The following is a 57,671-nucleotide window of genomic DNA, read 5'->3' as shown; positions in this document are numbered from 1 at the left end:
GAAAACATTTCCGATTTACCATCTATTATCACCTTTACACTTCTTGCTAAGTCATGACTTTTCCCAGCTAGTAGTTGAATACTTGAACCAAAAAAATTAAACTTTATCTTTGCACCTTTTTTATCTGCATAGAAATATGACAAGTTATTAATTGTTCTATCTTTTTCTTTAAACTCGAAAAACCTTTTTTGCCATTGATTTGAATAGAAAAAGGAGCCGCAGTCACTCTGATAAATTTTATTATTTTCTTGCGGGAGGCTTTGAATTACTCTATCAACTAGAGGACTCAATTCGTTATAAACCTCCTTACATTTAGTCATATAATTTCCATAATCTTTTAAAATCAGTTGTGCTTTTTCCAAAACATCTCTAGTGTTGATTATTATTCTGTTTCGGTTACTTAGAGTTTCATAATCAAAATTTGTAATTGGGAGTATATGTGATTGATAAAATTTATTATTAAAAAAACGATGAAACGCTTGATCAAATTTTGTGAAAATGTTTTCCAACGTTGTGAGTGCTTTGCTATTAATTGCAGCATTCATCTCTATTAAAATGTCAAATATATCACTATAATTCAGCACAAACTCATTTTTCATTCTTAGCATTGCTCTTGTCTTCTTACCTATATCCTGATTACTAATACGCTTATTTGCGTGCCAGTCTGGTTCAACTACTCTACTCCAGAGTCTATTATTAATAAGTTCTTCTAGGTCAATAAAAGGAGCACCGTTTATCTTCGCGCCTCCATTAGTGGTATTAACAACTTCAATATGCTCATATGACCTAATGTAATCTTCCATTAACAAACGCATTTGGTTAAATGCTTGGTTTGTTTTAATTTCATTCCCATATACATCTTCTACATACAACGTATTAAATAAATCTTTTTCTTGAATTTCAGCTGATTTTTTGCCGCGATTAATATCTTTTGAGTAATAAAGATTTTCCTTAAATGCGAAGTTTTGCCCTACTAAAATTATTAGTCCAGCATTTAATTTTGCAAGGATCTGAAGTGTAACTATCGCTATAGAAAAGGCATCATCCACTTGCTCTACCGTATTATTTGAAACCTCATTGAAAAATGGTGTCACCCGATCTTGAGAAGTGACCACATGTAATTTAGGACCTTTATATTTTTCAATAGTTTCAAACCCTACACTTGTACCATATATCATAGGAACTGAAGTAATATTGTTTTCTATCATGTTTTTAAATACTTTATAATTATGTCCTTGTGGATCATAAGTACAAACAGCATCAGGAATTATATTATTCGCTATCAGAGCTTTATTCGCGGATCCCACTGCTAATATATAAGCTAGACCTTTATCTTTTATTTTTTTTAAGTTTTCATATTCCTCTTGTAAGGAAGGACCTGCTGAAACAATCAACACTGGCTTATTTTTAAATACAAGCTTTTTATCTTCTAAGAGATTCGGAGCTTGTAACGTCGATGGGAGATTCATTAGACTGTTTAAAGTCCACCGTTTTGAAAACGCAGCTTCAGCATTGACTGAATAACTTCGTTGTTGAACATTATTTTTAAATAAAGTTAAGAACTGCTCTAGCTTTTCCGGAAATATACGTTCATAACTAGGTAAAATGATCAAAAGTACCTTTTCTCTTAATTCGAGCGCAAATTGATTTATAAACTTCATACTACTTTCCTGATCCCATTCAACAAAGAGATTTTTCATCTGCTTAAGTGGTAGGTCATTTAAATCCCTTTGATGAACAAACTCCTTAAAAACTGCTGGTTCAGGTTCATATAAAGTAAATGATTTATTAGGCCAACGAGCTAAAAAGCTTTCTACATGATATCCAAATCCAACACCATAAAAAAATACATGCTCATAATTGGCAATTGTTTCAACATATTGTTCAACCAGTTTCTCAGCTTCTTTAATTGGATCGTACTTACTATGAATAAATAATGGACGATTATTAACGGTTACCTTGAGTGTAGGAAATGTAGTTTTTGTCTCAATAACATCTATCGGATCATTTTTAAACTCCTCATTATCCTTGCGAATTAAGTCCAAAATCCATGAATAATTTTTTCCCAAAAAATTATTGTTGTTTAATAACATACATACTTTCCTCCAATTGCTATCAGATAAGGTCCTCTTCCCTTAACCATTTTCTTATTGTTGTTCGACTTATAGCATCTCTCTCTTGTGGAAGCTGGTATTTCTCTGATAATCTCCATTCACTTGAATATTGATCAATATTCGCTCCAAATGGAGGAGGTAATATAAACATATCATCCGTTTCATATGCTATCTTTGCTTCATCTTCAGTCATTAATTCTTCAAATCGTTTTTCACCCGGCCGTAAACCAATTTCTTCAATTATGATTGGCTTTTTAATACCATGGGTAGAAGCAACCTCTTCTATTAATACCTCTGCAAAATCAATCAACTTCACGATTGGCATTTTAAGGACAAAAACCTCTCCCCCCTTTGCCAACTCATTTGCTTTTAATATGAGTCCAATCGCCTGGGATGGAGTCATCATATACCGTAACATTGATGAATCAGTAACTGTAATTCTGCCGTGCTCTAAAATTTGTTTTTTAAATAACGGGATAACCGAACCTCTCGAGCCCATAACATTTCCAAAACGAACAGATGAAAAGATCGTCTTTTTAGGACCCTTTTGGTACTGTGCAGCCGAAATTAATCGTTCTGCAGTCAGTTTTGTTGCACCATACGTATTAGCTGGAGCAATTGCCTTATCTGTACTAGTAAAAAGTACTCTTTTTACACCGTTTGCTAACGCAGCTTGTATAACATTTTGTGTACCAATAACGTTCGTTTTTACTGCTTCAAATGGATTATATTCACAAGCTGGAACATGCTTCATTGCGGCTAAATGAAAAACATAATCTATATCTTCCATAGCTCTTGTTAACCTTATTTCATCACGAATATCTCCAACTAAATAACGTATATTTCTATACTCACTAAAATCCTGCTGTAGTTCAAACTGTTTATATTCGTCTCTGCTAAACACTCTGATAACTTTTGGGTTAAGTAATAGTAACTCCTTTAATAAATACTGACCAATTGTTCCCGTTCCACCAATGATCAATATTTTTGAACCTTTGTAAATAGACATCTTTCATTCACTTCTTTCCTAACTCAATTCAATACGCTCACCTTGTTCATCAATGGTAGTCGTGCTAATTATTTGTAATCTTTCTAATATAGGAAGTACCTCATATTGAATGATATCTGCAATTAAAACCGTATCCTTATTTTCTATAGCTTCCATTAGTGGTATTAACTCAGTCTCTAATGTTGCCATTGAAGTTAAATACTCATTCCAGTTGAGAATTTTATGGTCAAGCTGATCGATATTATTTATCATTTGTGTAATCCACTGAAGGCCCTCTAATAGTTGCACAAGTTTTTGCCATGACTCTTCTGTAGGGGTACTATAAAATTCATCAACGAGATTATTCACTTCGGGAACTGCTCGTTTTAGGTATGTTTCAGCTGAAAGTAAAATACTGCTTAATAGTTGTTTGGTCGTATGAACTATTGCCTCTACCGTTTCTATTGTGCTAAGTCTCTCTAAAATGTATTCACCGTGATCTTCGTAAACTTCTACTCCATTTACAACTAAGTGACTAAGGTGTACACCTCTTTCATTTACTCTATTATTAATTTGCTGAAACATCTCATTAATGCTTGTTTCTTCGTTATTAAACTCAAGTACTTCATCTAAAAGTTTTAACTTCATAAAAAATCTCCTAACGTCCTTTTTTATTCTTGTTAATTATATCGTCAATTTACGACAATGTTTTAACCTAAATAGAAAACCATTTTCATCTAACAAAGGTAAATATATGGTTAAGTCGACAAAATAAAAAGATCCTAGGGAGACCTAGGATCTGTCTTATAAGTTAATCTTTAAATTAACCTAATAATTGAAGTACTGATTGTGGTTGTTGGTTTGCTTGTGCAAGCATTGATTGAGAAGCTTGAGAAAGAATGTTATTCTTTGTCATATTCATTACTTCACGAGCCATATCAACGTCACGAATACGAGACTCGGCAGCTTGTAAGTTCTCAGATGAGTTGTTTAAGTTTGAGATTGTATGCTCTAAACGGTTTTGGAATGCACCAAGGTTAGAACGTTGAGCAGAAACTGCTTCAATTGCGTTGTTGATAACTTCAATAGCGTTTGTCGCTTCAGTGTGGTTTGCAACACTTAAAGCACGTTGTGTCGTAACATTAGATGTTCCGTTTGATACACCTGAAGTTCCTGCAAAACGAGCATCTGTCACCGAACCATGATTAGTTAACTCAGTTACAGATTCACCTGCGCGGATTGCTGGACTATTCGAATTCTCTTCACTAGCAACACCAAGTGATTGTGCCGTCATGCTTTGGATAGAAATAGTCATACTTTGGCCATTATTAGCACCGATTTGCAAAGTTGCTGAAAACGCACCAGCAGCTCCAGTCCCACCACCACTAAGCATCTTTTGAGTATTGAACTCAGTAGTATTAGCAATACGGTTGATCTCTGAAGTTAACTCGTTGATCTCTTTTTGAATTTCATCACGGTCAACTGTTACGTTTGTGTCGTTCGCTGCTTGAGTAGCTAGTTCACGCATACGTTGAAGGATGTTTTGAGTTTCTTGAAGAGCACCCTCCGCTGTTTGGATCATAGAGATACCGTCTTGAGCATTACGAGAAGCTTGGTCAAGACCACGGATTTGTGCACGCATTTTTTCAGAGATTGCTAGACCTGCAGCATCGTCACCAGCACGGTTAATACGAAGACCTGAAGATAATTTCTCCATTGAATTTTGCATACCGCCTTGGTTGATTCCTAATTGACGGAACGTGTTTAACGCCGAAATATTATTATTGATAATCATTTATGTTTCCTCCTTGAGTTTTACTCCGCCCACGTCCTTGTGGTTGGATTTTGGGTTTTATAGGTAAAAAGGATGGTATGCCGGCCGAACACAGCGTCCTTTTTACTTTACATTAGTATTATCGACTCCTTTCGGCAAATGTTTAATATTTTTTTTAGTATTTTATTGTTGTTCATATTTTTTTCATAAGTATATTGAATAGGTTGATAGAACTTTAGCCATTTCAAAAGGTTGGTTATTTTGAAGGTACTTTCATATTGTGATTGATTGATTTTCTCCCTATAGAGAAATATTCAATACCGGAAATTTCTACGTCACCAATGGAATAACAATTACGCCCGTCAAAAATAATCGGGGTTTTCATTATTTCTTTATATTCATTTAAAGGGAAGTTTTTAATCTCATCCCATTCTGTTAAAATGAAGGCTGCACTTGCTCCTGTTATCGCTTCTTCAATCGAGTTTTTAAACTCAACTTCCATTGGTAACACATGCCTTGCATTCTCTATCGCAATCAGGTCATAGGCAACAACATGGGCTCCTTCTCTTACCAACTCCTCAGCTATCACAATTGAAGCTGCTTCTCTCATGTCGTCCGTATTCGGCTTAAACGCCAAGCCAAGCATTGCGACTCTCAGACCTTTTAAATTACCAAATCGCTCTTTTGCCTTTTCTACTAATAATCTCTGCTGTTGGTTATTCACTTCAATAACCGACTTTAATAGATGAAATTCGTGTTCGACATTCCCGGCGATTTGTACAAGTGCTTTCGTATCTTTTGGAAAACAGGAACCGCCGTAGCCAATTCCAGCTTTTAAAAACTGGTTCCCAATCCGTTGATCCATCCCCATTCCTTTAGCAACGTCCTCGATATCGGCTCCAACCTTTTCACAAATATTTGCAATTTCGTTGATGAAGCTAATTTTTGTCGCCAAAAAGGCATTGGAACCATATTTGATCATTTCTGCACTTTCAATGTCGGTTTTAAAAACAGGGATACCAAACGGACGGTTAAGGTCTTCAATGACAGAAGCTGCTTCGGGATGGTCTGCACCAATCACTATGCGGTCGCCTCGGAAGGTGTCTTGAATCGCTGAACCTTCACGTAAAAATTCCGGGTTGGAAACGACGTCTACTGGTATACTCGTTTTACTTTTTATGATTTTTTTTATTTTTCGATTCGTTCCAATCGGTACTGTACTTTTGGTAACGATAATTGCAGGTTGGGTTATTTTATATGCAATATCTTCTGCTGCTTGAAAAATGTAAGAGAGATCTGCTGTTCCATCATGTTGTTGCGGGGTTCCAACGGAAATATAAATAACTTCTACACTTTCATAAGAGGTGTCTTTATATCTTTGAAATACAAGATTTCTTTTTTGAAGATTTGATTTCATTAATTCCTCTAACCCCGGTTCATAAATGGGGGACTTTCCTTGTTGCAACATTGCTATTTTTGCTTCATCCACATCCACGCATGTTACATGATGGCCAATTTCTGCAAGGCAGACACCTGTCACTAATCCAACGTAACCCGTTCCTACGACCGAAATATTCATACACTAACCTCCATTTTATGAAACTTACAGCACTGTATCTAACTCCAACGGTAAGGATCGCAAATACTCTTTTACTTGCGGGGCTAAGTCTTCTCGTTTTAACGCAAAGTCAATGGTTGCTTTTATAAAACCAAACTTGTCTCCGATGTCATATCTCGTTCCTTGAAAACTGTAGGCAAGTACAGCATGGTGTTCGTTCATTTGATTAATCGCATCTGTTAGTTGAATTTCACCACCTGCTCCGGGTTGTTGCTGAGCTAAATAGTCAAAAATTTCAGGACGCAGCACATATCGCCCCATAATCGCATCGTTCGAGGGTGCCTCGTTGATTTTTGGCTTTTCGACCAGTCCTCTTATATGTCTTACACCCGCTTCAATATCCGTACCATTTGGCGCAATAATTCCATATTTAGAAACATCCTGATCTTCTACCTGTTGAACCCCTACGACAGAAGAATGATAACGGTCATAGATTTGAATTAATTGTTTGGTACAAGGGGTGTCAGACAAAACAATGTCATCACCTAATAAAACGGCAAATGGTTCCTGACCGACAAACGAACGGCAGCATAAAATGGCATGACCTAAGCCCAATGGTTCCTTTTGTCGGATGTAGTGAATATTCGCCATCGTTGAAATCGACTGGACTTCTTCAAGCTGACTCCATTTTTCTTTAGAGGCTAGTGCATTTTCAAGCTCATACGATTTATCAAAATGGTCTTCAATCGCTCGTTTCCCCCTGCCACTAACGATTAAAATATCTTCAATTCCCGATTGAACAGCTTCCTCTACAATGTATTGAATCGTCGGCTTATCAACGATCGGCAGCATTTCTTTCGGTTGGGCTTTTGTTGCCGGGAGAAAACGTGTGCCTAATCCCCCAGCCGGAATGATCGCTTTTCGAACTTTCATCGACTACACCTCCATCTTCACTTAGCATAAGTGTACCAAATGAATATAAAACTACTGTTAAATTTAGTTAAAGGTACTACACAAAACGTTCATAAAAAAAGACAGATATTGTCTGTTTTAGACAAATACCTGCCTTATCTTTTATAATCCCTTTAAATAATCCGTTAAACCTGCAATCGACACACTTGCAGCCGCTTTACTGTTTTCTTCTTGAATCGCAATGTAGATTTCTTTACGGTGAATTTCGATGTTTCGCGGCGCGTCAATTCCTAGCTTAATTTGGTCCCCTTCAACGGAAAGGATTTTAATTTCAATGTCATCGCCTATCTTAATCGACTGATTGGTTTTTCGCGTAAGTACGAGCATTATTTCCCCTCCCCAGCGTGAGCCGCTTGTTGCTGGAAGAGCATGTGGCTTGTCCCGTACTCGCTTTCAGCCATTACATACTGTTTTCCTTTTTGTTTTTTTGCATTAATTATGATTGGACCTTGTAAATTCACGGTTGAATTTGTAAACGGCTCTTTAACGGTCACGATGGAAAAAATAGCGACATCATCCTGTTGCTCGATAGCCAGTTTTTCAAGTAACCCGTCCGATAGTTTCACGGAATAGTCTTGGAAAAAGTGAAATGGATTGACAAGAATAAATGCAACTTCGATTGTTTTTGTTGATTGTAATATATAAAAAGGCGTTCCTTCATCAAACGGAAGCAATACAAATTGAGTTTCTTCTTCAAATGCAGGTAATCCATTTTCAAAGTGAATGACTTTTTCTTCAGATACCTCAACTTCGCCTTTAAATTTCGTATTTATTTTCATAACGATCACCACAACTTCCTATGTAAATAATATTTTTATTCTACCATATATTTGAAAGGTCATACGGGATGTCAGTAAATCGAAATAAAACCACCTTCCTTAGAAAGTGGTAACTTATAGCCCTCTATTGATTTGAGTACCAAGAGCTTGAAACGAAATGCTGTTTTTTTGTTTTAAATAGGCGTTACTTTGCCATTTTGGGATTGTAATTTGTGGTTCATTCTTGTTCACCTGAATATTAATCGTATCCCGGTTGAAATGAATATTTGTCTCACCAGGGTCGTAGGTGAATTTGACAGAAAGGGGCTTTGGTATCGCCGCATATGTAAAATCATACGTTTGCAACTGGCTATTGGAAACAGAAATTTGGGCGATCGCTCCGTTCCCATTTTCAATTTTCATCATTTGCTCGCCTTCTTGCGCCTTCTTTTGTATGTAACCCATGACCTTTTGCTTCCCTTTTTGAGCAGACTCTTCCACTCGCTTCATCGATCCCTTAAGATTCGCATCCGCAAAAGCCACAGTTTGATCGATAAGTAACTGTGCAGCGCGTTTACTAATTTGCAGGTTATCTGTATGTTGTTGCTGAATTTGCAGGTCGGCAGGGCGTTGACGAATTTGCATCGGTGAACGATCGGATTGCCGCCCAATCTCACCACGAGTCGTCGTTATATCAATACGGGGCATATTCATAACGGGTCCCCCTTAATTAAATTACTTAGCAGTTTTATTAAAACGGTACCAGGTACCTTTAGTGGACTAAAGGTACCTGGTACCGGATTTATTCATTTTTACCGGTTTCTCACTGCATAATTTTGTTTATGGTTATCTCAAGAAGTCCATCAGCGTTGGCTGCATGATACGTGCACCCGCTGAGAGTGCTGCACGGTGGATGCTCTCTTGGGTCATTAAGTCAATAATAACTTTTTCAATATCTGCATCTTCATTTTGCGACATGATCCGCTTCGCAATGACCTCTTGTTCCATTAATCGGCTGTCAATCATTTCGACTCGATTGACACGCGCCCCTAGCTCGGCACGTTCTGATACAAAGCGGTCAATATGGTTATCTAAGTTTGCAATCATTTTTGTAATATCTGGACCTTTTGTCGATGGATCTTCTAACATTTTTTCTAAGCGTAATATATCACCGAATAAAGCATTAGAGAAAACATTTGAAGGCGTAATATTTACAGGCATTGTCACACCCTTAAGCAACTCAATCTCAACATTCGCCTGATTTTGAGAAACGGCATCTTTGTGGGAGATGACAATATCACGTTCTTTCAGTTTACTTTCAACGTCAATTGTTGGATCATCTGGATTTGGTGCAAAATGAGTAACTTCTTTTGAATTTTGATCAATCGCCACTCGTTGGTTTCCGTTTACGTAGGTTCGAACTCCATTCTCTACCCCAGCAAATTGATAGACATCTCCATTAAAAACAACTTCTAAACTATCATTCGGAAATCCGGCAACATCATCTATCGAAACATCCATCCTTTTTGAATTGACAGGAGGATTTAAAGTATCTGTTCCATTAAAGATATACTTATTATTTGATTTCGTGTTCGCCATGGATTCAATGTGCTCACGAATTTGGCTAACTTCTTTCGCGATATTGGCACGTTGTGAAGCCTCAAACGTATCATTCGAAGCTTGAACCGTGAGCTCACGAATCCGATGCATCGCTTGAGTTGTTTTATCTAATGTGGAATCGGCTGTGTCCATCCAATTATACACTTCACCAATATTTCTTTTAAATTGATCCACTTCCGTTACTTGTGTACGGTAACGCATCCCATTCATCGCAACAACAGGATCTTGGTGGGCTCGAGTGATTTTCTTTTGACTCGAAAGTTGATCTTGAAGTTTTCCAAGGCGTTCATACCCTTGGCTTACATGACGTAATGTATTGAGAGCAAGCATCGATTGTGTTACACGCATTATTTATTTACCCCCACTTACAGACCTGCTCGGCCCATTCGATTAATTATTCGATCTAACATATCGTCGATCATTGTTACATTTCTTGCAGCTGCATTATAAGCATGTTGAAATTTAATGATGTTTGCCATTTCTTCATCAAGAGAGACACTACTGGCCGACATTCTTCGCTCGTCTACCGTCGTTCTTAATGTATCAGAATTTCTCATCATTCGGTTAGCTTCGCTCGTGTTTACTGCCATATCACCGATAATCGCTTGATAAAAGCTTTGAACATTCGTCGTCGAACCACCGTAATTAAGTGTTCGATCTTTAACATTCGCTAATGCCTGTGCATTCGAGCCGTCTCCAGAAAACGAACGTTGGTTCATGTCCCCAAGGTTGATGGACCAGTTCATATCTCCAGTTGGTTGATTTCTTGGAATATTAATAACTACACCATCTTCAAATACATGTCCGTTCACCACTTCTTGTTGTGGTGCACCATTAACAGAATAGAACCATTTATTATCTGTTGAATTGTATTCAACTGTAACTTGTTTTGGATTATCACCGTTAAACAATCCTGAGGCAGTCGGCATCGGCCCATTGTATGCAGCATCCCCTGCTTGCAAGCTTCTTACATTGGATGCCCCAGAAGCTGCGATATTGTCTAACTCAGCTTGTATTTTGGCTGAAAGTTGTAACTTTGAAGCTGCACCTTTCACATTATCACTTGTTGGCCAAGTATCAGGAGCACCTTTAAAAGTAAAAAAGTCAAGAGCTTCTACCTTACTGCCATTCTTCATATCGTTTAGTGACCAACCTTGACGATGTACCGCATTTAATTCTTGAGCAAAAGTAAAAACCATTGTATCCAATTGATGTAACATGTCCGGATAAACGCCAAGTTCATTCCCTTGTGCATCCAAGTAACCGTATGCTTCCATTTCTCCAACAAGCTTTCCATGAGCTTTAAACTCATTAACAGTAAAAGAAGTTACACCGCCTGCAGTGTTTAAATCAACTCCGGAACTTATCGTTCCAGGGGGAGCAAAATAGAGCTTTTCAATCAGCCCTTTTTCACCATTAACACCCTGTTCATAGCCAACCTTAACTTCGTTTGTTTCAAACGTTCGGCCATTTACTAATGTTACTCCGAACTCACGGCCATTCTCATCGGCCAATTTTATGGTATATAAACCTTCCGCTACACTTGATGGGTTGCCGCCACTTGCTACTGGCTCTACTTTTATATTCACAATCTTTGAAAGTTGGTCAACTAGTAAATCCCGCTGATCATACAAATCATTGGGTACATAGCCGTGCGGTTCTACTTTAGAGATTTGTAGATTAATATTATTGATTTGACGGATGATAGAGTTCATTTCATGTGTCGTACCATCGATCTGTTGCTGCAGTTCTCGCTGTACCGTTTTCAAAGAATCAGAAACGTTATTAAAAGTTTCTGAAAGAGCAATTCCATGTTGACGCACAACTGAACGAGCACCTGCATCTTCAGGATGCACAGAAAGATCTTGCAGTGCATTCCAAAACCGATCCATCGTATTGGCAATTCCATTCTCAGATGGCTCATTCATAATATCTTCCATCTTTTCCAAAGCATTAAAGCGAGCTTCCCAAAAACCATGTTTAGAATTTTCATTTCGATATTGAAGGTCTAAAAATTGTTCACGGTATCGCTGGATGGAATCAACGTTGACTCCTGTACCGATTTGACCGGGTATTCCTGGTCTTGTAAAAGATGAACCCGGGAACGCCTCTCCAGGTGTTAAATTCACACGTTGTCTTGAATAACCCGGTGTATTGGCATTCGCAATATTATGCCCTGTTGTATGAAGCGCTCCTTGATGAGCCATTAAACTACGTCGTGCTGTTTCTAGTCCGTGAAATGTAGAAATCATTCGATGCTCCTCCGTTAGTTTCTCTCTAGTAATCTTTTATTAAAATCTTAGTTTAGCGTTTCCCCGTAAACATGTACTCACTTAAAATATGTTGGTTTTATTGTTATGCAATAAAGTCCTCTATGCTTTTGAATCAAATATCGATCGTTTCGTTTCTAGATCATGATTTTTTTGTGCTGGGCGCTGATAATTAATTTCATCTGGTTCCGGCACCATCAGGTCAAGGGAAAGGTTCACAAACCGCAACGAATCTTCGATGAGCTGTTGATTGAGCTCATTGTTCTTTTTTAATGTATCAATTTCTGACATAAGAGCGCGATGTAGTTTAGTTAAGATGGGCTGTTCCTCTTTTGGCGCAAGTTCTATCAGTTGATCCATCGTTACGCCTTCTGTTACCAAACCCTTGCCTTTTAAAAATTGTTCAACCACTAATAGCCTGTCTTGCTCAAGCTTTCTTAATTGGTGAATCAGAGCCCCCTCTTTTTTGATGAGCACATCTAAAGCCGAGATATCACTTTTACGGACAACTTCTGTTTTTTCTACTGCAATCTCATTGAACGTTTTATGCAATTTAGTAAGATCTGCTAATATGGCGATAACTGCTTTTGCTGACATACTCATCCTCCTGACCCTCTCAATTATCATTGGTTCCAATAGTCATAAAGCTTATTAGCTACAGCTTGGGCATCTACCTTGTAATTCCCAGATTGGACTTTTTCTTTTAATTCATTCACTTTTTCTTGACGAGCGGCATCAATTTTTGTGCTTTGTTGAAGCTCCATTGCTGCCTTCGAAATTTGAAGTTGATCTTTCTTCATCTTCGTTTCGTTAGTTGCCATTTGCTTTTCCACTTGTTTACGATACGTGGTGTTTTGGATCGCTTGATATGGATTGATCTTCATTGATGACACCCCTTTTCTTCGAGTTTTTTAATGCTCTTTTCTTTTTTATCGGCAGAGATATACTTACTATTAATACTACTTTCTTCTTATTTCATCGTTAAATAAGTGATAGGTCCTTCTCGATGCGTTTTCTTTTTGACGATTTCGTTCAGCAATTTCATTTTCTTTATTATGTTGATCAAGTCCTTGTTGGAGGTTTTTATTACAACTTGAACAAATTCTTCCCTCACGTATAATCGTTCCACAAGAGTCACAAGGATAACCTAAGTTTGGAAATTGCGCCATTTGCAACCGACCTTCACGAATAAATTGAAAGATGTAGTCCTCCTTTACTCCTGTTGCTTCTACCACTTCAGAAATAGACGCTTTTCGATTTTCTCTTTTTCGAATGAATGTATACACTGTTTGGAACATTTGATCGATTTCTTTATGACATTTATCACATACTGACCGTAATGCTTTGACAAATAGCCCCCCGCATTTTGGACAATTTTCTAAATTAGGCATACGATTCCCCCCTGATCTTCCTATTATACCCTATCGTTGTAATATTACCTTGTTCATATCAGTACGTCTGTCATGACACAACAGCACATAGCATGACAGGTGCTGTTGTGATATCTTTTTTTCTTTATATCGGCAAGAAGGGTTTAACTTTTTAGGGTTTTATGTTGTCTGTAGTATTTTATTTTAACTATTTAGGGATCAGTTCAATATAAGTACAACATCGAGCCACAAACATATTGCCATCATTCTAGTTATATCAGGGAGAAATCTTTTCCTATTGATGCGGTTTTAATTTTTCGGCTTTATTCTTAATTATCAGTGGAACTTTGATTATTTCGTTGCAACTCTAAATTTATCGGCGGAACTTTGATTATTTCGGCACAACTTTCAATATATCGCCGTAGCTGTGATTATTTCCGGTTATATCACCCCCGTGCCACCGTCAGCGAAGAAACCGACTTCGCACCGCAGTCCAGCAGTGCCTTTGCTGCATAGCGTAGCGTTGCACCTGTTGTATAAATGTCATCGACGATGGTGATGTGTGCAGATGTAACCTGTTCTCGTACACCAGCAACAACGACAAACGGATTTTCCACCTTACGAATGCGCGCCTCACGTGTTTTCTTACTTTGCTTTTCTTCATGATGCGCTCGCTTGAGGGCGTGCACCGGCGCTCCAACCATGCTCGCCAATACGTCCGCTTGGTTAAAGCCTCGCTCATACAGGCGCTCGTCACTTAATGGGATGGGAACGAGAACATTACTTCTACACTCACTGCGGTACAAACTTAGTAGCGACTCACCGAACGCCTCCCCCAATGCATAATCGCCACGATACTTAAACTTAGCCATCATTTCTTTTAAAAATGAATTGTACTGGTACACCGAGCAGTTTTTCGTTAGAACCCCTTGCCACTGCACGTCATCCTCCCAGCGAATGCAGTCACTGCACAAGGTGCCGTTATGGTAGGTTTCATCAAGATCATTTAACGACCGACCGCATATTTCACATAGGGGACCAGCTAAGCTTTCAAGTTTCCCGCTGCATTTCTCACACAGCAACTTCTCTTTTTCTACACCAAAAATTCCTCCCCAGCTCGCACGCACTTGAAGATGCGCATCACAATAAAGACACCGTTTCATCCTTCAAAACCTGCTTCCTTATTCATCTGCATGATATGGCGTTTCGCTTCAACCATTGCTGTCGTCTTCCCATAATGAAACAAAGTGATGTTACCGGTAGGGTAATCTTTGTGGCGACCGACACGACCTGAAATTTGCACGAGTGCACTTTCTGTAAAAATTGCTTCTTCCGCCCCAAGCACGGCCACATCAATATTAGGCACAGTCACCCCGCGTTCTAAAATTGTTGTCGTAATCAATAGTTGAAGGTCACCACTGCGAAATTTTGCTACTTTTTCATGACGCTGTGCATCTTCTGCATGAACACTTTCACATACAAGCCCTAATTCTCTTAGTATTGGAACGAGCTGCTGGCCCACTTCAATCGTTGGCACGAATAAAAAAGCTTGTTTGTTTTTTTCAGAGCGCTCGATAAGCCACCTTTGCACATTTTTCGGGAGGCTCTTCTTGGAGATCTGTTTTTTCCAGTGTCCACACCATTCAAACTGAGGAATAGGTAACGGGTAGCCATGGTAACGTTTCGGTACTTTTATATGTGGAATTTGTTTGAGTTCGGTTGAAGGAGTTGCCGTTAAAAAGATAGTTACTCCATCGTCTTTTTGTGCTTTTTTAACAGCAAATCGAAGGCTTTTATCATAGGAGTACGGGAAGGCATCGACTTCATCAACAATGATGACGTCAAAATAATTTCTGTAACGCAGCAATTGATGAGTTGTGGAAATGACCAGTTGAGCGGGATTACCACGGTCTTCACTTCCACCATAGAGGGAGATAATTGAAGTGTTTGGAAATGCCGCTTTTATTCGAGGGGTTAGTTCAATGACTACATCGGTGCGCGGTGCCGCGATTACTACATTTTTTCCTTCTGATAAAGCATGAGCTATTCCTTGAAACAGCATTTCGGTTTTTCCAGAACCGCAAACCGCCCATATCAGAAAGGAAGTTCGTTCTTTAATCGCCTCGACTAATTGGTTTGATGCCGTTTCCTGTTCATGGGATAACGTACCATTCCAAGCAAGCAAAGTTTCAGTAGCTTCGAACTGTGGCGTTGGGCCGGTCCATCGAATGAGCGGTGTACATTGCGACACCCTCCCAAGCATGATGCATTTTCGGCAATAGCTACACATGCAAAGACACCGAGAGCACATATAAGAGACGATGCGATCTGTGGCGTCGTTCCCACATCGTGTACATGTAGGGTTACCAGAACAAAAGTCGATACCACGAGTATACGTAATATAGCCATTACGATAATGTTCATGTAGTTCTTGGAGTGTAAAAGGGAGTTCATCAAGTAGGAGTTCGCGACCAGATAAAAAGGATTGTAAGTTAGCGGAAAATTGATAATGGGTGTTTAACGAAGGTTCCGGCAATGAGGGAAGTAGACCAATCGAAGTCGGGGGAATAACAACGGACGAAGGATGATACTTTTTTATAAGCGGTTCAGGAACTAAGTACTCGTTTCCTTCGACCACTACAACAGCAAATCGCAAAAAATTCACCACCTTGTTTCATTTGAGGTTTAGATTTACACAGTTGTTTAATTAGACGTCGAATGGAAAAATCCTTTTGAAAAAATGTGAAGTTCACATTTCGGCTAATAAAATGTTCAAATTGGACAATAAAAATTGCATTTCCGACAATAAGTCACTTCATCGCTTCAGAAAGTGGCTGAACTTGCAGAAAAATCAGCTATCATAAATGAACCCAAATAAAATCACTTCAACTAATTACAAGTATAGTGGGGCTCAGTTCCTATTTTCTGAAAAATGACCAAGCCTTAACCATTCCTCCATCCAACCCGCCTAATTTACCAAAAAAAAAAAACTCCCGCAATCTCAAATTACGGAAGTTTCACTTTCATCAAATCTTTGCTCCTAACAGGGCAACTAAAGCTCCCACTAGAACAGCCACTGCTGGAATAACGAGAAAATTCACCATTAATTGTCTGCGCTTTTTTCTCTTTTGTGCTTCTTCAGGCGTTAAATACATTTTTTGTAACCTCCATTATTTTCATATCACCATACGGAGGACGATCAGTTCGGTAACTGGCTGGCATATTGAACAGAACTCCTTCAATGAAGCCCCTCTAGCTTTGCGTCATCATCTTTCAATGATTTTGCCCTTTTCGTATGATACCGTTTTATTATCGACACTTTACGACAAAAGTTTAAGGATTTATTTGTGACAAAATAAAAAAACAACTGAACATCTGCACCGATGCTCAGTTGTTTTTCCTATTATTACGCTACGTACCAACTAATGCCTAGGCTTCCCTCACCTAAGTGTGATCCAATTACAGGACCAAAATAACTAACCCCTACTTCAGCTTCAGGGTACTTTGCTCTTAACTCTTCTGCAATTCTCTCTGCTTCACTTAAGCGATTAGAGTGAATGACCGTAATCTGGACCGCACTTTTTCCTGTAACGCTTTCGTCCAATAAACTATGAATACGTTGCAATGCTTTTTTCTCTGTACGCACTTTTTCAAACGGCATTATTTTTCCGTCTACAAAGTGAAGCACAGGCTTAATTTTTAACAAGCTGCCGACAAATAACTGTGCGGCATTCAATCGCCCGCCACGGTGCAAGTGATTCAAATCGTCCACCATGAAGTAGGCATTTATGTTATTTCTCATAACCTCAAGATGTGCGTCGATTTCTTCTATGTTCTTTCCTTCACTCGCAAGTTTCTCAGCCTCTAATACGAAGTAGCCTTGCGGTGAGCAGCTGATTTTTGAGTCAAAGCCTCTTACATCAAAATCCTCTACCATTTCTGCAGCGCTCATCGCCGATTGATACGTTCCGCTAATATCACTTGATAACGTGATGCAAATCGCCGCATCGTATCCATCACGTTTCAGTTGCTCAAACAACTCGACAAACAAGCCGATCGCTGGCTGTGAGGTCGTTGGCAGTTTTTCCGTCGTTTTCATTCTTTTGTAAAACTCGCTCGCTGTAATTTCAACTTCCTCTTGAATTGCTTCTTCGCCAAAAACAACATTTAATGGAACCATTTTAATGTTCTTCTGTTCACGCAATGTTTCTGACAAATACGCTGTACTGTCTGTGACAATCGCAATTTTACTCAAAGAAATGACCTCGCTTTATGTATGTTATTGTAATATGTTATCGTTTTTTATTGCGCTTGATTTTCCACTTTAATACCATTCGCCAAATCCAATGAAATTCCTTTAAATTCTTTCTAGTACAAGCTTTACACGTTTATTTTCCCCAAACAAACTTGGCTCAATTTACATTAGTTTCGTCCCACCCTTATTTTATTAAAAATCGATGATATATTCAAAATATAAGAACCAACTTGAACCTTCGCAACAATAATTACATTGCATTGGAAAAAACTTTGTAATAAAAAAACTCTAGAAATAGATTCATGTAGTATTAGGTCAAACAATTCCTTTCATCAAACCTCACAGGACTTCACAGAAATAATAAAAAGAGGGTGCCATTTCACCCTCTTAATAATCAGTTACCTTCAATTTTTGTTAATAACAAATCATTCCCATCAACAACAGCTGTATAAATCCAAGTAAAATCTTTCACTTCTTCATTCCCATTACTATAGATGATTTTAGTAACCTCATAGGTTTCAATATAGATCGTTTCCCCATCCATTTCAAAATCTATTATTTCACTTTTCACATATTCTTCCTTAACACCTCGTTCCGATAAACGATCGACTAACGACTTTTGATCATTATATAAGGAACTTCCTGATTTCAAATAGGGTTCAACAATTTTAAAGTCTCCCTTATTTATCGCTTCTATTAACTTATGAGAATAACTCTCCATTAAGTCATACACTTTTTCTTCAACGTAAGAATAACTTGGTGGATCTGTTTCACTTTTCATATCTCGGTTAACAGGCGCATTTCCATGCCAACTTGATGTAAATTCTACGATATTATCATTTTCCACCTTTGTAAGGTTTTCTAATGGCGTATGTTGAAATTCATAATTAGCATCAATATCGTATAAGTTGCTTACTTTCCAACTTTTCTCCTCATCATCATACGTATATATAAATGTTTTATAAGAGGCATCCGGTAAAAGGTATTCGTCTTCAGGTGAATATATGTAAACATAATTACCTTCTACTTCAACCATCGACACCATCGTTGCCATCCATTTATTATCATTGTAATGCAGCGTCAGACTATCATTTAAGAAGTTCATACCTAAAAACTTTAACGTCATTATCGTTTCTGAAGCTGTATTCCGTTCGACGATTGTATTAAAATATTCTATAAACGAGGCGTCTGTTGTCGTTAGTTTCGTAATATCCGATGAAAAATGGGCTGGAAAAAATTCTTTAGTAAATGCCAATGAGAGATCTACTAACTGCTTTTGTAAGCCTTCATCTGAAGAAAAATCAATTTCTACATAATTACTATCTATTTTTCTTTCCTCAGTCTTAAGTGTACCCCATGGATATTCAACCTCAACACTAAATGTCATAGACCCATCTGTTAGCACAGGACCAAATGTAGAATGACGAATAGGGTCGACATTCACATCCTCCCCATTAATAAAAAGTTTGGCAGTAACTGGAGGTTCTGACTGAAAACCAAAATCAAGTGTTACACTTTCTGCGTCTAACTCAACATGATGATAAACGCTAGCGTTTAAGGCTGTAATTTCATTGGAATAAACTAAATCTACAAAATCACTATTTAAAGTTGCTTCTAAAGTCAGAATGCCCGGGAAATAAGGACCAAATTCCTTCTCATATTCTGGTTGATCGGAGACAGCAACCTGTTCACCATTTATAGAAAGAGAGACATCTTTATAATCCGTACTAAGCGTGACATAAACAGGCTCAACTACTAACTGGTAATTGTCATATAAGATACCTTTCCCCTCGTGACTTAACGTCACAAGACCATAGGAGAAAAATTCTTCAGCCAAACCAAATACATCTTGATCGATACCTCTGGAACCCGAATACATTTGCGAATACATTTTCGATTGCATCTTTAAGTCAGTTATAACTTCCCCAAACTTAGCTGGGTTATCATTCATATACTGAATAAAACCACTTGCAGAATTTGCGTTAACTTCTAGACCACTAGGTGTAGTTAAAAATTTTGCAACAGCCTTCTCATCTTTTTCAATCACTGCCGCTTCAAATCGGTCAATTAACCGATCTTTATCCGTTAGAGCTTCTCCTGCCTTAAAACCACCAAACAATAAGATGATTGCAGCACCCGTAATTGCTAACCATATCTTTGTCTTTTGGGTCATCGGTTTCATTGGCGGCGGGGTTCTTTTAGAATTGCTGCCTTGGGTTGTTGTTGATTCTGAATGTTTTACTATATTTGGATTACTATTAGTAGTTCTACCTGTTACAGGAGCACCACATTCTTTACAAAACTGTGCTTCTTCTGATAATTGACTGCCACATTCTTTACAGAACTTCATTTATCTCCCCCAAATTTACTAGATTTTACTTTAAAATTATATTACAGAAGCCTCACTAAATACACTACTATTTTACTATTAATTTACAATAATTTTAAAAGTTACTAATTTAGAAGAGGAAGCGATAAAGCTTACACTCATTTCGATGGGTGTTTCCTTCATCCCTCAACTGAAAACAATTTCCCTACCATTTACTCAGTAGTGACCAAAAATCAAAGTGCTAAAATATACGCTCTTTTCTCAAAGATTGTCGCTATTTGTTTGGTCTGTTAGCAAACTAGGGCTTGATAAACGGTACGAAACAACAATGAATATCCTAACATAGTCAATACAAAAAAGGATAACCTGTATAATACAAGTTACCCTTTTCTACCATCTTATAGAATTTATCTCACCATAACCCAGCCGTTTTTAATAGATTCAACAACAGCTTGTGTACGGTCATTTACACTCATTTTCTGTAAAATATTACTTACATGGTTCTTAACGGTTTTTTCACTAATATATAGTGCTTCCCCAATCATACGGTTGCTGTAACCGTCTGTCATCAGCTGAAGCACTTCGCATTCGCGACGCGTTAAAATGTGAAGCGGCTTACGATATTCAACTTCACGGAAGCCAATTTCAGATGCATCGCCTTCATCTTCGTTTGCTAGACGGCGATAGTCTTTAATCAAATTATGCGTGACTTTCGGGTGAATGTAAGCTCCACCTTCACCAACGACTTTAACGGCTTGAATTAGTGCATCAGCGTCCATTTCTTTTAATAGATAACCGGCTGCACCAGTTTTCAGTACGTGTGTGACATAAGACTCGTCGTCATGAATCGATAGAATTAAAACTTTTACATCTGGATACTTCTGAATTAAATCACGAGTTGCTTCCATACCATTTACTTTTGGCATGTTAATATCCATTAAAATGACATCCGGGCGATGCTCCTCTACTAGAGCAAGAGCTTGTTCCCCATCTTCACCTTCAGCGACTACATCAAAGTTATCTTCCATTGCTAAAATACGTTTTACACCTTCACGGAATAGTTGATGATCATCAATGATGACAATACGTATATTTCGATCTTTATTAAACATGTTTTCACCTCTCGTTAGCTTTAACTGCTTGTCTTACGGTTTGCTTGTCCAGCTTCGACGCCCAGCGTCTAGTGGACTTACGATATGCTTTATTACATCCATCAGTAAATTCTTCTAGTCTTTAAATAGGTACTTCGATAACAATTCCTGTACCTACATTAATTTTCGACTGAATGGTCATTTGGCCTTTTAGCATATTGACTCGTTCTTTCATACCAAGTAATCCGAAGGACCCTTCTTTTTTTACAGATTGATCAAAGCCTTTCCCATCGTCCTTAACTATTATTATAACCTTGTTCAACTTAATTTCAATTTTAACTTGGACCTCTTTTGGTTCGGCATGTTTATAGGCATTTTGTACCGCTTCCTGAACCAAGCGGAATAATGCAACTTCAAGCCTAGGCTGTAAACGCCGTTCTTTTCCAAGGCTTTTAAACCGAATGGCTATACCTGTCCTTTCTTCAAATGTAGTTAGGTATTTAGACAGGGTTGGGATCAAGCCTAAATCATCAAGTGCCATTGGCCTTAGATCGTAAATAATTCTTCTTACTTCTGAAAGGGACGATTTAACCATTTTTCGTAAGTCTCGTATCTCTATAAGAGCCGCGTCTATTCCTTTATCTAGGTAGGTCCGTTCAATTAATTCTGAGCGAAGCATAACATTAGCTAGCATTTGGGCTGGTCCATCATGAATTTCTCGTGATAGACGTCTTCGTTCTTCTTCTTGAGCTTCAATAATTTTCAACCCAAATTCTTGTTTTTCTTTCGCTTCTTCTAATTTTTCACCTAACTGTTGAATGTCACTCGATAGAAAGTTATAAACGACCGACATTTGACCGACTAACCGTTCCGCTCGTTCCACGGTTTCCTTCAAAGAAACAATTCGTCGTTCAATCGAGTCCCGTCTTTCACGCAAACGCATTTCCTCTTGTTGCAAAACCGCTAACTGAACTTGGAATTCATTTGCCTGCTCATAAGCAGCTTTAACTTCCTCTTTACTATATTTATTAAAGTTTTTACTCACTTCAGCAAGACGATTTCTAGAGAATCGTGCGTGTAATTGCGTACGGTCATTTTCATCAATCACTTTAGCAACTTTATGGCGAATATCTTTCAATTCTTCATTTAAGATAGCAAATTCTTTTCGGGATTGTTCACCAATTCGAAAGACTTGTTCGCGACTCTCGTCGACCGTCTCGATCGTTTTCTTAATTATGACCTCTAATTCGGATTGTGCCACTGCGCCCACCAACCTTAAATTCTCTTACAATAGTAATTTGGGAGTAATTATATTCTTTCATCTATTATGACACGGATTAGCTGTACATTATATATGATCATTTTACCATAACTCCTGGTGGACAAGGACAAATTTAGCATACCATTCTATTATTACAGGACTGTTTCGATGGTGTGTAAAACTGTGGTATGATTTTTAGACAATATATGCCAAGGTTCTAAAAAATTTTCAGGAGATAAGGTGGGGTTCCATTGTTACTTTCTTATTTAACCGTTAAGAGTTACGGAGAACACGAGATCAATATTCAACGCTCTAGATTTATTACCTATATCGATCGCGCAACGACAGAAGATGAGGCCCAACTGTTTATTGAAAAGATTAAGAAAAAGCATTGGGATGCCAATCACAATTGTTCAGCCTATCTCATTGGAGAAAACGATGAAGTTCAAAAAGCAAACGATGACGGTGAGCCGAGCGGTACAGCTGGAGTGCCGATATTAGAAGTGTTGAAAAAGCGTGGCTTGAAAGATACAGTCGTCGTTGTGACACGTTACTTTGGCGGCATCAAGCTCGGTGCCGGCGGTTTAATCCGTGCATATGGAGGCGCAACAAGTGAAGGGTTGAACGCAGTTGGGATTGTTGAACGAAAGCTCATGCAGGTGATGCATACTACGATCGATTATCACTGGTTAGGCAAAGTTGAAAACGAGTTGCGTCAATCGCCCTATATATTGAAGGAAATTAATTATTTGGAACAGGTAGAAGTGCAAGCTTATGTTGAAAAACAACAAACGGACCAGTTTACCGACTGGATGACCAATTTAACAAGCGGACAAGCCTCTATAGTCACAGGTAAAGTCCAATACCTCGAAAACCCGGTAGCAGGTACCTTTAGTGATGCAGAGAACTAAAGGTACCTGCTACCTTAACAACATCACCGCATCAACGCACCACATCTGCGGCGCCCATTAATCTCAACCTACAACTGTACTGAATTAACTTCTCAAGTAATAGATGAAACCCAATACCTAAAAAAAAATCATGACTAAAGTCGTTATCGTTCGACAGCATCTTTACGGAATTTGTCTCATGAGGTAAGATATTTTTAATACCTATATATTCCTATGTAACTACTATTAACCATTATAAAACATACCCTCCATCAGACGTTAGGTTCATTTTTAGGACTAACTTTGATGACTACATAACGAAATTTGCAGCGCAGGTCCTCTTCACGATCAAATAATGAGAGAGTTAGAGTTTTACACCTGCATGTAAATTGAACATAACTTCAGAATTGAAAGGAGGTTTATGGATTGAAAGACGTAAAATGGGGATCGCCAGTTAGCATTGCCTGCATCGGAATTTTTTTCGGTGGTTTAGGTATTTTACTAGATACAATATGGAAGTATTTTTTAAGTTTCGGATAATGATAGATGAACAGCAATAGGGCAAAACATCAGCAAATGTTCAATATATTGAACAACATCAACAAAAGAACTAGCGAGTTTTTTACGATGTATTTCAATTCTTTTATAAAAAAATCTTAACGGATCGGGGAGTAATCTATGGTCAGAAGTAAATGGGCGATTGTATGTTTATGTATTATTCTTCTTTCTAGTTTTTACATCGGGTATGAACAACATACGAATGCAAATCAGAGTCAAATTATAGCAACAGGTACTGTTCAGGCTAGTTCATTGAATGTAAGGTCAACTCCATCTACTACTGGGACAAGAGTTGGTAGTCTTTCACGCGGGGCAACCGTTTCGATTTATGAACGTAATGTCAATGGAAACTGGTTAAAAATTCAAATGAATAATCAGTGGGCGTATGTTCATGGCGATTATGTTAGTGTGACTCCAGTAAGTAATACCTCTAATAACTCAAGTAGTAACTCAGGTACAGTTGTTGCTACGGGGTCTGTTAACGTCAATTCATTAAATGTAAGACAATCACCTTCTACAACAGGAGCGCGCGTTGCGAGTCTTTCTCGTGGGGCCACTGTTCAAATCTATGAAACTGGTATTAGCGGAAACTGGCTGAAAATTAGAGTGAATAATCAGTGGGCTTACGTTCATGGCGATTTCATAACGATTACGAGGAATAATAATAGCAATTCCAACAATTCCAGTAATAATAGTAACAACAGCAACAGTTCAAACTCAGTCATTGCAACTGGAACTGTCAATGTCAACTCATTAAATGTGAGACAAACCGCTTCTGCAACGGGGACTCGCGTCGGTAGTCTGGCTCGCGGTGCGACGGTTTCCATCTATGAGAGGAATATCAACGGGAATTGGTTGAAGATTAGAGTCAACAATCAGTGGGCCTTCGTCCATGGCGATTTTGTAACGATCAGTTCTAGTTCCAATAACCAAAATAATAACAATAACAATTCAAATTCAAGTAATAACAACAGCAATAACAGTTCCAACGCGATCATTGCAACGGGTACGGTCAATGTCAATTCATTAAATGTGCGACAAACGGCTTCCACCTCAGGAACTCGCGTCGGCAGTCTAACTCGTGGTGCTTCAGTGTCCATCTATGAACGAAACGTCAATGGCAACTGGCTAAAGATTAAAATGAATAACCAATGGGCTTACGTTCATGGTGACTTTGTTACAATAACGGTTAGTAACAACAATCAAAATAATAATAGTGGGAACTCTAACAATAACAACAATAGCAATAATACAGTCGTAGCTACAGGTACGGTTAATGTCAATTTACTAAACGTTAGACAAACTGCGTCTACCTCAGGTGCCAGAGTCGGAACTCTTAATCGTGGCGCCACTGTTTCTATATTTGAAAGAAACGTTAATGGGAATTGGCATAAAATTAAGTTGAATAACCAGTGGGCGTACGTCCATGGCGATTTTGTAACAATAACTACAAACAACAATAATTCAAACAATAACAACTCATTGAATAATAACAATAACTCCGACAATATTGTTGCTACAGGTACAGTTAACGTTACAACTCTAAACATACGACAAACAGCTGCTACTTCGGGTAATCGAGTGGGTATGCTTGCTCGAGGTGCTTCCGTTTCCATTTTTGAAACAAATGTGAATGGGAATTGGCTCAAAATTAAGCATAATAACCAGTGGGCATATATACATGGCGATCATGTCACAGTAACTATTAATAACAATAATCAAAACAGCAGTGGATCAACTCCAAGTCACCCTGTGCCGACTAATGCATTAGCTGGTAAAACGATTGTGATTGATGCCGGTCATGGTGGCAGTGACCCAGGTGCAGTAGGTAACGGTTTACGAGAAAAAGACGTGACCTTGCGAGTATCCTTAGAGTTACAAAAGAAGCTTGAAGCAGCAGGTGCAAAAGTCGTCATGACTCGAACAACAGATACCTTTGTATCTGTTAACAGACGTTTTGAAATAGCCAATGCTTCAAACGGACATTCTTTTGTTAGTATCCATACAAATTCACTTTCTAATTCACAAGCACATGGAACTGAGACATTTTGGAATCGATCACACCAACACGCCCAGAGCCAACAACTTGCACAAGTGGCTCAAAAACATCTCGTTCAACAATTGAAAACCCGCGACCGCGGTGTGAAAGAAGGGAACTTTGGAGTTGTTCGTTACACAAGAATTCCAAGTATCCTTGTGGAATTAGGCTTTATCACAAATCCTAATGATGCAAATATGATGAAACAAGATAAGTTTTATGATGATGCATCAGATGCATTACTACAAGCATTAATCGAATTTCATAAATAAACCCACTCAAACCTAAGGTTCCCCGCAACCTTAGGTTTTTTGCAGGTACCTGGCACCTGCAACGCTTTAAAGCGTAACTTTAGCTAAGGAGTAAAATATTGCTGAATGTTGATTATTATAATGAATTTAAGGGGAGCCTAATTTCTGAAATGAAATTTAATCTTTGGAGGTCCTAGGATGAAAAAGAAGCTCGAACAAGCTGTTGAACATGCAAATGCCGAAAACCCTACTTCACGGTCTGGAGGCCAACCAAGCACATCTAAAAAAGAAAAAATGAGAAAATCAAATAAACACAAATAACACAAATACGGTGCCAGGCACCTTTAACACAGTAAATGGATAAAGGTGCCTGGCACCGATTTTTTTATAAAAAAAAAAAAAAAAACGATCAGATAAATTCCTATCTGATCGCCCATAATTTATTTTACTGGATTTTCAATGAATACACGCAATCTGTTCTCAATATCTTTCATTAGATCCTGAAGCTCAGTACCTTCTTTTTCGCCTTTGCGGTAAGCTTCTAATAATACATCAAGCAATGGATTTTGTTTTGACATTTTTCATAATCTCCTAACTAGTCTTTACCTTTAAAGAATTCTACCACTGCACTTGCCCAAACCTCATGTCCTTTTTGATTTGGTCGAGTACCTTCTATATATTCTTGAATTGCGTTATCTGTAATTGAAGGCCACGCTTCCCAATGATCAATATATGGGTAACCATTCTCTTCAGCATATCTTTTCAACTCTCTCGTTTGCTCGAGATAATAGTTTGGAAGATAAATAGGATTAGGGGGCTGTAAGACAATGAAAACATCCGATGCTACAGCTCTAATATCTGTCAAGATTGCAGTAAGATTTTGCAGTGTCACATCAATAGTTAAATTATTATTATCATTAAGTATCAATGGTTCAAAGAGAAGAACATCAGGTTGAAAATCTGAGAATTCATTATGTATTCCCGCTTCTAGCACTTGATGTGTTGTACGATTTCCTACTTCAAAGACCGTAAATTCGAACACGTCTTCTCCATAAGTCTCGTTTAATTCCTGGATTACTAAATCAGGCCATGGAGTATATCCATTTACCGATGCTAAAGCATTCGAACCCACAAGTGCCACTCGTACACTTTCATTATTACTTACGGCACCAATGAGCTTATCTTGTAATTCAGGGTGAATTTCCCTAATTTGCATTGAACCTACTTCATTACTAGCTTGGTCTTTTTGCTCAACGGCTTCTAATGTGTCGATCTCCTTAAAGGTCGATTGAGCTTCTTGCGCAATCCCCTTCAATTTATTATCGTATTGTATCTTCCCAAATATCAGTAGAGAAAAACAGAGTAAAACACTTAAAGCAAATATAATATTTTTCATAGAAAACTCCTTACTAAATAATCCATCTTCTATTATATCGATTTTCTTACCAAACGTATATAAATTTTGGGACTTTTTATCAGAAAATAAGGTATTTTGTCTCCCCACTGATCAGACTGTTTAGAACCCCGTGTATTTCATATTAAAAATGTGTCAAACTGATGAACAGCCACCAAAAATATTAAAAGAAATAAACAGCATATCGGACTACATAAAAGAAGGGGACATTACCAAAGTATCGGAAATATTATCACTAAATGAAATGACGGCAATCCAAGAAAGTTTGAAGAGGAGCTTGACTGAGGAAAAGACCGCATAACTAAAAGAAATGTTAAAAGAACGAATATCTCAGGAGGACCTAGATACGTTAATACAACATGCAGAAGAAGAAAATGAATAAATATCATAATTCAACAAGTGAATAAGTTGAAATACACTTCCGGTTTTTTTAAAAATAAATCACACATTATTGACTATATCAAAAGGAAAAACAACACCAACTAAAACACAAAATGAATGAAGGGCCATCTCATAAGGGGGCGGTTCATCAGTCTAAATGAGTTTATGCTAGATGAATATGTTTCATTTAGATTACCTTCCCTTTAGTTTCGACAGCCACTTCATTTTCAGAAGTCTCCCTGTTTATTTACCATTTTAATAGCGTATAAAAGATAATTTTAGATAACTACCAAGCTCTCTCTTATACACTTTTCTACAAATATACTTACATTTACTTCGGCATCTTCTTTTTCATCTGCTTCTGCTTCAAAACGAGTGGTCTGAATTAAATTCCTTTTTTTCTCTTTAATCATCCGTATTCTTTCTTTTATATCACTCGTATCACCTAAGTTTTTTACACTAGGGTCCTCAAAAAAACGTTCTATTTCATTTAGTTGTTCTATTGATAATTTACGAGCTAAATCATCTACAGGGTTACTTGAAAAAGATGCAGCAGATTCAGAAGCAGGTGTATCGTGAAGCAGAATTGACAATACATTCGTAAAAATATAGGTATCCACTGTTTCTGCACTCGATTGTTTCTTTTCAAATGTATCGACTAAATCCTCTAATGCTACATTTTGCTCTCCTTCTGCTTCAACAACTATTTCTGGTTGTTCCTCTATCTCGCGATTAGCATCACTTCCTATTTGATTATCCTCAAATTCCTGTCCAGGTATCGATCTTTGTTCATTCCGTTCGGGCCTTGGTTCAGGCCTTGGCTCAGGCGTTGGTCTTGGTTCTCGAGCTGGTTCTGGTTTTGGATCTGGCTTTGGTTCTGGTTTCGGTTCTGGTTTCGGCGCAGGTTTTGGTTCCGGCTTAGGATCTGGTTTCGGTTCTGGTTTCGGTTCCGGCTTTGGTTCTGGCTCGGGTACAGGCTCTGGCAAAGGCTCTGGCAAAGGCTCGGGTACAGGACCTGGTTCTGGCTTAGGCTCGTCTTGTTCTTTCGTTGTAACTTTTCCATTGTCTTCATGTTCATTCGGTTTAGGCTCTGAATAAACCATGGTTCCCCATCCAAACATGGTAAAAACTAAAAAGAGTATAAAAAACCTTTGTAGTTTGGTCTTCATGTTCTCCTCCAATACTGATGTACATTAATTTTCCATCTTGTAGTATTTTCTATAATCCTATCATATTTTGTAAAAAACTTGTAAAACCTCTTATTTTTAATAAATAAAAAAGTATATAATATGAGATGTAAAACAATATGGGAGTTGGTCTCTGTGAAAAAACTAGCAATACCAATTTTTTGCCTAGTTGCTGTGGGTATAGTCATCTTTGGAAAAATACATTACGATAACAAACTGGAATCGATAGGAAAGTCAGCAAAAGAACAACAACTTTTAGATTCAAGTGTTAGTTCTGCTGTAAATATTGAAGAATTAGTTGGACTTACTGCTAATATGAGTGACGTGCTTAGTGAGAAGTTACTTCACAAATTAGAAGCAAATGAAAGCATCACTTTATTAGTCATTGGTTCAGAAGCAAATTTTAGTAGCCCTTCTGAAAATTCTTCATGGCCCTTTCAACTATTGGATGCATTGAATGAATATTATGTTGGTGCGAATTTTGTATTAGAGACCATGAATTTAGAAGATATGAGTACGAATCACCTTATTGAAATAAACGCTCATTCTATGGCAGCTACTATTAAACCGGACGTGGTAATCCTCGAGCCTTTACTATTAAATGATAATGGGATCGTAAAGATGGAGAAAACTATAGAGAATGTTGAAAAGTTATTAGAAACAGTTAAAGAAGAAGCAGCTGAAGCTTTCGTTATCCTTCAGCCACCTAACCCAATTTATCGACCCACCATTTACTTAGAACAAGTTGACCGGCTAAAAGAGTTTACTCTCAATTCCGATTATGAGTATATAGATCATTGGCAAGCATGGCCTGATGTGGAGAATGATGACCTAAAAGACTTTATAACGGGAGTACACCCAAATGAACGAGGCCACGACTTATGGGCTGAATACATGATTAACTATTTTGTTGCCAAGTAATGTTTTGTAAAATTAGTAATAAGGCACTGTATGAGAGATGTTAAACCCCGCAAGTAAAGAAGTTAGCATACATTTTCAATAGAACAACCGTTAAGACTTAACGGTTGTTTTATTAACAAATATTTTCTTTTCTATTGGTTTAATAAACCCCTAGCTTATCCTATTTAACACAAGCATATAAGGATCATAAAATAAAAAAGAAGATCTTTAAAAAAATTTTAACTAAGAAATCTTCTGATATTCCTTTGGAGCAGGGATTCCCTTTACTAAACGCCATTTTAGTGACTTATGTACTTTTCTTTTCGTTTCAAAGCTAACCAAAGGGCTCTCATAAATGTAGCGATAAGCTTCTCGCATACGTGAAAAATATTTAGTAGTATAAGGTACCCAAAGAACATAACGCATACGTTTCAAAAAACCACTCGCTTCTTTTTCTGTTATACGATCTTTTTTTCTTAATTTAAAAACTTCTATTTTAATAATAATAGCAAAAATAATTTGTAAAGGTATAAATAAAATTAAAAAAAGACCAATAACAACTCCAAATATAGATTCCATTATTTCTCCACATCCTCTACTTTTATCTTTATTAAAAACTAATTTTCGTTTAACTCATGGATATAACCTATTCGAACTCTATCCCGATAAAGTTGATTACGTTCTGCAAAAGAGTTATCAAAGGTCAGCGATTGGCACCCCAAACCTCGGGAGAATTGATCACATTTTAATTCTAATTCTTCTCCAAACAAGACTTGGTCTTTAATAAAGTAATTACTATGGGCTATTTCGTGACCTAGTGTAAATAACATCTCTTGTTTCGCAGCCTCTTTATCCAGGAGGAAATAAAAGCCCCTACTTGTAGGAAGTTTGTTATTTGGACCTAATCTGTTGGTGATACTGGTTGGTGCATAATATTTGTACAGATCCCCTTCCATTTCGAGTGGATATAAGTTAATTGTTCCACCTTCTTCTGTATGAAAAGAACGAAAAGGGCTATAACTGCCGAAATAACCAATATTCATATAATCCAAACGGTTGGTTAGTAAGATATGTTCAATACCTACTAGCAAAGAAGGATCGAGCGTCTGTAAAAAGCTTCTAATATCATCCACTGTTAAAGGATGTCCCATATCAGGATCGGTCACTTTATGTTTTGAAATTTTAATCTCTCTAGTTTTATTAGTAACAACTTTGTTCCATCTTCGTTTTCTATTCCATTTCTCTAAACTAGAATGAAAGACTACAAAACCTATGAAGAATAGACTAAGTAACATAGTCACTGCTAATAAAAAATAATTAGTATACATCAGGTATTTTGTTAACATCCAGATTTTCTCCTTTGGGAAGCAACAATAATTAGCGGCTATTTCTTTTATGGCCTTTTAACTCAGAAAACGACTGGCTCGCTACTAATTAGAGGTAAAATAGAATGACTTAAAAGAAAGAATGGCTTGTATTAACTCCAAGCAATTCAATTTAACCAACTATAAAATAGAAAACTAAAAAACCTAATGTTTATACGAACGTACTTTAGAGTAGTTACTGTATACTTTTTTTCCATTTACTGTACGGTAGGCTCTTACTTTGTAATGATATGTTCTTCCTGCCCTTAAGCTCTTATTCGTATAGTTTACTTTGCTGCCGCTACTTTACTTCTGAAACATTGTTATTAATTCCAATATCAGTCTATTGACTCAGGACAATTGACTACATTATACATAAGTATTAATAAAGTAGCGCGAAAAAAGTCTTACTTTTTGTAAATTAATAGCTTATAATGTAAAAGTATGTAATTTAGTGCAATTAATAGGTTGCGTACACTACACAATTTAATAAGGAGGAAAGTTATGGGAAAGAAAAAGTGGCTTAAATTGACAATTATCTTCACACTTATTTTCCAATTATTTGCAGTTCCATTTGGAAATGTGGGAGTAATGTCAGAAACTACTAACTTATTATTAAAAACTCCTGTTGTTGAAGACGATAAACTTAAGATTGAGTGGATAACAACAGAGTATTTCGAGTTGGATCAAGTCGACCTAATTCGAAACGATCGTGAACTTTCGTATCACAACCATGTGGAAGTGACTAAAGTGAATGAAAATGAATATTCTTATGTCTATTACGATAAAAATGTGAACTTGGAGGAAGAGTACACCTACTCCGTTGTAATCGGAAACTACAACGAAACGTATAAGAGTAGTGCTTTCTACAAGCCTTTAAGTAATTTAGACGAGCACAGTGTCAATAAGGAAGAAAATGCAGTCGCTAATGACGAACTTGAGCTTATTGATGAAGATGATTTTATTGAGGAAGAAGATTTCATTGATGAAGAAGATCTCCAGGATGAAGACCGTTCAACTCGTGAGGATGAATTCCTTGATGACGATCTTTTAAACAATGAAGATACGACTTCTAATGAAGAAGAAGATTTCGAAGAAGACTTTTATGATGAAGAACATGATCGTTATCAAAGAAACTATCATCTTTATGATGAGGAACAAGATATAAATATCTATAACCTTAAAATAACTGATGAGAGTATTGCTTTTAAACTAACTTCTTACTACTATGATGTTGATTATTACTCTATTTATGTTGATGGTGAACTAACTGAATTGACAAATTTTTATGTTATTCCTAATTTAGAACCAAATACTGAATATACAGTTAAAATCGAAGGCATAGACTATGATGAAACAGTTGTAAGCGAACGTGAATATAAATTAACAACTGCTGAAACCGTTGAAAGTGAAGAAGTCCACATACCGGATGAGGTGCTTGAACGTGAAATTCGTGAACAAGTAGGGATTTTCAAACGTCCTCTAACAAAAAATGACTTAGAGAAGCTTGAGGAATTATATTTTTGGTATGGAGATGTAGAAGATCTCACGGGTATTGAGTACGCTACTAACTTACGCGGCCTAACATTAACTTATAGCAACATTTCAAACCTTGAGCCTTTAGCCAATTTAACGAACTTATCATGGCTATACCTTGATCATAACCAAATTGACGATTTAACTGCGTTAAGCAAATTAGAAAATTTAGGACTTTTAAGTGTTAAGGGTAATCAAATTTCTAATATCGATCTACTATTAGATTTACCCAATTTATACCATGTTGGCTTAACTGATAATTTACTAGACCTTGACACAAGTTCAAGTACATATCAAGTAATTGAAGCCCTTCTTAATAATGACGTTCATATCGAATATGAATGGACCGAGCATTTTTCACTTGATATTTATGCAACTGAGAATTCAATTGAAATAGAATGGGATCTTTGGTTTGATGATTCACATATCTCAAGCTATGTTATTTTATTAAATGATGAGTATGTAGGTGAAGTTGATCGTCAAACAAAATACTTTGAAATTACTGAACTCGCTCCGCAAACCTATTATGATGTGAGAGTAGTAGCCATTGATCATGATGGACTCCCTAGGAATCATAGCTGGACTTATGAAGCTCATACAAAAGCAGAGCCACAAGGTGACGTCGTCACTTTTGAGGATGAGACACTAGAACAATTCGTACGAAACGAGCTGCGTATTTTTTCAAGAAGTTTAAGAGAAAGTGATTTGGAACAATTAACTCAGCTTTCAATTTATGATGATCCTATCAGTAGTTTAAGTGGTTTAGAATTTGCAACTGAGTTACGATATTTATATATCTCTGATAGTCAACTTGAGGATTTTACAGCAATCCATAACCTAACAAATTTACGTACATTGGAGCTATACAACGTCGGTATTACTGATATCTCTGTACTTGAAGGGTTAAACGAATTGAGGTATTTATATTTAGGCTATAATAATATTATTGACATTAATGTTCTATTAAAATTACCTAAATTATCGTATGTAACACTTTGGGGGAACCCTATCGACTTGAGTATGAACTCTAATAATATGGAAGTTATTACACAGCTAGAAGATCGTGGTATAGATGTAAATTATCCAAGACCTCAACTGCATACCGGGTATGTTTCGGAAGCAACTGCTCAGTTATATTGGTACTTTGATGAATATGGAGTGGATATTAACTCCTATGAAATTGTTGTAAATGGTGAAACAGTAAACCACACCAACATTAAAGAAGACTATTTTTACAATTTTGTTCTAACAGATTTAGTACCTAACACGGAATATGAAATTTATGTGGTTGGACATGCGGATGGAACACCGATTGCAAAAACCGCTACGATATCATTCACAACAAAATCGATACCAAACGGTGACGATGTAATATTTGCAGACAAGCTTTTAGAAGAGCAAATTCGTACCCATTTTGGTGTTGAACACCGTAATATAAAAACGGATGATATGGAAGAGTTATATTATTTTTACTTCTATGGAATCAACGATCACACGCTTAATTTGTCAGGATTGGAGACGGCTATAAATTTAATGGGCTTATCCCTTGAAAACGTTAGCGTCGACAACTTTGACATTATCATTCAGTTGACAAGCCTTATAGACCTAAATCTGTTCAATGTTAATTTAGGGGATTTAAGTCCATTAAATAATTTAATTAACTTAGAATATCTCTACTTAGTTCATGCAGGTATCGAGGACCTTTCATTTCTTGAAAACATGTCTGGACTAAGACACCTTAACCTTTCTAATAATGAAATTAAGTCAATTAATGTTCTTTCTTCCCTATCAAACGTAAGATCAGTTCATTTGTATAACAATGAAATAGAAGATATTTCTCCGTTACTGCAAATGAAAAACTTAGAATACGTTACATTATGGGGGAACTTACTAGACTTATCTGAAAACTCAACAACCTTTAATATGATCAAAAAACTGGAAGAAAGAGACGTCTATGTCCAATATGAGGAGCCTCATTACTCGGATTTAGTTATCTCGGAAATTACAGATACAACGATTACCATTGATCTTGCTGCAACAGCTCGAGGATCTGAATATGATTACTTTCAATTATTTATAGACGGTGAGTTCTATATTGATATAGACGGATCCGCTTCATTCTATGAAATTGATGGATTAAACCCTTATACAACTTATGAAATTGGGTTAGTTCTAGTAGCAGATGGTTGGGACGATTATGTTGAAGCCTTCGTAACTACTCTTTCTACTACTCCAGATTATGAGGAACCTATTGAGCCCAAACCTGAACAACCGGTTACTTATAGTTTAGAGTTAACTGATATTAGCTCTACAACATTTACAGTCAGCTGGGCAGACTCGCTTGAACGTTTCGAAGCTACTGAGTCTATTGTTTACGTTAATAATAAGAAAGTAGAAGAATTTGACTCTTCACTTTCTACTTTCACAGCCGAAAACTTAAACCCTAATTCTTGGAACACAGTTCGAGTTGTCATGTTAAAAGAAAACCGTGAAGTTGAAATGAACAGAACGGTCCGTACTCGTCAAGTAGAACGAGTGTCTACAAGTTTCCAAGCCGTAAACAAAGATGGTGAAGCTGTTGACCGTAGACTAGAATTTTACCTAGAGGGCGTTGGTCCACATAATAAAAATCAGCAACTGTATGGTTACACAGACAAAGGATTTTTACGACTATGGCACCAATCGAGCACATCCTTATCGATTCCTGTAGGGACTTACAATCTATATATTTTTGGTAACGGGAAATATGTTGACACTTTATTTGAGGGAATAGAAATAACTTCAGGTGAAGATTATGTAAATGAACCAATGTTTATCGAAGTTAATGAAATTGACCTTTCATTGGGTAACATGGATATCGTTATAAACAATGAAGAAGGTTCACCAATCAATAAGGTCGATTATGTATCTATTTATAGCCCATCTGTCACATCTGCAGCAAACAACTATGACTTTGGTTATCGTTATGCCTGGGACACGGAAACGACAAATGGAATTTTCTCTTTTAAAGATTTAGCCTATGCTCAAGATTATCAAATTAGCATTGGAAGTGAAGGATACCGTACGTATAATGGAACTTTTAAATTCACTGAAGAAAACTCATCACTTGAGATTACTTTAGAAAAGGGTGCAAAGGTAACAGGTTCCGTTATTACTGAGAACGGGAATCAAGTAATCGGTGCGAATATCTATGCCTACAACAATAATGTGTGGGAATATGCTACAACAAAGACGAACGGTGAATTTATCGTATATGGATTAGATGGAAATGATATTACAATTGATGTTTCCATGACTGGATTCGAAACTCAAAGATTTACTGTTTCAAAGTCTGATTTTGTTAATAATTCCTTTGACTTGGGACAAGTTCAGTTAAGTCCAGAGCGTTATGTAGAAGGTATTTTAAAAGATAAAAACGGTAACCCAGCACGTAATGTTTCCGTTATGCTCTTCGAAGAAGGCGCTAACTGGAGTTCGTATTGGACAAGAACGGACAGCAACGGTTACTTTAAATTCAGAAATGTAACTAATCAAACATACACGCTAAAAACAGAAAGCTTTAATTATCCAAATGTAGAAGTTGGAGAAATTACACCGAAAAATGAACCGTACCACATCATGCTCACTGAAAAAGGAACTGGGAACTTTACAGGAGACGGGAACCGTTTCTCTTCATCTGTTGCAACTGTCGTTCCTGGTAAGACGATGAGATATCGTCTAGACTATAAAAACAACGGAACGGATGCTGCCGAAAATGTTATACTAGATCTGAATTTATCAGATAAGGTTACACTAATTGAAGAAACCGTTTTATTGAATGGTCAAGAAATCATTCTTGAAAACGGGAAGGCCGTTATTTCAAGAGTAGAAGCAGGAGAAGCGGGAACTTTTCGTTTCCAAGTAAAAGTAAATGAAGATGTTTCACAACAAATCGTTTCCACTGCAAAAATTCAGTACGGTGAAAATGAAGTTAACTTATCAGCAACAACAAATGTATTATTTGTAGACATGCAAGTTCCAGAAGTCACAGCCACACCAAAAGTAAAAGTCTACGGAACTGCAAAGGTCGGTTCAACGGTAGAAGTATTTGATGGCCAAAGACTACTAGGAACAACAGAAGTAACTAGTCGCTGGTGGTACATGGACGTAAACCTTCCTGTACGCGAAGGAACAGAAAGTACACACAACTTGGTTGCTAAAGTTACAGAGGGATCTGAAGTCTTCTTATCTGAACCAAAACAAATTTCGTATAAACCAGAAGTGGCATCGATTGAAGAAGTTACTATTCATGCCGGCTGGAATAGCGGTGTAACATTAAACCCTAATACAGGTGTAGCTACATTTGCAATTGTTGAATTTACACCTATTGATGTTGAAGTGTCGTTTGATAAATTAGTTGATGAAGTGTATATCCACTTTATTGGTGAAACGTATCAATTGAACTACAACGCACAAAAAGAAAAATATGTAGGACAGTTTCCTCCAGGATGGAGCTCGTATGGAGAGCAAATGTTTGAAATTTCCTTCAAACAAGGAGACACAACAACGCGCTTACCTCTAATGGAAGTTATCGTACTGATTGACCCTTCTGGATATGTTTTTGAAGGAAGTATGGATAACCGCCTACCTGGTGCGACAGCAATCGTAGAAGAATTTAAAAATAATCGATGGGTTATGTGGAATGCCGAATTCTTCGGACAAATTAACCCTCAAATCACAGATGAAGACGGTCGTTATGGCTGGGATGTTTATCAGGGTGATTGGAGAGTTATTTTTAGCAAAGAAGGGTTCGAAACATACATTAGCCGCATTGTAACCGTTCCACCTGAAGAAACGGAGCTAAACGTACCATTAGTTCGCATAAGCAACCCTGAAGTAATTGGTACCCTATACAACCAAGGGACTTTAACGATCTCATTTGATCGTCTTATGGACCAAGCAAATGTCGATGACCATATTCGCGTATATGATCATGAAGGACAATTAGTAGAAGGTTCATTCGATTTAGAAGACTATTTCGGGTACCGTGAAGTGGAACCTGGATCTGGTTACTATGAGCCAAATGAGGATCAACTCCTTTCTCAAACATTTGTATGGTCGCCTGCTGAGCCTTTAGCTCCTAATGCAACGTATGATGTTGTAATCAGTTCAGGCATAAAGGACTATGACAACAAACCGTTAGAAGCAGATTATCAGTCTTCATTTACTACTCCAGAGGCAGTAAATGACGATGAGTCAAGCGAGCCTCAACCGGGACAAGACCCTGTCGATAACGAGCAGCCTAGTCCGACTCAACCGGGACAAGACCCCGTTGATAACGAGCAGCCTAGTCCAACTCAACCGGGACAAGACCCTGCTGATACTGAACAGCCTAGTCCGACTCAACCTGAGAAAGATCAAGCAGGAAACAAACAGCCTGTCATTGAGAAACCGAAGCAAGATCAAAAAAATGATGCAGTCCAAAAGCCTGGGTATCCAGAACCTAAAGACAGCAAGTCAGAAAAAGGTCAAGACCAACTTAAAGATGTTGTAACAAAGCCTAAAGTACAACAAAATAAGGCAACTGTTGACATGAACGTTATTAATCAAGTTCAACAGAATGGTCAATTACAGATTGATTTAAGCAAATATAAAAACAAAACAGAAGTCTCTTTAGCTCTAACAAAAGAACAAGTAGAACTTCTGAAACAAAAGAATGCGAAGATCTTACTAGACAAAGGTGACGTAACACTTAATATTCCAGTAAGTAATCTGAAAAATGAACAGGTTGAAATTTCCGTGAAAAAACTTGCAGACATAGAGAAAGCACTTAGTTCTATATATGACTTCACCATCCTTCAAGGAAATTCAATTATTAGCACATTTAGTGAGAAAGTAGTATTAACTTTCCACATTGATAAGAGCAAAGTAAAACACCCAGAGCAAGTTCAGTTATTCTACTGGAACGAACAAAAAAGTGAGTGGGAGTTAATTGGTGGTACTTACAATGCTTCAGAAGGTACATTGCAAGCAGCTACTTCTCACTTCAGCACATATGCTGTTTTCGATTTAACAGAAGCTGAATTAAATGATATGACCGATCAAGTCACGCCAAAAGAGCAAGACGGTAGTCTTCTTCCAAAGACAGCAACTCACATGTTTTCATACATGGTCCTTGGAATGTTGTTACTTCTTGCAGGGTTATTCATTGCCCGTAGAAGAAAACTAGCATAAAAATGTAAAGAGACTGACTTATTTGGTCAGTCTCTTTCTAAAAAACAACTATGATACGGAGGAACTATGAAGAAACTCGCTTTACTTACCATTACTTTATTTTTGCTGACTGTAACTGCATGTTCAACAGAAACAGCTGAAACTGAACAGGTTACTAATGCTTCGAGTGAAGAACTACAGCAACAATTAGAAGAATTAAAGCTTGAAAACGGTCGATTAAAGATGGAAAACCTAAAGTTAAAAGAAACCATCGATCGTCTCCACAGAAACACAATGGATAATAAGTAATTACTTACCCTTCCTGTTTTAGCGTCAAAAGAATTTGGCGGTTGAAACAGGTTTTTTCATTTGTAATAATTAGTAAAATTTTAAAAGATTATATTTCATAGCTCTATCCATTACCGTCCGTAATTGAAATGCCCCCCAAAACCAACAAACCAATATAACTTATGTGGCAGTTTTTTTCAACACTCTACTAAACAACCAATACATACCAATGCCTACACTTGCCCCTGCAGTATCAATGAGCACATCCCGTACTTCTCCAGAACGACCTGGTACAAAGAGCTGATGTACTTCATCTGAGATGGCGTAAAGTATACAGATGACTAGCGCTACTCCCATACTTCGATACCCATTACTTCCGCTTCTTCTTAAGGCGTTGATCGTCAGCAGCCCTAGGACTAAGTAAGCGAAGAAGTGAGCATTTTTTCTTACGAGATGATTTAAATTGCCGAACTCAAACTGTGTATTCGGGGCGACTATTTCAATGATTTGTACAATTACCTCTGTTATTTCTGAACTTAATTCGCTAGACACTGTTGCTGGTTGATGCGACAAGTAGAAAATAAGCGCCATCCAAGCGATTACAGCTGTCCAGGAAAACGATTTAACCATGTGTTTATAAACTCCCTACGATGCTACCAAGATTTGACCTAATAGTCAGTCAGGTCTTTATCTATTATTTTAACGCTTTAGCTAGGATTAGCAACAGCCCTATTTATTTAGTTGTACTGATAAAAAGAAGGAGATTGGGAGGACCGGTGAGAGCTAGGCAAAGAAAAAAAGAATAACACTCTTCCAACTAAAAAAGCAGGTCTTAACCTACTTTTTTAACCGAAAAAGAAACTAAAAAAATTGAGGATATAAGTGGAGCACTATTCTTTTTGGTGGTCAAACTCAAATTTCTGAACAAATCCACAATGTGAACAAGCTTTCCCTATTTGTTGTTTCGACTCGGGTTCAATATAGTAAATTTCTTCGTGGCCACATATTGTACAGTCAATAACATGGAACAATTCTCTCTTACCTAGTATCGCATCTAGCACCAACTCAAAGGACATCTTATTCACCTCTGTAATCGTTTTCATCCACTTTACCAAATTTTACTTTTGAAGTAAGGCGAAACGTGTAGACACAAGAGGAGTTTCGTGCGACATGATTAGCCATTTCATAGACCTTTCGACATATACCCGATTTGATTCGCTTTGTATAACTAAAATTAAGCCTGACCTACTCGTGCTTTTTAACATATTCTATCATTGTTTATAGCGGGACTGTCCCACAGCGGTAATACTTTACTCTAGTGGGGGCAGACCTCGAATTAATTACTTTAATATTACTGTTAAAAATTCTCAGTTACTTTCTTCCTGTATTTCCTAGGAATAATTGTCGAATTATAGTATAATTGTCCTTGTTTTATTACCTAAGGAAACATTTTCTAACTTTACAATTATATTTCTAAAGGTAAATTATACTAATGGAGGAAGCACTTATGAAATTTAATAGTTTAACTGTTTTATTATCATTCATTATTGTCGTTGGATTCATTGCGGGATGCGGATCTCAATCTCAAGTCGGTTCACAAGAAGAGGGAGAGCTACCTACTGCTGTAGAAAAAGAAGAAGAAAACAATGAACATGGAGTCCCAATCAGTGTTGTTGAGAGTATTCGCGAAAATCTTGAGGGACAATCTGCGGCTCTTGATGAAGGAGACTTAGATACTTACAAAATTTTTTTACAAAAAGAACCACAAAATGAGCTTAACTTAAAGAGGTTGATGGACCGAAAACCTACAACGTCGATTACTAACCTAGATGTCATTTATATGATAGAAGACGAAGCTCTAGCTATTGTAAAAAGTAAAACAATGACTGAAGAATATATGGAAGATTCAAATTACAATAGCACTTCAGAATACGCTACTCTTTTCAAATTAGTAGACGATAACTGGCTTGAGACCAACCATGGAGTAAGTATAGAGACTATTTATTTAGACGGTGAAGGGGAACGCTCTGACCTTTATACTCACCAATTTAACAACGAGGCTGCTTTACAAAAAATTGAAGAAATTGTCGAGAGTAACGAACTTCCTTCCATTTATTTCGAAATGGAAAGCGCATTAACTGACGAAGCAGAAAAGGCATGGACTAGGTTATTTGATCTATATACAATTGAAAGTGAAGAAGACATTTACTCCATTGCAACGGATACGTTCTTATATCCAGAACCCTACCACGAAGCCTACTTAAACATGGCTGATGCATTTATTGAATGGGACTACAAAGAAATTGACCCGCAATTCTTCTCTACATTCGTTCATGAAAGAGATGAAAATACTTTTACCTATGATGTCAACATTCAAGTGTTTGGAATTACATCTGAAGCTGAAGCTGAAGCTAAGCTTATTGAACGCCTTGATGTAGTAGTTGATATGGAAAAAGACGACAATGGCCAATGGAAAATCGTAGAGTTTAGAAATAAATAGTAAAAAAAAACGTACCGCTAATATACAAATATAGTAGGACGAACCCAAACCAGGGTTCGTCCTACTTTTTTTAGAGAAAGTCCCTATTTTAAGTATCTATCCCATCCATCTTTCTTGTAAACTTCCTAAACTTTTCAACTAGAAAAGCAATTAGTCGCCAAGTACCGAAAATAATAGCAAATATAATGGTCGTTGGAATTAAAACATAAACGATTAACAAGATCCATTGCATCAACGACATATTACAACTCCTCCTTATGTACGGTTTTTACCGGTATCGTTTGGACGACTTCTCCAGTCACTTTATGAACAAGTCTTAACTTCGCCTCCTTAAGATGGTCCACCTCTACTTCGTTCTTAAGGTTAAAGTTAACCTCCACAGAACTATTCACTCCAGAAAACCGGACACTACTGTTAACACTCGCGATGCGAATTCCCTCTTTCCGATAAGAGTGAACGAATTGATACATTTCCTCAAACTCTTTACCATTTTCTAATACTAGAACATATTTCAATTGGTTTTTCTTTTCTTGGATATCATCGTAAATCCAAGACGCGAGGGTTACTTTATAATGTGAACGTTGCATAGGCCCCCTGCCAGCTGAAAGGTAGTCCGTATCCAGTACAGCAACCGCTCCCCAGTCTCCTATTTCATATCCTTGGTAAAATTCATCGTACTCGCTTTTGATTAAATATGGCTGTTCATCTTCAATGAACGTCGGGTGCTTCGTGCTGAATGTGACTTGTCCCTCGGAAGCTTCTACAGTAACACTACCTGCCATTATCTCTTTTTCTACAAAACTATGACCATACATGAAACCGATCGCCAGTGCAAACGTTCCGATTGATATCACTTTATATGCATAGCCCGGCCGGAATTTAATTTCCTTTGGCCTCTTTGACTTATCCGTTTCCCAGTCAAGCTCCAGAGCAGTGAGCTTTGTCGTCCGCGCTGTCGTTCGGGCGTTATTATCATTTGTAATGAATATTATTTGAGCTTGATCGTTCATTCGCTCCAGATAAGAAGCGATAATTAGGTCATCGTCTACTTCAGGTCTAAGTCCTTGTGCTTGAGTGAATGGCTTATTAATCGGTAACAATTCTAATTTTTTTTCTTTATGTAAATTGGCAATCGATTTTAAAGCTACTCTCGCCTGTTGTTTCAAATTAGGATTACGGTCTTTATGGCGATTTAATTCATAGCGAACTTGCTCGCTAATTAGTATTGGCTGCTGAAGCTTGTCCGAGACATCGGTTAGTATGTTAGGGTATTCAAGTAAGACATCTGTATCAAATGCTAGAAAATGATTCTTTCTCTTCCCGAACACAGTAGCTGCATTTTGAATGCTCGCCTCTGTAAAAAGGTGTCGATTAAAATGGGTATAAGGGTTCCACTTCATTTTTTTCTTACGGGATGTCCCTTTCCATTTACTTGGTGCTTGAAGTCCTTGTCTTAAAAAAATAATAGAAAGTATAAATAACGAAATTGAGCCTATCTTCAATACTGTCATTACAGTTTCAACTTGTACCAAATCCAACGCCTCCTGTGTTTATTTTATATTCTCATCTAACCAATCGATCGCTTCATTAATCGTTTCTACCGCTACGATTAATGGCTTTGAATTGCGCTTCATATACCGGTTAGCTTCTTCAATATTAGCTTGTGGAATGATGAAAACATCTGCTTGGTCTTTTTTGGAGGCGAGCGCTTTAAGGTAAACACCACCAACAGGAACAACTGCGCCTCCTTCTCCTAAACTACCTGTGATCACGACTTTTTGTTCTGACGCCATCCAAGGCTTCTGCTCGTAATTTCCGATTAGACTTAAAGTAATCGCTAACGAGTCCGAAGATCCAATTGCATCATCTGGGAACTTCAAATCGTTTAAAACAATATCCACTTCTTCTTCCGATGAGTACCGGTTCATAATAAAGTTAAAAATCACGTCGTATTTTTCTATTTTTAACTCTAACGCCTCAATTTCTCGAGAAAGAGCGGCGACAGTGGCATCCTTATTTGTATCGAATGAGGAATAACCAAAAGTAGAAACCAATTCTTTGTTATTCCACATGTATTCCAGGAAATCGAGACGATCGTAAACAATAAAGTTTCGTACCGATACCCGATGGACATTGGCTGCTTGATCCATTTCAATATCTTCTGTCATAGACGTCACCGTTCCAGGAATAGAAATAATTGCATTTGTCGGAATAGAAAAATAAGCAATGCTTAGTAGAACCATAATACTAACAACAAAAAGCACCATTAATAGATCTATTTTCTTTGAAAAGTTAACGAGCTTATTCATCTAATCCGTCCCCTTTTTTTCTATATATTGGCTCTCATCATCGCTATCCATTTCATTTAACTTATATTTCTGCCGTGGTGAAATTTTCTTCTTTGAAACGAGTTGATTTTCTTGAATCGAAAAAGATTCAGCACCATCATTTGCTTGTATCGTAATACTAGGATAAAATTCCGTTTCAATCTCTTTTTTCGTCCGCGCTTCAAAGACTCGTTGCATCGCCGGATAAGTAACCAACCAGACCGAGTCCGCCTTCCTTACCTCTGACTCATAGAACTTATCCCGCTCCATCGCTTTTCGTAACGTACTACTATCATTTAATCCCCACAATTTTGCAGCTTCAGATAGAGATAGGACTTGGTGAACCGAAAGTTCGTGAGGTGCTTGGTACGGAATGGGACCTTGGATTGAAATCAGGTTTTTTATTTTAACAAAACGGAGTTTGTTCATAGACCAAGCCTCTTGTGTTTCAACTCCAATCTCATACACATAAACACCTTGGTTAAATAAAATCGCATCTGCAGCCATATCTAAGTTTTCTAATTCGCTATACCCATCGTCTTGGGCATTTCTAGCAAACAACTTTACCGGCCAAAGCCTTCCTAGCGAATGGGTATTAACTTGAAAAGCAGCCTTATTCATTCTCTATCACTCCTTCATTAAACATCGTGACTTTAAAATCACGATGTAGTGAATTGTTATTTTATAACTAGAATTTACCACAATTTAACTAGCGTGTAAACAACACAGATGGAAAATTATCTATTTTTATCCCTCATCAATAACGTGACCTAAATGTCACAACTAATTCCATTTAGTTAAAATTGAGTATTTAAGATATCAAATCCGACTGATTTGAAGAGAATCATAATGTCCATAGAAACTTCTTAGAAGTCAAAAAACGCCCGCCTAATCGATTAGGCGGGCGTTTATCAATGGGAAAATATTTCTTCCGTTAAGAGTTACTGCGTTAAGAGCTGTTTACTAATTTAGCATGTTGAAAATAGAACGCTGACTTGCTTTCTCTTTCACTATTTATTTTCGGTACTTTTAACTTCTGCTGGATTATTTTCGACTTCTGGTTATTTCATTTCAACTCTTGTTCTGCGCCTCCATAATAGTGAAGCGTGTAATCCAGTCCGCTAAGATAACTTATAAAATCAATAAAAAATAAATTAAAGTAGGAATGCCGTCAAACCCCAACCAACGGCTCACTATAAATGGGGACACTGCTTTCCTGCTTAAAGTCGACGACTACCTTTTCATCGACATGATAGCGGTGGAAGCTATTTGTATGGACATTGATTAACTCTCCATTAACCTCAATCGAGTAATGAATTTCTTTTCCTTGAAACATGACGTTGCGAACGATCCCTTGAAGCCCGGAACCGCTTTTCTTTACGACGAGTTGTTCTGGACGAACAGGAAATAGACCATCTTTTCTCATTTCGGTCGAAACCGATTGATTTTCCCAGACCAGACTTGCTTCCCCTTCTGGTTTGAAGAATTGTTGCGTCCAGCTTCCCCGTAAAATATTGGCCTTCCCTACAAATTTTGCAACAAACATTGTTTCAGGTCTTAAGAAGATTTCTTCTGGGCGACCGATTTGTTCGATCTGACCTTCTTTCATCACGACAATTTTATCTGCCATCGCTAGTGCTTCTCCTTGATCATGGGTAACATACACAATCGACGTTTTCGTTAAGCGGTGAATCGTTTGAATTTCTTTTCTTAAATCCATTCTTAACTCTGCATCCAAACTGCTGAGTGGCTCATCCATTAATAATAACGCTGGTTGAGGAGCAAGCGCTCGAGCAATGGCAACACGTTGCTTTTGACCACCCGATAATTCACTCGGCATACGGTCCCCGTATTTTGACAGTCCAACAAGTTCCAGCATTTCGCGAACACGTTCTTCACTGTTGTTCTTTAACGTTGCCGGAACATAACGATGGTGTTGGATTGGAAAATGAATTTGTTCTTTTACTTTCAGATGCGGCCACAAGGCAAATGATTGAAACACCATCCCAATATTTCGTTTTTCTGGCGGCACTGTTTGACTATGAGTCGCAATCAACTGATTACCCATCGTGATGCTGCCAGCAGAAGGTTGTTCAAAGCCAGCAAGCAGTCGTAGTAAAGTCGTTTTCCCACAGCCGGAAGGGCCTAAGATCGCAACAAACTCCCCTTTTTCAATGGTCAAATCAATCGAGGATAAAGCCGTCGTTTCCCCAAACTTTTTTGATATACGTTCAACAACTGTACTCATACACTTTTCACCTTCTTTTCATAAAACTTTTGGCACGCCAATAACACGAGAGCTAGCCCTAGCATCGTAATAACAATAATTGTCGAAAACGCCGTAGAATAAGTGGTATATCCTGCTTGTTCAAAGTTAAAAATCATTAAGCCAATCGTTTCGGAACCACTAGACCACAGTAACGCCGAAACGGTCAGTTCAGTTAAAGCGGTTAGCAATACGAGAAATGCTCCACTTAATAACCCCGGAAGTAAAAGGGGCAACATAATAAAACGCCACTTGCTAAATCCACTCGCTCCTGAAACATGGGCTGCTTCCTCCATCGACGGAGCAATTTGGGACATCGCAGTCATACTTCCTCGCACTTGTAAAATCATAAACCGCGTCACATAGGCAATAAATAAAATCCAAATACTCCCGTATATTCCTGGATTCCAGCCTGGGATCGGCTGCATCCACGTTAAAATCATAGCAAGTGCTAAAACGGTTCCTGGCAATGCATAAGGTAAACCAACAGAAACTTCCATCCATTTACCAAAACTATTCTTTTTCCGTAAACGATAATAAGCGATAGCGGTACCGGCAATTAAACAAATAAACGCTGTTCCTATCGCAAGCTTCAAACTGTTTACGATCGCTCCCTTGATCTTGTCATTTTCCATCAATACAAATTGATAGTGATTAAACGTAAGATTTTCTAATGTAAACGGAAGACCATAAGCTCTAATGAGGGACGAGCCTACCATAGAAAATAGCGGAACAATACTAATAATTATAAGAAAAGACCATAAAGCAACTTCCACTGTTGTTCGATAACTCCCTAGTGTAAAACGGGGACTGGAATCGATTTCGCTCGTATCTCCTTGTGTCCCGCGCTTTAATAGCAACCATTGAAATAGAGTTCCGAGTAAAGCAATGATACCGAGTATAACTGAAAATGTGGCCGCCCTTGCAAACGCATTCGGTCCAAATCCAACTATTTCTTGATATATTGCCGTACTTAACACCGTAATATTAGCGGGGATGCCTAAGAAGGCAGGGATCCCAAAATTGTCTAGGTTTGCAAGAAACGCTAATAAGCCACCACTTGCGATTCCTGGTAAGGCAAGCGGAAGCGTTACCTTCCGAAAAGCCGTCCAATAGCTACCACCTGAGGAACGAACCGCCCACTCTAATTCTCGCGGGATTCTTTTAATAATACTCATCGTTAATAAAAACACTAAAGGATAGTGCGATAAACCTAGAATGACAATCATCCCTGTGTAACTGTATAAGTTAAGCGGCTCAAACTGACCGGGTAAAAAGGAAAGAACCTTAGCGAACATACCATTATTCCCCATAAATTGTGTCCACGATAATGTGACAATGTAAGAAGGAATGATAAATGGTAACATCACAAAGATGGATACTATTTTTTTATAACGAATGTCACTGTAACCGACGAGCCATGCAAGTGATACTCCTAATAAAACGGATAAAAGTGTCGAACCAGAAACGATGATAAACGTATTCGAAAGAACTTTCAGCGTTCTCGCTTCCTGAAAAATTAAAAGGTAATTCGAGAATACGTGGCCCTCTTCTACAGAAAAACTCAACAATGTTAAACGAACAATCGGCCACACAAAGAAAAGAAAAATGAGAACTAGAGTAAGTCCAATCCACATTCGATTGGTTAATTTGGTTGGTAAGGAAAAGAAGGAAGACAGGCTTTCGCGTCTTCCTTGTAACGGATTTGACATGTATCGTGCACCTCAACTCTATTATTCACCAAGAATTTCAATAAAGCGTTGCTTATCTTCGTCACGTGTTTTTAACAGCTCTTTAATATCGTGTGAAACCACTTTCATGTCTGTAATAGCTTTTAACCCTTCAGGTGCAGCAACACCTTCGCGAATTGGAGTGTAGCCTAACTCCGAAGACATGGTTTGTCCTTCTTCAGAAAGAACGAAATCTACAAATGCTTTTGCTGCAGCTTCATTTTTTGTATTCGATAAAATACCAATCGGTTCAGTAATAACCGGTACTCCTTCTTCTGGGTAGACCAAATCAATGGGTGAACCTTCTGCTTTAGCACGAGCAACAATAAAATCAACAACCATACCATAGGTCTTCTCACCAGCTGCAACAGCCTGTAAAACGCCACCGTTTCCTTGAACCACCGTCAAATTGTTATCACGAAGTTTTTCAAAAAACTCCCAACCAAAAGCATCCTGACGGGAAAGTACACCAACATTATACGCAGCGGCTCCAGAATATAGCGGACTTGGCATAATTCCTTGGTCACTTGCGTCAGCCCCAGCTAATACTTGCCATGAATTTGGAAGCTCACTAACTGCATTAGTATTGACGGCTAGTACAGATGCCATCACCTTTGTCCCTGCATACATATAGTCTTCATCTACAAACTCTGCTGGGATTTGATCATGTTCTGGCGATTGATACGCTAGTAATAACTCTTGTTCTTTTAAGCTTTCAAATGTTACCGCATCCGCAACTAATAAAACATCCGCTTGAATTTCTCCAGCTTGTTTTTCGGCTTGAATTTTACTTATCACTTCTTCTGTTCCTGAGCGGAAGATTTCAACGTTTACGTCTGGATACTGTTCATTAAAAGCTTTTACTAATTCACCTGCATCACTATCTGGTTGAGACGTATAAAAATTAATGTTACCCGAAAGGTTTTCCGCTGCTTCAGAAGATGAGTTGGATGTTTCAACCGTTTCATTCGTTTCAGTACTTCCCCCACATGCTCCTAAAACAAGTGCTGATGCTGCTAAAATGGAATAGAAATAACGTTTCATATATAAAGTTCCTCCTTCGATTTTTTCATCATTTTATTGTGAAACCAACGTTCAAGCTTCTTCACATGCTTTTTATGACATACTTTTCCTTCAAGAGGAGTCACCGTTATGTAGCCTGCTTTTAATTTTCCATAATCACCTTCTTCGTCAAAGTCCGATAATTGAGACAGCCGGTCCTTTAACCAGTAATACACTTGCCCATACGGATCGTTTAAACCGACATACTTATACCGACTGACAGATAAATCAAGAGGAACAACTTTAATTCCTGCACAAAACTCTCTCGTAACATAAGGTAGATTAATATTGATAAAAACGCCTTCTGGCGGCTTATTCGGTAAAATAATTTCCATCACTTCATAAAAAAGTCGTTTCGGTAATTGAAAGTTGGTTTCTTTTGTATTTGTTCGGTCCACAGAAACGGCAATCGCTGGGATGTTAAATAGTGACGCTTCTGCCGCTCCAGCCATCGTCCCTGAATAAAACACATCTCGACCTAAATTAGCTCCTAAATTAATTCCGGAAACAACGACATCCGGTGGTTCTTTTAACAAAACTTCTAATGCAAGTTTTACACAATCTGCAGTTGTCCCGTTAATCGCCCATGCTTGCACATTCGAACCAAAAATGGATACCGGCGTTGCCTTTAACGGCTGTTTTATCGTAATTGAGTGACTGATGGCACTTCGTTCTTGATCTGGACAAACGACGCAAATTTCGCCAAAATGCTGTAAAACTTCTACTAGTGCTGCTACTCCAGGTGCAAATATTCCATCGTCATTAGTAACTAGAAACTTCAATTGTCTTATCCTCCGTCCTTCGAATACATTCATTGAGATACTGAAGGTGCTTTCTTAAAAGAACAGCCTCTTCACTCGTGTCATAACCTTCTAATACAATTGGGAGTTTACTAGATTGAATAAAGTCAATATAAGGTCTTAACTTCAATTCTCCCTGTCCTAAGGCAACATGATATTGCGCAGTAGATGTATCACTTAAATGAATTTTATTCATCCGGTCAACTTCTTGGTGAGTAGTAATTAAATCTTTATTAAAAGAAACATGGGCCACATCAAAGGTCGTTTGAATAGAACTAGATCGGCCTGCGACAATTTGATTGAGCACGGTTGGACTCGTCACAAATTCTTTTTTGACAGGTTCCATCAATTCTACTGACAAAATCACTCCGTATCTTTTAGCGACATCTTCAAGTGTATCGAGGCTGTGCTGCAGGCAGTCAAAATGCCAAGAATTCCAATCACTCGTTAAGGTCTGCTTGCCAGGATGTACAGTTATATTCCATATACCAATCGAAACCGCCAAATCAATTGAGCGGATAATTTCCTCAACCGACTGCTTCCGAATACCTGCATTTAAGGAACATAAGTTCAAATCCCAACTCGCCGCATGAAAAGTTGCATCTAACTCGTGATGCTTTAATGCTCTGCGAATGTCACGATCGGTCATTTTGTAATACCACGCTTGTTCTGCCCAGATTTCAATACCTGCAAGCCCAAGTGACTTCGTCTTTGAACTAATCTCATCGATCGTTTTCCCCCACATCAATGTGGTAGATGCGTAACACTTCATTTTAAACCTCCGTTTTCACAAACTCATTCAACCAGTCTAGTTCTTTCTCAAAGTTAAATGGAACAGATCCAATGGGATAAGGGTTTCTTGAGGTCACACCGTGAAAATCGCTTCCGACACTGATAGATAACCCATGACGTTTTGCTTGTTGAAGCCAATGAGTTGTATCTTGTAACGAGTGTTTTGAATAATAAACTTCTACACCATCTAAACCAGCTTCAACTAACTCATCCAACTGCCAATTCCAAGTGTAAATACCAGGATGGGCAATAAATGCTTTTCCACCGCATTTTTGAATTAATTCAATCGCCTCATTGGCATTAAAACCTTCTCGAGTGACAAATGCTTGTTTTCCTTTAGCAAGTAACGATTGAAATGCTTCTTCAGAACGTTGAAAGTACTCTCTTTCCACTAACTCATCTGCAATATGAGTACGAACAATCACATGTTGATTCGCTCGTTTCCAACAAGCTTCCCAAGAAATATCGTAGCCTAACTGATTGAGTCGGCTAACGATCTGTTGACTCCATACTTTCCGTTCATCTTGGCGCCAATCAATATATTCATGCAGTTGAGGATGATTCACATTGAAACCATATCCTAAAATATGCAGTTCTCCTTGAGGACCATCTGTATTGATTTCAATACCTGGGATAAGCGTAATACCGAGCTCGTCCGCCAATGATGCCGCAGCTAGATAGGCAGAAATTTCATCATGATCGGTTATCGACATAATGGAAACGCCTTGCTGATAGGCTTCGCGCACAAGCGCTGTTGGCTGTAACTCACCATCTGAATGAGTACTATGCATATGTAAATCAATTTTCAATACCTCTCACCTCCTTTTCCTTTTCTTACTTCCAATATACAGATCAAATATCAAGCTACCTTTAAGCGATGTTTTTCATTTTGTAAAATAAATGTAAATTAGGAGTGTGTTAATTTTTTGTAAAAAAATCCATCCGAAACGAATAACCTTGATCCGATGCCTATTTCGCGGGAATTAGTTATTTTCATATATTAATTTAAGATAAATTTTTTACATTAAATTAATAAAAGTGACGAATTTATGTGTCGTTAGTACCAGTTTTTAAGTTGTAGACTTAAAAAAGCAGAACTCTATGATCCTAGAATTCTGCTTTTCTTTATTTATACTTTTTATATTTTTCTCTTCTCTTGATTCCAGTACGGATCTCTTTATATACGACGGCAGTTTTATACGTAACGGCGGCTCTCCTGCCATCAAGATCGGCTTCACCTACTAAACAACTTTCCTAACCACTATTGATTTTTACTATTTTTCAACTTTGCGCGGTTTATTTTTTAACTTTGTATGATTTATTTTCAACTTTGCGTGATTTATTTTCAACTTCTACCGTTTTATTTTCAACTTTGCATGATTTATTTTCAACTTCACCTCGTTTATCGATTTCTTGACCCCATTAGTCAAAATTCGACATATCGCACCGGGAAAACCGCACCGTCTTTATATAATGTAATGATTTTCCTACGTAAAACCTGTATCATTAAATGGTAAAAAACTACTAGAGGTGATGATATGAAATTAGCTATTATGATGAGTTCTCTTATTCTTTGTTTCCTACTCCTGACAGGGTGTCAGTCTGAGGAACCAGTTGCATCTCTCTCAACGGAGGAAGAAGTGAGCGAAGCACAAGTAGAACAAGAAAATCAAGCAGTAGAGGCGGAACCAGAAGAAGAAAATGCAGAAGAAAATGCAGAAGAAAATGACCCTCACGCCAATGTCAAAACTGAAAGTCTCGATGTCCTAGATGCAAACAGTCGATTTGTCCTTCCGATGCGTGATGAACATAACCAGGCTTATCAAATACATATTTACGCCGAAGATGAACAACGCGGTACCCTAGATGCCCCTTCTTTTCAAGGAGCAGAAGGGGACGTCATTTATTCAGGATTTTATAACCTTTATGTATCAGAAAATGACAGTGACTACGGGGTGAAACAAGAGCATCTATCACTCTTTTACACAGATGAAGGGTTTTCACAGACTTTTAATGAAGGAGTAGAGATGGCCTACATTTCTTCTCATCCAGATAGTTTAGATATTCTTGTTCTCTATCAAAGAGAAGCGACAAACGTAAATTCCGTTCACCTTTTTGCTATACAAAATGGTCAACTACAATCCGTGACACCAACAGACCATTGGATCAGTTTATTCGGTGGACAATTTAAGAATATTGGAGATGGCCGCTTCCAAACTGTTGATTATTTAAATCACGAAGCAGACATAGGACACGGATGGGTCTTTAATACGTGGGAGCTTGAAAAGGAAACACTAGCACTGAACTTAATTGATCAAAAAGTGTACAACGATGAAACCTATTATGACGGATTTAATTTCGGTCAAGATTTATATCGTCAGTGGAATAGTGATACATCCTTCCATTTCCCATATGCATTTATCCCGATTACCCGTGAATGGCTTACACTTGCTGAACAAGGCCTTCTTCCAACAGCTAAGTTTCCATTAGGGACAAGTTACGAAACGATTGTGGCTGAAAAAGGGGGGCCAATCGAGAGTAACGATATGATTGGTGGTGTAGCAACTCATTTCTTCAATCATGTAGGGTATTCTACATACTTCACCGGTGAAGACGATGTAATCGTCCTTGTCCTGAGAGGTGATCTGATTACCGGTGATGTTGATACCCTCATTGACACACTCGGTCAACCGGACCGTCAAATGATAGACGAACGATACATTGATACGGAATTGCTGTATTATGAAGCCGGGCGTTATGAACTCGCAATCGAAGTCCGTAACAGTGATGAAATCTTTACCGTGACTCTTACAAGTAGATAAGGATATGTTCAAGAAAGAAGGAGCTACCAAATGTAGGTAACTCCTTCTTCTTATTATCTAATATTTACTTCTATCCAAAAGCGTGGTCTGCCCCCCTACTAGCCTATACATCTCCAAAACTCCCTTACCACATAAGACTAATTTCCTATTTATTTGGTACATATAATCTTATTTTTGATATAATATTACTACTAATTATAAAACGTTCAATTTTTTGAGATTAGTTGATTAACTAAATGATCGTGAGGGGTTCTATGTCGTTTACTAAAAATGTTTATAATATGGCATCTATTAAGATGAAGATAAAAGAGCCCATCATTTTATTTGGAGGTAAATGAGAATTAAAGTTTATTCTAGGGGGGCAGACAACCTTTCTTTAAAAATCGAATATGAAATGGGCCAAAAATATGAAAAAACAATTATTCATTCAATTGATTGTTTCGCTAGCTTTATTGACTCTCGCTGCATGTTCAAATCATGAATATCAAAAAGCTATGGATCAAGGGATAGAGAGCTTAGCAGAAAAAGATTACCATAAGGCAGCACTCTATTTTGAACTAGCTTTGAGGGAGCAGGCAAACGATGAACAAGCTTCCGCATACTATGAACAGGCAAAAGAGATGGCTAATGCTATTGAAGCAGCCAATCAAGGGAACTTTGAAAAAGCTATAAATTCACTTTCAGTTGTGATTAACCAAAAAAAGGGATTGAAATCACTTCAGGAGGAAGCAGGCAAATTAGAGGAACAAATTCAATTTAAAAAAGAAACAGTCTATAATTTCCAAGAAAAGCTAGAACAAGTTAAAAGTCTTAACCTTGAAGAAAATTATTATAAGGTCAAAGAAGAGATACAGCTTTTAGAGGAAACCATTTACTCAAATGACATTTTATCAACCTATCAAGCCGATGTAACACGGTTAAAAGAGCAACTCGAACTCTTTTCAAAGGAAAAAGATAAAGCTAAGAAAAAAGCCGATCAAATGAAAAAAGAAGAGGCTTTAAAACAGGAGGAAGCTAAAAAAGAAGAAGCTAAGAAAAAACAAGTTTCTTATCAAGTTTATCAAAATGCAAGGTTTGGCTTTTCAATTCAATATCCTAGTGATTTAACGATGGCACCTCCCCCAACAAACGGTGATGGTGCAAGATTTTACAATAATGAGTTAGAAATCGTAGCCTTTGGTGGGCATACAAACATTATTGATAGTGGGGAAACGATCGAAACTTATTATTATCAAGATATAGTTAATATATCTGCCCCGATTGGTTACCAAAGACTCACAGATGATTGGTATGTAATCTCCTATAATGAAAACGGGACGACTGTATATAAGAAGTTCTTCTTTGATGATAGTACGTTTAATTCGTTTATTATTAGTTATCCTGCAAGTAAACAAGAGCAATATGGTCCTATTACCGATCATATCGCAAGTACCTTTATTACGGATACCTATTAAAAACGGAGTCTGTTGCGGTAATGTTTATTCTAGTGGGTTTAGACTTTCAATCATAAAGAGCTTTGTAGACTACCAAAATAAACTATGCAAGCAATAAGTTTCATCCCTGAAGTTTTTATAGGATATGTAAGAGAAGTTTAATGAAAAAGAAGGGGCATTTTTTTCTGCTACCTTATCCTCTCCCTACTATTAAAGAAAGCCTACCTATTCTTTTATATGCCACCTTTGTAACGGCTGAAACCTTTCACCAATGTATGTCTTCTCCAATACATGTCGAAACTAGAAGCCAATGACGAAGTTAATTACAAGTCCAGTCAATGACTTTTTAACCAACATAACAGGGGTGACAACAATGTTACGAATTATTTTATTCGCTTTCCTTGGGCTCTTTATTCTAACCGGTACCAATTTCGGAAAAAACCTAATGGCAGAACAGCATTTTTTCGAAGAAGAGAAATATCATACGGAAAAGTGGTTGGATAATGAGACGATAGAAGGAATTTCTCTAGATCAACTCGAAACCTACGACACCTATCATGTAAAAACGGAAGAAGATCAGCACCTAGCGGCAACAGACCAGCCGTTATCAAAAGATGAAGCAATTACTAAAGTGATGGAAGAGTTTTCAATGATAGAACTTCTCTCGATTGCCGAAAAAGTAGGAAGCGGTTTATCAGGAGAGGAGATTGAGGAATTGAAGGCGACCATAACAGAACGCTTCTCTCCCGAAGATTTTGAGGCGTTAAAAGAACTCGGCAAGAACAAAATAAACCAATTCTTAAACCCAACTGAAGAATAGGACTTTATATACAACTTGCAAGAATATATTAGATCACTCACTACTGATAAGGTTTTACATTGCTAGAAGTAAGCAGACAAATCATGAAAATGGATCAGGATCGTCTCAAAAACTGTAAGTAGCAGGTTTAATTAACGATGTATTTGGAAAACAACATACCCGTAAGTTAATACTTTATTATATTTAAATTTTAAAAAGCCGCTAAGCTGAGTTTTGGCTTAGCGGCTTTTGTTTTTAGTGCTTCAAAAAAAAGTTTGTGCAATTACCTTATTACACCCCCGATTTCTGTAGAAAAAAGTACTTTGACTACTTAGAAGAGGTCAAGTATGTGAGCAATAATACATTTATTTTCAAAGACTTCAGCCTTTTTATTTTCAACTTTGGCCTACTTCTGCTTTGCTACTGATCGGAACCTCGATAGTTAAAAAGAAAACGAAGCATCACTCTATAGAATTGAGATAGCTCTTCTATATAAAAATGGATCTTTCCCTTTTCATAGAGAAAGACCTAGATGATTATCATGTTTTTGTCGGATTTTAATAAAAAGCCTGTCACCACCGACTGTCGAAGGGTGGTGACAGGCTTTTCATCTAACTTACAAAAACTACAAAAAGTATACCAATGAAGTAAAATACAATAGTGCTCAACCATGCTAAGGCAGGACCAAAATTTGCTACTTTCCTTAAACCTTTTACGGTAACGATTAATTGCCAAATCGCGAACACTTCTATACTTATTAGTAGGTTACTTAAACTATTATTTTCACTAAACAAAATGGCTAAGCTAGTAAATGGGATATCTGGATTTGTTCCAAATATGGTAGACATCATCGCATTAAATACAACTCCAAGTCCCCCAATCACTGATACAAAAAGTCCTATAGAAAGTAGTTTCTTAAACGTTACAGCACTGCTGCTCATTTTTGCAATTATAATGAAAATAACAGCAAAAACTAGTGCACCTATGATGGGTACAAACAATCCTGTTACTAACACCATAATGCGCATGAACATCTCAATTTCAGCAAAAAGCTCAGCTTCCTCTGGACTAAGTTCTGCAAGTAGCCACGAACTCTCCATTCCAAAAGCCATTATCCCAGTTCCAATGGTGTAAATAAGTGTTACTAAAAGGAACGGTATTGACACCATTGGATTTGATTTAAGTCTTTCAAATTGTTCACTTGGATTTAAGATCATTCCAAATACTGAAGGTTTCACTGGCTTCAATGTAATTTCTTCATCTTTTTTTTGTAATTCTGACATTGATTACTTCCTCTCTAAACTATGGAACGATATAAACATTCCAGAGCAACTACTTGTATTAAGGGATATTTTATGATTTTCAAAACGGTATAACTTAGGTCAAACACTATAAATTCATTTAGAAAAGTAGACTAAACTACCCCTAGAATATGCGGCGGTAATTGGTCATTTTTTAACCGCATAATACTAGTCTCTTAAATTAATTTTTTCAAGTAAAAAATGAAAGACTTTTGTTGTCTCGGTTACCACAAATACTTCTGAAGTCATGCCTATTCTAACTTCGCCTTGCTCGCCTCTTCTATTAACAAGTGGTTCATTAATAATGGTGGCTTCCACGGTATAATAACTAAGACCATCCTGTTGAATAGTCGAATCAGAGCTTACTGAAGTGATCTCACCCTTTAAATGTCCATAATTTTGCTTCGGAAACGCAGAAAAATGAAAATTCACTTCATTCCCTACAGCAATTTTTCCGATCTCGTGGTTAGGCACTGCAAT

50 protein-coding genes and 1 riboswitch (2 of these 51 cut by a window edge) are annotated in these 57,671 nt (G+C 37.5%); of the genes, 10 read left to right on the top strand and 40 right to left on the bottom strand.

The window, feature by feature from the left end; translation table 11 throughout:
• The 21 genes from ACNSTQ_RS01495 to ACNSTQ_RS01395 form a co-directional block, all read right to left on the bottom strand.
• Positions 1-2,093, bottom strand: partial view of a motility associated factor glycosyltransferase family protein gene (locus ACNSTQ_RS01495; protein ID WP_418198082.1) — the 5' portion only. It extends 766 nt beyond the left edge of the window; only the first 2,093 of its 2,859 coding nucleotides appear in the window; the start codon lies at positions 2,091-2,093; its stop codon lies beyond the left edge, outside the window.
• Positions 2,094-2,115: 22 nt separating this feature from the next.
• On the bottom strand, positions 2,116-3,123 hold the full coding sequence (locus ACNSTQ_RS01490) for a polysaccharide biosynthesis protein (protein WP_418198081.1): 1,008 nt from the start codon (positions 3,121-3,123) through the stop codon (positions 2,116-2,118).
• An 18-nt stretch (positions 3,124-3,141) separates the two neighbouring features.
• The gene (locus ACNSTQ_RS01485) at positions 3,142-3,750 is read right to left on the bottom strand and encodes a hypothetical protein (RefSeq protein WP_418198080.1); all 609 of its coding nucleotides are present in this window, start codon (positions 3,748-3,750) and stop codon (positions 3,142-3,144) included.
• 175 nt (positions 3,751-3,925) lie between these two features.
• Positions 3,926-4,897 carry a flagellin gene (locus tag ACNSTQ_RS01480; protein WP_418198079.1) on the bottom strand — a complete coding sequence of 324 codons (972 nt, stop codon included), beginning with the start codon at positions 4,895-4,897 and terminating at the stop codon, positions 3,926-3,928.
• Positions 4,898-5,132: 235 nt separating this feature from the next.
• On the bottom strand, positions 5,133-6,455 hold the full coding sequence (locus tag ACNSTQ_RS01475; RefSeq protein WP_418198078.1) for a UDP-glucose dehydrogenase family protein: 1,323 nt from the start codon (positions 6,453-6,455) through the stop codon (positions 5,133-5,135).
• Positions 6,456-6,479: 24 nt separating this feature from the next.
• Positions 6,480-7,367, bottom strand: a complete 888-nt coding sequence (gene galU, locus ACNSTQ_RS01470; RefSeq protein WP_418198077.1) for a UTP--glucose-1-phosphate uridylyltransferase GalU — start codon at positions 7,365-7,367, stop codon at positions 6,480-6,482.
• Positions 7,368-7,508: 141 nt separating this feature from the next.
• Entirely contained in the window at positions 7,509-7,733 is a 225-nt protein-coding gene (gene csrA, locus ACNSTQ_RS01465) for a carbon storage regulator CsrA (protein WP_418198076.1), read from the bottom strand.
• Positions 7,733-8,185, bottom strand: a complete 453-nt coding sequence (gene fliW, locus ACNSTQ_RS01460; RefSeq protein WP_418198075.1) for a flagellar assembly protein FliW — start codon at positions 8,183-8,185, stop codon at positions 7,733-7,735. The genes csrA and fliW overlap by 1 nt, the downstream gene beginning before the upstream one ends.
• Before the next feature lie 114 nt (positions 8,186-8,299).
• Positions 8,300-8,878: a DUF6470 family protein gene (locus tag ACNSTQ_RS01455; RefSeq protein WP_418198074.1), complete on the bottom strand. Its 579-nt coding sequence runs from the start codon at positions 8,876-8,878 to the stop codon at positions 8,300-8,302.
• A gap of 132 nt (positions 8,879-9,010) precedes the next feature.
• The gene (gene flgL, locus ACNSTQ_RS01450; RefSeq protein ID WP_418198073.1) at positions 9,011-10,132 is read right to left on the bottom strand and encodes a flagellar hook-associated protein FlgL; all 1,122 of its coding nucleotides are present in this window, start codon (positions 10,130-10,132) and stop codon (positions 9,011-9,013) included.
• A gap of 17 nt (positions 10,133-10,149) precedes the next feature.
• A complete protein-coding gene (flgK, locus tag ACNSTQ_RS01445; RefSeq protein ID WP_418198072.1) occupies positions 10,150-12,036 on the bottom strand; it encodes a flagellar hook-associated protein FlgK in 1,887 nt (628 codons plus the stop codon).
• A 120-nt stretch (positions 12,037-12,156) separates the two neighbouring features.
• Positions 12,157-12,651, bottom strand: coding sequence for a flagellar protein FlgN (locus ACNSTQ_RS01440; protein ID WP_418198071.1), 495 nt, complete (start codon positions 12,649-12,651; stop codon positions 12,157-12,159).
• A gap of 26 nt (positions 12,652-12,677) precedes the next feature.
• Complete coding sequence (gene flgM / locus ACNSTQ_RS01435) at positions 12,678-12,938, bottom strand: flagellar biosynthesis anti-sigma factor FlgM (RefSeq protein WP_418198070.1); 261 nt, start codon at positions 12,936-12,938, stop codon at positions 12,678-12,680.
• A 75-nt stretch (positions 12,939-13,013) separates the two neighbouring features.
• The gene (locus tag ACNSTQ_RS01430; RefSeq protein ID WP_418198069.1) at positions 13,014-13,445 is read right to left on the bottom strand and encodes a TIGR03826 family flagellar region protein; all 432 of its coding nucleotides are present in this window, start codon (positions 13,443-13,445) and stop codon (positions 13,014-13,016) included.
• A 425-nt stretch (positions 13,446-13,870) separates the two neighbouring features.
• The gene (locus tag ACNSTQ_RS01425; protein ID WP_418198068.1) at positions 13,871-14,587 is read right to left on the bottom strand and encodes a ComF family protein; all 717 of its coding nucleotides are present in this window, start codon (positions 14,585-14,587) and stop codon (positions 13,871-13,873) included.
• A complete protein-coding gene (locus ACNSTQ_RS01420; RefSeq protein ID WP_418198067.1) occupies positions 14,584-16,089 on the bottom strand; it encodes a DEAD/DEAH box helicase in 1,506 nt (501 codons plus the stop codon). The genes ACNSTQ_RS01425 and ACNSTQ_RS01420 overlap by 4 nt, the downstream gene beginning before the upstream one ends.
• Positions 16,090-16,450: 361 nt before the next feature.
• Entirely contained in the window at positions 16,451-16,579 is a 129-nt protein-coding gene (locus tag ACNSTQ_RS01415) for a hypothetical protein (protein ID WP_418198066.1), read from the bottom strand.
• Between the two features lie 48 nt (positions 16,580-16,627).
• Positions 16,628-16,721, bottom strand: a riboswitch (cyclic di-GMP riboswitch).
• A 109-nt stretch (positions 16,722-16,830) separates the two neighbouring features.
• A complete protein-coding gene (locus ACNSTQ_RS01410) occupies positions 16,831-17,679 on the bottom strand; it encodes a DegV family protein (RefSeq protein WP_418198065.1) in 849 nt (282 codons plus the stop codon).
• A 394-nt stretch (positions 17,680-18,073) separates the two neighbouring features.
• A complete protein-coding gene (locus ACNSTQ_RS01405) occupies positions 18,074-20,029 on the bottom strand; it encodes a zinc ribbon domain-containing protein (RefSeq protein WP_418198064.1) in 1,956 nt (651 codons plus the stop codon).
• 386 nt (positions 20,030-20,415) lie between these two features.
• Positions 20,416-21,120, bottom strand: coding sequence for a response regulator (locus ACNSTQ_RS01400; RefSeq protein ID WP_418198063.1), 705 nt, complete (start codon positions 21,118-21,120; stop codon positions 20,416-20,418).
• Between the two features lie 121 nt (positions 21,121-21,241).
• A complete protein-coding gene (locus ACNSTQ_RS01395; RefSeq protein WP_418198062.1) occupies positions 21,242-22,360 on the bottom strand; it encodes a sensor histidine kinase in 1,119 nt (372 codons plus the stop codon).
• 251 nt (positions 22,361-22,611) lie between these two features.
• Between ACNSTQ_RS01395 and ACNSTQ_RS01390 the strand changes: the two genes are divergently transcribed.
• The 3 genes from ACNSTQ_RS01390 to ACNSTQ_RS01380 all read left to right on the top strand — a co-directional run bounded on the left by ACNSTQ_RS01390 (position 22,612) and on the right by ACNSTQ_RS01380 (position 26,418).
• Positions 22,612-23,271, top strand: a complete 660-nt coding sequence (locus ACNSTQ_RS01390; protein WP_418198061.1) for a YigZ family protein — start codon at positions 22,612-22,614, stop codon at positions 23,269-23,271.
• A gap of 657 nt (positions 23,272-23,928) precedes the next feature.
• The gene (locus tag ACNSTQ_RS01385) at positions 23,929-26,118 is read left to right on the top strand and encodes an SH3 domain-containing protein (RefSeq protein WP_418198060.1); all 2,190 of its coding nucleotides are present in this window, start codon (positions 23,929-23,931) and stop codon (positions 26,116-26,118) included.
• 177 nt (positions 26,119-26,295) lie between these two features.
• Positions 26,296-26,418: a hypothetical protein gene (locus ACNSTQ_RS01380; RefSeq protein ID WP_418198059.1), complete on the top strand. Its 123-nt coding sequence runs from the start codon at positions 26,296-26,298 to the stop codon at positions 26,416-26,418.
• A 119-nt stretch (positions 26,419-26,537) separates the two neighbouring features.
• On the opposite strand, the gene ACNSTQ_RS01375 is transcribed toward ACNSTQ_RS01380, so the two are convergent.
• The 3 genes from ACNSTQ_RS01375 to ACNSTQ_RS01365 all read right to left on the bottom strand — a co-directional run bounded on the left by ACNSTQ_RS01375 (position 26,538) and on the right by ACNSTQ_RS01365 (position 29,061).
• Positions 26,538-26,675 carry a hypothetical protein gene (locus ACNSTQ_RS01375; protein ID WP_418198058.1) on the bottom strand — a complete coding sequence of 46 codons (138 nt, stop codon included), beginning with the start codon at positions 26,673-26,675 and terminating at the stop codon, positions 26,538-26,540.
• A gap of 17 nt (positions 26,676-26,692) precedes the next feature.
• Positions 26,693-27,493: an SGNH/GDSL hydrolase family protein gene (locus tag ACNSTQ_RS01370; RefSeq protein ID WP_418198057.1), complete on the bottom strand. Its 801-nt coding sequence runs from the start codon at positions 27,491-27,493 to the stop codon at positions 26,693-26,695.
• 677 nt (positions 27,494-28,170) lie between these two features.
• On the bottom strand, positions 28,171-29,061 hold the full coding sequence (locus ACNSTQ_RS01365) for a hypothetical protein (RefSeq protein WP_418198056.1): 891 nt from the start codon (positions 29,059-29,061) through the stop codon (positions 28,171-28,173).
• A 153-nt stretch (positions 29,062-29,214) separates the two neighbouring features.
• On the opposite strand from ACNSTQ_RS01365, the gene ACNSTQ_RS01360 reads away from it, so the two are divergent.
• On the top strand, positions 29,215-30,000 hold the full coding sequence (locus tag ACNSTQ_RS01360) for an SGNH/GDSL hydrolase family protein (protein ID WP_418198055.1): 786 nt from the start codon (positions 29,215-29,217) through the stop codon (positions 29,998-30,000).
• A gap of 222 nt (positions 30,001-30,222) precedes the next feature.
• On the opposite strand, the gene ACNSTQ_RS01355 is transcribed toward ACNSTQ_RS01360, so the two are convergent.
• Positions 30,223-30,558, bottom strand: coding sequence for a hypothetical protein (locus ACNSTQ_RS01355; RefSeq protein ID WP_418198054.1), 336 nt, complete (start codon positions 30,556-30,558; stop codon positions 30,223-30,225).
• 38 nt (positions 30,559-30,596) lie between these two features.
• Positions 30,597-31,325: a hypothetical protein gene (locus tag ACNSTQ_RS01350; protein WP_418198053.1), complete on the bottom strand. Its 729-nt coding sequence runs from the start codon at positions 31,323-31,325 to the stop codon at positions 30,597-30,599.
• Between the two features lie 522 nt (positions 31,326-31,847).
• On the opposite strand from ACNSTQ_RS01350, the gene ACNSTQ_RS01345 reads away from it, so the two are divergent.
• Both ACNSTQ_RS01345 and ACNSTQ_RS01340 read left to right on the top strand, forming a co-directional pair.
• Positions 31,848-39,092 (top strand): leucine-rich repeat domain-containing protein, encoded by a 7,245-nt coding sequence (locus ACNSTQ_RS01345; protein ID WP_418198052.1) that lies wholly within the window; start codon positions 31,848-31,850, stop codon positions 39,090-39,092.
• 66 nt (positions 39,093-39,158) lie between these two features.
• Positions 39,159-39,380, top strand: coding sequence for a hypothetical protein (locus tag ACNSTQ_RS01340; protein WP_418198051.1), 222 nt, complete (start codon positions 39,159-39,161; stop codon positions 39,378-39,380).
• A gap of 159 nt (positions 39,381-39,539) precedes the next feature.
• Here ACNSTQ_RS01340 and ACNSTQ_RS01335 read toward each other — a convergent pair whose 3' ends face one another.
• Together ACNSTQ_RS01335 and ACNSTQ_RS01330 are read right to left on the bottom strand one after the other, a co-directional pair.
• The gene (locus ACNSTQ_RS01335) at positions 39,540-39,989 is read right to left on the bottom strand and encodes a VanZ family protein (RefSeq protein WP_418198050.1); all 450 of its coding nucleotides are present in this window, start codon (positions 39,987-39,989) and stop codon (positions 39,540-39,542) included.
• 260 nt (positions 39,990-40,249) lie between these two features.
• Entirely contained in the window at positions 40,250-40,435 is a 186-nt protein-coding gene (locus tag ACNSTQ_RS01330) for an acyltransferase (protein WP_418198049.1), read from the bottom strand.
• A gap of 431 nt (positions 40,436-40,866) precedes the next feature.
• On the opposite strand from ACNSTQ_RS01330, the gene ACNSTQ_RS01325 reads away from it, so the two are divergent.
• Complete coding sequence (locus ACNSTQ_RS01325; protein ID WP_418198048.1) at positions 40,867-41,859, top strand: hypothetical protein; 993 nt, start codon at positions 40,867-40,869, stop codon at positions 41,857-41,859.
• Positions 41,860-41,947: 88 nt separating this feature from the next.
• Here the strand turns inward: ACNSTQ_RS01325 and ACNSTQ_RS01320 are convergent, their stop codons facing one another.
• The 10 genes from ACNSTQ_RS01320 to ACNSTQ_RS01275 form a co-directional block, all read right to left on the bottom strand.
• Positions 41,948-42,100, bottom strand: coding sequence for a hypothetical protein (locus ACNSTQ_RS01320; protein ID WP_418198047.1), 153 nt, complete (start codon positions 42,098-42,100; stop codon positions 41,948-41,950).
• A gap of 1 nt (position 42,101) precedes the next feature.
• A complete protein-coding gene (locus ACNSTQ_RS01315; RefSeq protein ID WP_418198046.1) occupies positions 42,102-43,391 on the bottom strand; it encodes a PIN domain-containing protein in 1,290 nt (429 codons plus the stop codon).
• 18 nt (positions 43,392-43,409) lie between these two features.
• On the bottom strand, positions 43,410-44,168 hold the full coding sequence (locus ACNSTQ_RS01310) for a S16 family serine protease (protein WP_418198045.1): 759 nt from the start codon (positions 44,166-44,168) through the stop codon (positions 43,410-43,412).
• Positions 44,169-44,807 (bottom strand): helix-turn-helix domain-containing protein, encoded by a 639-nt coding sequence (locus ACNSTQ_RS01305; protein WP_418198044.1) that lies wholly within the window; start codon positions 44,805-44,807, stop codon positions 44,169-44,171. It abuts the gene before it with no gap.
• 550 nt (positions 44,808-45,357) lie between these two features.
• The gene (locus tag ACNSTQ_RS01300; RefSeq protein WP_418198043.1) at positions 45,358-46,434 is read right to left on the bottom strand and encodes an ABC transporter ATP-binding protein; all 1,077 of its coding nucleotides are present in this window, start codon (positions 46,432-46,434) and stop codon (positions 45,358-45,360) included.
• Entirely contained in the window at positions 46,431-48,164 is a 1,734-nt protein-coding gene (locus tag ACNSTQ_RS01295) for an ABC transporter permease (protein WP_418198042.1), read from the bottom strand. Before ACNSTQ_RS01295 ends, ACNSTQ_RS01300 begins: the two co-directional genes overlap by 4 nt.
• Positions 48,165-48,185: 21 nt before the next feature.
• On the bottom strand, positions 48,186-49,226 hold the full coding sequence (locus ACNSTQ_RS01290; RefSeq protein WP_418198041.1) for an ABC transporter substrate-binding protein: 1,041 nt from the start codon (positions 49,224-49,226) through the stop codon (positions 48,186-48,188).
• Positions 49,223-50,026, bottom strand: coding sequence for a 5'/3'-nucleotidase SurE (gene surE / locus ACNSTQ_RS01285; RefSeq protein ID WP_418198040.1), 804 nt, complete (start codon positions 50,024-50,026; stop codon positions 49,223-49,225). The genes ACNSTQ_RS01290 and surE overlap by 4 nt, the downstream gene beginning before the upstream one ends.
• Entirely contained in the window at positions 50,007-50,816 is an 810-nt protein-coding gene (locus ACNSTQ_RS01280; RefSeq protein WP_418198039.1) for a sugar phosphate isomerase/epimerase family protein, read from the bottom strand. The genes surE and ACNSTQ_RS01280 overlap by 20 nt, the downstream gene beginning before the upstream one ends.
• Before the next feature lies 1 nt (position 50,817).
• The gene (locus ACNSTQ_RS01275; protein ID WP_418198038.1) at positions 50,818-51,645 is read right to left on the bottom strand and encodes a PHP domain-containing protein; all 828 of its coding nucleotides are present in this window, start codon (positions 51,643-51,645) and stop codon (positions 50,818-50,820) included.
• 729 nt (positions 51,646-52,374) lie between these two features.
• On the opposite strand from ACNSTQ_RS01275, the gene ACNSTQ_RS01270 reads away from it, so the two are divergent.
• The 3 genes from ACNSTQ_RS01270 to ACNSTQ_RS01260 all read left to right on the top strand — a co-directional run bounded on the left by ACNSTQ_RS01270 (position 52,375) and on the right by ACNSTQ_RS01260 (position 55,911).
• Positions 52,375-53,658: a hypothetical protein gene (locus ACNSTQ_RS01270; protein WP_418198037.1), complete on the top strand. Its 1,284-nt coding sequence runs from the start codon at positions 52,375-52,377 to the stop codon at positions 53,656-53,658.
• A gap of 407 nt (positions 53,659-54,065) precedes the next feature.
• Entirely contained in the window at positions 54,066-55,112 is a 1,047-nt protein-coding gene (locus ACNSTQ_RS01265; protein ID WP_418198036.1) for a hypothetical protein, read from the top strand.
• A gap of 352 nt (positions 55,113-55,464) precedes the next feature.
• The gene (locus ACNSTQ_RS01260; RefSeq protein ID WP_418198035.1) at positions 55,465-55,911 is read left to right on the top strand and encodes a hypothetical protein; all 447 of its coding nucleotides are present in this window, start codon (positions 55,465-55,467) and stop codon (positions 55,909-55,911) included.
• 590 nt (positions 55,912-56,501) lie between these two features.
• Here the strand turns inward: ACNSTQ_RS01260 and ACNSTQ_RS01255 are convergent.
• Entirely contained in the window at positions 56,502-57,173 is a 672-nt protein-coding gene (locus tag ACNSTQ_RS01255) for a YIP1 family protein (RefSeq protein ID WP_418198034.1), read from the bottom strand.
• A gap of 186 nt (positions 57,174-57,359) precedes the next feature.
• Positions 57,360-57,671 carry the end of an HlyD family efflux transporter periplasmic adaptor subunit gene (locus tag ACNSTQ_RS01250; RefSeq protein ID WP_418198033.1) on the bottom strand. It continues 1,359 nt past the right edge of the window, so only the last 312 of its 1,671 coding nucleotides appear in the window; the start codon falls outside the window, past its right edge; it ends in the stop codon at positions 57,360-57,362.

Origin of the sequence: Alkalihalobacterium sp. APHAB7 (assembly GCF_048323755.1) — a bacterium.
Taxonomy (GTDB): domain Bacteria; phylum Bacillota; class Bacilli; order Bacillales; family Bacillaceae_F; genus Alkalihalobacterium.
This window is presented reverse-complemented; position numbering and strand designations above follow the sequence as displayed.

Bases quoted from the DNA above. Each gene is read 5' to 3' on its own strand.
- ACNSTQ_RS01280 (WP_418198039.1), bottom strand. From the start codon at position 50,816: ATGAAGTGTTACGCATCTACCACATTGATGTGGGGGAAAACGATCGAT.
- flgK (WP_418198072.1), bottom strand. From the start codon at position 12,036: ATGATTTCTACATTTCACGGACTAGAAACAGCACGACGTAGTTTAATG.
- ACNSTQ_RS01385 (WP_418198060.1), top strand. From the start codon at position 23,929: ATGGTCAGAAGTAAATGGGCGATTGTATGTTTATGTATTATTCTTCTT.
- ACNSTQ_RS01370 (WP_418198057.1), bottom strand. From the start codon at position 27,493: ATGAAAAATATTATATTTGCTTTAAGTGTTTTACTCTGTTTTTCTCTA.
- ACNSTQ_RS01300 (WP_418198043.1), bottom strand. From the start codon at position 46,434: ATGAGTACAGTTGTTGAACGTATATCAAAAAAGTTTGGGGAAACGACG.
- ACNSTQ_RS01335 (WP_418198050.1), bottom strand. From the start codon at position 39,989: ATGGTTAAATCGTTTTCCTGGACAGCTGTAATCGCTTGGATGGCGCTT.
- ACNSTQ_RS01455 (WP_418198074.1), bottom strand. From the start codon at position 8,878: ATGAATATGCCCCGTATTGATATAACGACGACTCGTGGTGAGATTGGG.
- ACNSTQ_RS01440 (WP_418198071.1), bottom strand. From the start codon at position 12,651: ATGTCAGCAAAAGCAGTTATCGCCATATTAGCAGATCTTACTAAATTG.
- ACNSTQ_RS01490 (WP_418198081.1), bottom strand. From the start codon at position 3,123: ATGTCTATTTACAAAGGTTCAAAAATATTGATCATTGGTGGAACGGGA.
- ACNSTQ_RS01415 (WP_418198066.1), bottom strand. From the start codon at position 16,579: ATGTATTTAACGCCTGAAGAAGCACAAAAGAGAAAAAAGCGCAGACAA.
- ACNSTQ_RS01430 (WP_418198069.1), bottom strand. From the start codon at position 13,445: ATGCCTAATTTAGAAAATTGTCCAAAATGCGGGGGGCTATTTGTCAAA.
- ACNSTQ_RS01350 (WP_418198053.1), bottom strand. From the start codon at position 31,325: ATGTTAACAAAATACCTGATGTATACTAATTATTTTTTATTAGCAGTG.
- ACNSTQ_RS01325 (WP_418198048.1), top strand. From the start codon at position 40,867: ATGAAATTTAATAGTTTAACTGTTTTATTATCATTCATTATTGTCGTT.
- flgL (WP_418198073.1), bottom strand. From the start codon at position 10,132: ATGCGTGTAACACAATCGATGCTTGCTCTCAATACATTACGTCATGTA.
- ACNSTQ_RS01345 (WP_418198052.1), top strand. From the start codon at position 31,848: ATGGGAAAGAAAAAGTGGCTTAAATTGACAATTATCTTCACACTTATT.
- ACNSTQ_RS01405 (WP_418198064.1), bottom strand. From the start codon at position 20,029: ATGAAGTTCTGTAAAGAATGTGGCAGTCAATTATCAGAAGAAGCACAG.
- ACNSTQ_RS01365 (WP_418198056.1), bottom strand. From the start codon at position 29,061: ATGAAGACCAAACTACAAAGGTTTTTTATACTCTTTTTAGTTTTTACC.
- fliW (WP_418198075.1), bottom strand. From the start codon at position 8,185: ATGAAAATAAATACGAAATTTAAAGGCGAAGTTGAGGTATCTGAAGAA.
- ACNSTQ_RS01480 (WP_418198079.1), bottom strand. From the start codon at position 4,897: ATGATTATCAATAATAATATTTCGGCGTTAAACACGTTCCGTCAATTA.
- ACNSTQ_RS01340 (WP_418198051.1), top strand. From the start codon at position 39,159: ATGAAGAAACTCGCTTTACTTACCATTACTTTATTTTTGCTGACTGTA.
- ACNSTQ_RS01375 (WP_418198058.1), bottom strand. From the start codon at position 26,675: ATGTCAAAACAAAATCCATTGCTTGATGTATTATTAGAAGCTTACCGC.
- ACNSTQ_RS01270 (WP_418198037.1), top strand. From the start codon at position 52,375: ATGAAATTAGCTATTATGATGAGTTCTCTTATTCTTTGTTTCCTACTC.
- ACNSTQ_RS01400 (WP_418198063.1), bottom strand. From the start codon at position 21,120: ATGTTTAATAAAGATCGAAATATACGTATTGTCATCATTGATGATCAT.
- ACNSTQ_RS01425 (WP_418198068.1), bottom strand. From the start codon at position 14,587: ATGAAACGGTGTCTTTATTGTGATGCGCATCTTCAAGTGCGTGCGAGC.
- ACNSTQ_RS01330 (WP_418198049.1), bottom strand. From the start codon at position 40,435: ATGTCCTTTGAGTTGGTGCTAGATGCGATACTAGGTAAGAGAGAATTG.
- ACNSTQ_RS01485 (WP_418198080.1), bottom strand. From the start codon at position 3,750: ATGAAGTTAAAACTTTTAGATGAAGTACTTGAGTTTAATAACGAAGAA.
- ACNSTQ_RS01265 (WP_418198036.1), top strand. From the start codon at position 54,066: ATGAAAAAACAATTATTCATTCAATTGATTGTTTCGCTAGCTTTATTG.
- ACNSTQ_RS01260 (WP_418198035.1), top strand. From the start codon at position 55,465: ATGTTACGAATTATTTTATTCGCTTTCCTTGGGCTCTTTATTCTAACC.
- ACNSTQ_RS01475 (WP_418198078.1), bottom strand. From the start codon at position 6,455: ATGAATATTTCGGTCGTAGGAACGGGTTACGTTGGATTAGTGACAGGT.
- ACNSTQ_RS01295 (WP_418198042.1), bottom strand. From the start codon at position 48,164: ATGTCAAATCCGTTACAAGGAAGACGCGAAAGCCTGTCTTCCTTCTTT.
- ACNSTQ_RS01355 (WP_418198054.1), bottom strand. From the start codon at position 30,558: ATGGAATCTATATTTGGAGTTGTTATTGGTCTTTTTTTAATTTTATTT.
- ACNSTQ_RS01305 (WP_418198044.1), bottom strand. From the start codon at position 44,807: ATGAATAAGGCTGCTTTTCAAGTTAATACCCATTCGCTAGGAAGGCTT.
- galU (WP_418198077.1), bottom strand. From the start codon at position 7,367: ATGAAAGTTCGAAAAGCGATCATTCCGGCTGGGGGATTAGGCACACGT.
- flgM (WP_418198070.1), bottom strand. From the start codon at position 12,938: ATGAAGATCAATCCATATCAAGCGATCCAAAACACCACGTATCGTAAA.
- ACNSTQ_RS01310 (WP_418198045.1), bottom strand. From the start codon at position 44,168: ATGAATAAGCTCGTTAACTTTTCAAAGAAAATAGATCTATTAATGGTG.
- ACNSTQ_RS01320 (WP_418198047.1), bottom strand. From the start codon at position 42,100: ATGTCGTTGATGCAATGGATCTTGTTAATCGTTTATGTTTTAATTCCA.
- csrA (WP_418198076.1), bottom strand. From the start codon at position 7,733: ATGCTCGTACTTACGCGAAAAACCAATCAGTCGATTAAGATAGGCGAT.
- ACNSTQ_RS01290 (WP_418198041.1), bottom strand. From the start codon at position 49,226: ATGAAACGTTATTTCTATTCCATTTTAGCAGCATCAGCACTTGTTTTA.
- ACNSTQ_RS01255 (WP_418198034.1), bottom strand. From the start codon at position 57,173: ATGTCAGAATTACAAAAAAAAGATGAAGAAATTACATTGAAGCCAGTG.
- ACNSTQ_RS01380 (WP_418198059.1), top strand. From the start codon at position 26,296: ATGAAAAAGAAGCTCGAACAAGCTGTTGAACATGCAAATGCCGAAAAC.